Source organism: Roseateles sp. P1_C1_2, from assembly GCF_056406535.1.
The window spans coordinates 111,233-167,280 of sequence record NZ_JBFUAB010000012.1 but is presented as its reverse complement, the minus strand read 5'-3'; the positions used below and the strand labels follow the sequence as shown (position 1 = coordinate 167,280).

Here is a 56,048-nt window from a genome sequence, read left to right as displayed (position 1 = left end):
TTGCAAACGTTCCCGCTGCTCTTCGGCCGGTTCGGCGTGCCCGACGAGGCTGCTGAGTTCGTCGCCGGTCCGCCCCATGTTCAGGCGAGGGCTCTGCGGGTGGCTTCAGCGACGGCGCGGGCGCGCGCGGCGAAGTCGGCACCGCTGCTGGCGTAGAGGATGGCGCGCGAGGAGTTCACGGCCAGCGGCGCGCTGCGGCCGGCGGCCTGCACGACGGCGGCCGCATCGCCGCCCTGGGCGCCAATGCCGGGCACCAACAGGGGCAGCGTGGGCGCGAGCTCGCGCACGCGGGCGATCTCGCCGGGGTAGGTGGCACCGACGACGAGACCGAGCTGGCCGTTGCGGTTCCACTGCGTCTCGGCCAGATGGGCCAGGTGCTCGAACAGGCGCGGCTGGCCGGGCACGTCGGCCAGGCGCTGCATCTGCCAGTCGTCGCCGCCCTTGTTGGAGGTGCGGCACAGCAGGATGGCGCCCTTGCCCTCATAGGCGAGGTAGGGCTCGACGGAGTCGAAACCCATGAAGGGCGACAGCGTGACGGCGTCGGCCTGGTAGCGCACGAAGGCCTCGCGGGCGTACTGCTCGGCCGTGGAGCCGATGTCGCCGCGCTTGGCGTCGAGGATGACCGGCACGCCGGGCGCGACCTCGTGGATGTGTGAGATGAGGCGCTCGAGCTGAGCCTCCGCGCCGTGGGCGGCGAAGTAGGCGATCTGCGGCTTGAAGGCGCAGACGAGGTCCTTGGTGGCGTCGACGATGGCCGCGCAGAAATCGTAGAACTTCGACGCATCACCCGCCCAGGCACCCGGCAACCTGGACGGCTCCGGGTCGAGGCCGACACAGAGGCGCGATTGGGGAGTCAGGGCTTGGAGCTGGGCAACGAAGGTCATCAGTAAGCGGAGATGGGAATGGTGCGGGCGAGCACGAATTCTGCAAAAGCTTCGGCCGGCAGCGGCCGGCTGAACAGATAGCCCTGCACGGCCTGGCAGCCCTGGCGGCGCAGGAAGGCGAGCTGGCCCTCGGTCTCGACGCCTTCGGCCAGCGTCTGCAGGCCCAGGGCGCCGGCCATGCGGATGACGGCGTCGACGATGGCACGGTCTTCGGCGTCATCGGTCAGGTCGCGCACGAAGGACTGGTCGATCTTGAGCTTGCTGACGCGGAATTTCTTCAGATAGGACAGCGACGAATACCCGGTGCCGAAGTCGTCGATGGACAGATGCACGCCGCGGGCATGCAGCTCGTTCATGACGGTGATGGCGACGGCCGGGTTGTCCATGGCGGCGCCCTCGGTCAGCTCCAGCTCCAGGCGCTCGGCCGGCATGCCGACTTCATCGAGCACGCGACCGACGAGTTCGGGCAGGTCGTCATGGCGGAACTGCACGGCCGACAGATTGACGGCCATGGTCAGCTCGGGGAGGCCCGCGGCATCCCAGCGGCGCAACTGGCCCAGCGCCTCGCGCAGCACCCATTCGCCGATGGGCAGGATGAGGCCGGAGGTCTCGGCGACGGGAATGAATTCGGCCGGCGACACCCAGCCCAGCTCGGGATGGTTCCAGCGCAGCAGCGCCTCGGCGCCGACGATGTGGCTCTCGCCGCCAGCATCCAGCGCGAACTGCGGCTGGTAATGCAGGCTGAGCTGGTTGCGCTCCTGGGCGCGCCGCAATGCGTTCTCCAGCTGCAGCGTGCGGGCCGACTGGGCCTGCATCTCGCTCGTGAAGAAGCGGTAGGCGTTGCGGCCGTCCTTCTTGGCACGGTACATGGCCGCGTCGGCGCATTTGCACAGGGTGTCGAAATCGTCGCCGTCGGTCGGGAACATCGCGATGCCCATGGACGGCGTGACGGTCAGCTCCTGCTGGTCGACATGGAAGGGCGCACTGGCCAGCGCCATCAGCTTGGTGGCCAGGTGGGCCGCACCGGCGATGTCGGTCAGCGGCAGCACGAGGACGAATTCGTCGCCGCCCATGCGGGCCACGGTGTCCTGCTCGCGCACGGCGCCGCGCAGCCGGCCGGCCAGCTGGTTCAGCAGGCTGTCGCCGACGCGGTGGCCGAGGGAGTCGTTGACGTTCTTGAAGTGGTCCAGGTCGAGGAAGAGCACGGCCAGCGGCTCGTCGCCGCGGCGCGCGATGTCGATGGCCTGGCTGGCACGGTCGGCCAGCAGGTGGCGGTTGGGCAGGCCGGTCAAGCCGTCGAACAGCGCCAGGCGCTCGGCGCGGGCCTCGGCGGCCTGCTGCTCGGCCACCTTGAGCTCCAGCGCCGTGACGGTCTGGCTGAGCTGCTGGGTGCGCTGCTCGACCAGGGCCTCGAGCTGGGCCTTGGCCTGCACCAGCTCCAGCTCGGCCTGCTTGCGGGCGCTGATGTCCTGGGTGATCCAGATGGAGCCGCGCGACAGGTCGCTGCGGTCGATGGCCTTGCTGCGCACTTCGCAGTAGATGGAGCTGCCATCCTTGCGGGCCAGCAGCATCTCGGCATGGAAGGAGTCGCCGCGCGACAGCGGTTCATAGCAGAGGTCGCCGGCGGCCTTCCAGTCCTCGTCGCTCAGGTACCAGGCGCGCGACAGCTGGCCGTCGAGCTCGCCCGGCTCGTAGCCGAACAGCTGCTCGAAGGCGCGGTTGCAACGCGTCACGCGGCGGCCGCGCAGGAAGACGATGCCGACCATGGCGTGGTCGAAGATGAGCTGCTGCTCGGCGTGCAGGTCCTGCAGCGCGGCATCGGCCTGCTTGCGCTCGCTGATGTCGTCGACGATCCAGATCGAACCGTCGGCCGGATCGTCGGCATTGATGAGGCGGCCGGTCAGATGGGCCCAGAACAGCTCGCCGTTCTGGCGCCGCATCAGCTGCTCGCCGCGGAAGGTCTCGCCGGCGGCCAGCACCGGGTAGGCCCGGGCGCCCAGGCCGCGCGCGTCCTGCTCGGTTTCGTAGAGCTCGTGGCTGCTCTTGCCGACGGCCGCTTCCGGGCTGTCGAAGCCGTAGATCTCGGCGTAGCGCTGGTTGCAGCGCACCAGGGTGCGCGCCTTCACGAAGACGACACCGACGCCCGCGTTGGCCAGGATGACGTCCAGCTCGCGCAGCACTTGGCTGAGCGCAGGGTTGTCGCTGGAGTCGGGCGCGAGGCTCATGAAACGGCTATGCGGCGGCGGTGGTCTGACAGGCAGAAGGGGAGCGGAGCATGACCGGTTATTGTCTGGTCTCATGCACATCCTGGATACCGAACGCCTGTCGCTGCGTGAATTCACACCGCAAGACGCACCCTTCCTGCTCCGCCTTGTCAACGAACCGGGCTGGATACGCAACATCAACGACCCCGGCGTGCGCAGCGTCGAGGACGCCCTGGCCTGGGCCGAGGGGCGGCTCTTCAAGGCCTACCGGGAGCTCGGCCACGGCTTCTGGGCGCTGGAGCGCCGCGCGGACGGCGTGCTGGTCGGCATGTGCGGCCTGTTCAGGCGCCCCGCCCTGCCCGAGCCCGACCTCGGCTACGCGCTGCTGGCCGAGCACGAGGGCCAGGGCTATGCCGTCGAGGCCGCGCGCGCCTGCGTAGCCCACGCCAAGGCCGTACTGGGCTGGCCGGTGCTGATGGCCATCACGGCCGTCGACAACGAACCCAGCGTGGCATTGCTGGGCAAGCTGGGTTTCGTCGAGGGAGCTCAGGAGCAGCTCGAGGGCTACAACGAGCCCTCGAGGGTCTTCAAGCTCGTGCTCTGATCAGTTGAGGACAGAGCTACTCGCTGCGCTCGGGCGGTCTGTCCCGCAAAGCGTCTCTAATCGGTTGGGGACAGAGCTACTCGCTTGCGCTCGCTCGGTCTGTCCCGCAAAGCCATTAGATTCGCTTGGCCAGGTCTTGCGCCAGGCCCGTGTAGCTGCCCGGCGTCATCTTCAGCAGTCGCGCCTTCTCGGCCTTGGGCAGGTCCAGGCCCTCGATGAACGCGCGGATGGACTCCTGGGTGATGGCCTTGCCGCGCGTCAGCTCCTTGAGCTGCTCATAGGGGTTGGGCAGGCCGAAGCGGCGCATGACGGTCTGGATGGGTTCGGCCAGCACTTCCCAGGCGGCGTCGAGGTCGTCGGCAAGTGCGGTTTCGTTGAGTTCCAGCTTGCCCAGGCCCTTGGCCAGCGATTCATAGGCCAGCAACGCGTAGCCCAGGCCCACGCCCATGTTGCGCAGCACCGTGGAGTCGGTCAGGTCGCGCTGCCAGCGGCTCACGGGCAGCTTCTGGCTCAGGTGGGTCAGCACCGCGCTGGCGAGACCGAAGTTGCCTTCCGCGTTCTCGAAGTCGATGGGGTTGACCTTGTGCGGCATCGTCGAGCTGCCGATCTCGCCGGCCTTGGTGCGCTGCTTGAAATAGCCCAGCGAGATATAGCCCCAGACGTCACGCGACCAGTCGATCAGGATGGTGTTGGCGCGCGTGAAGGCGTCGAACAGCTCGGCCATGTAGTCGTGCGGCTCGATCTGGATGGTGTACGGGTTGAACGTGAGCTTCAGCTGCTTCTCGATGACGCCCTTGGAGAACTTCTCCCAGTCATGCTTGGGCCAGGCCGACAGATGGGCGTTGAAGTTGCCGACGGCGCCGTTCATCTTGGCCAGCGGCTTGACGGCCGCGATGCGGGCCCGCGCCGTCACGAGGCGGGCCACGACGTTGGCGATCTCCTTGCCCACCGTCGTCGGGCTGGCCGTCTGGCCATGCGTGCGCGACAGCATCGGCACGGCCGCGAACTGGTGGGCCATCTTGCGCAGCGTGGCGACGATGCCGTCCAGGGCCGGCAGCATGACCTCGTCGCGCGCGGCCTTCAGCATCAGCGCATGACTGGTGTTGTTGATGTCCTCGCTGGTGCAGGCGAAGTGCACGAACTCACTCGCGGCGAGCAGTTCGGGCTGGCCCTCGAAGCTGCGCTTGATCCAGTACTCGACGGCCTTGACGTCGTGGTTGGTCGTGCGCTCGATGGCCTTGATCTCCTCGGCATCGGCCTCGCTGAACTTCTTCACGAGGCGGCGCAGGCGCGAACGCGAGGCACTGGACAGCGGCTTGAACTCCTTGAAGCCGGCGTCGGACAGCGCGATGAACCACTCCACCTCGACCTGCACGCGGCGGTGCATCAGGCCGTACTCGGACAGCAGCGGGCGCAGGGCCGCGACCTTGGCGGCATAGCGGCCGTCCAGCGGCGAGAGGGCGCTGATGGCGGAGTATTCGGAAGTGGACATGGCGGGCCGGGCGGATCGTGGAAAACCCGCAATTCTAGGGAGGGTCTGCAAGGCCCCTGCGTGTCGCGGCGAGGTCTTTGCCGGATGCTGGGCCAGGCGCGGGCCGCCGCCCAGGCTTTTCTGCCTGGGGAAGGGTCGCAACGCCGACCAGCGCCGGCAAAGCCACGCCCCGAAGGGTTTGCGACATAACCGGCCCGCGCGGGTGTTGCCCCGCTCGCTGGGGCAGCAGCCCCAGTTTCGCAGCACGCCTACTCGCGGGCCGGTTCTGCCGCAAACGCGGCACCCAGCGGCCTTGCAGACCCTCCCGTTCAGCGCTCGCTGAAGAACCGCACCCGCTCTTCGTCAGCCGGATGGGTCGAGATCGCGATGGCCAAAGGGCTGTTTTCCACCGTCGCCTTGTGCTTCTCGGCCAGGCGCTTGAAGAAGGCTGCCATGCGCGCGGTGTCGGCGCCGCCGGCGCGCGCCAGCGCCCGGCCGTATTGGTCGGCCTCGCGCTCGTTGTCGCGCGAATAGGCATTGCCCGCCAGCACGGCCGGCGCGGAGGCCAGCAGGGCCGAGAAGTCGCCGACGATGACCGAGGCCACGATGCTGACCGCGCCGGCGCGCAGCATCAGCCGCAGGCCATGGCGGTGGCGCACATGGCCGATCTCGTGGGCCAGCACCGTCATCACCGCATCGGGCTCGTCGGCCAGCAGTTCCAGCAGTTCGTCGGTGATGACGATGTCGCCGCCGGGCAGTGCAAAGGCGTTCGGGCCCAGGGTCTTGCCGCCATCGCGGAAGTGGATCTCGAAGCGCTCGGGCAGGGTCGGCCCACCGCCGCTGCGCGCCCTCGCGACGGCGCTGTCCCAGCGCCCGCGCCAGGCCTGCTGCTGCGCGGCCGATAGCCGGCTGGGCCTGAGCCACTCGCCCTCCAGGCTGTTCAGCACATGCTCGCCGAGGCGGCGTTCGGCCGCCAGCGGCATGGCGTTGACCGCCGTGTCCACCGCCCAGGGCAGCCCCCAACGGTAGGCCGCGGCCAAGCCGGCCACCAGCAGCACCAGGGATAGCGCGGCCAGCCGCCAGCTCTGCTGCCAGCGCACGACGACGCTGTCGCCGCGGCCCGAAGCCTGCGCCCAGGCATCGAAGGCTGGCGCGTCGGCGAAGTTCAGCAGGCCGCCACCGGGCAACAGGATCTGCCGCTGGCCATGGCGCTGGCGCTCGGGCCAGGTGACGCCGGCCAGCGGTGCGCTCTGGTCGCCGAAGTGCAGCAGGCCGCCATCCAGCCAGGCCTCGACGGGCCTGGCACGGGCGCTGCGCCCATCGAACCAGTCGGCAGTGAGGCGGGGAGTGCTGTCCATCACAGGCCCATGTCGATGCCGAAGAAGTCGCCTGCGATGTCGCCGGTCGCATCCGCATGCCCATGCTGGCTGGCGGCCACCCAGTCGGCGGGGTCGTCATCGCAGCCGATGCTGACCGCTTCCAGGCGCAGCCGCGCCGTGGCGACGGCCGCGAAGGGGCGGTACAGGCTCAGCGTCAGCGCCGTCAGCAGCCAGTTCTTCAGCGTCAGCGTGAACAGCGAGCGGAACTTCAGCCGGCTCTTGAAGCCCAGCGCCTCGCTGCGTGTGCCATTCCACGCCAGGTTCTGCATGCGGGCCGCCCCGTAGGGAAAGACGGCGGCGAAGGTCAGCAGATAGCTGAGCGTGAGCCCGATGGTCACCAGCACGGCACCGGTGGCGCCGCGTCCGGTGCCTCCCATGGCCCGCGCCAGCACGAACATCACCGCCACGATCGTGCCGGCCACGGCCATCGCCAGCAGCGCGATGCCGACGGTCTTCAGCGACAGCAGATAGACCTTGGCCACCGACAGCTTCACGCGGCCATGCTGGCCGGCAATGCGATACCCGTTGTGCTGGTAGCGCTTGAACAGCGTCAGCGACCAGGGCGTGAACAGCATCATGCACAGCGCGCCGATGGAGTACAGCGCCATGCCCGGCGTGAAGCCGCCGCCGGCCTTGATGGCCTCGGGGTCCAGCGCCGACGCGCCGCCGACCAGGGCGATGGCCGGCAGATAGCTGGGTGCACAGCTCAGGTAGGCGTCACGCAATGAGCCGTCGAAGCGCATGCGCAGGCCGCGCCAGCTGGTGTTGCCCAGGCGGAACTGCAGCGAGGCCCGCCACAGCGCGGGCCAGACGGCGCACAGGATCAGGAAGGCGATGAAGGCCGCCGTGGTGGAGAAACGGCCCGCGCCGCTGTAGACCCCCATCAGCAGCACCAGCAGCAGGAAGCCGCGGAACATCTTCCACGGGTCACCATGGAAGCTCAGCGCCTGGCCGTCGACCAGCGTGTTGGCGTAGAAGTAGCGGATGCGCCTGGCCTTGGCAAAAGGCAGATAGAGCCCGAACGTGACCAGGGTGAGCAGCAGATTGACGGCCCAGATGCGGAAATATTCGCTGCCCGAACCCGTGAAGCGGATTTCGAGGACACGCGGCACGGGCGGCAACGGCGAAGGAGCCGCGTCGGCGGCGGCATTGATGTCGAGCATGAGCACTCCCTGGATGATGGCCACCGTCTACTGCAGTGGGCCGGGCGACACTCTGGCGGCCCGGGGCCGGGCTGGCAACCCCTGGCTGCGGTGGCTGTCGGCCCCAGCCGACAGGCCTTTTTCACGGGCGGCCGCCCCCGGGGCGCTGGCTAGAATCGTTTCGACTTGTGATCCCCTTGCCTGCCCTATGACGATGAAGTTGATCGGTTCTCTCGCCAGCCCTTACGTGCGCAAGGTGCGCATCGTGATGGCCGAGAAGAAGCTCGATTACCAATTGGTGCTCGAAGACGTCTGGGGCAGCGACGCCATCCTGAAGATGAACCCGCTGGGCAAGGTGCCCTGCTTGGTCATGGAAGGCCAGGACTCCATCACCGGCGCCGTCTTCGACTCGCGCGTCATCGTCGAGTACGTGGACACGCTGTCGCCGGTGGGCAAGCTCATCCCCGAGCGCGGCCGCGAGCGTTGCGAGGTGCGCACCTGGGAAGCCTTGGCCGACGGCATCGTCGACGCGGCCATCCTCGTGCGCCTGGAGCGCACCTGGGCCCATCGCCCCGCCGAACAGCGCAGCCAGGCCTGGATCGACCGCCACCTGACCAAGGTCACCGCCGCGCTGGCCGCGATGAGCCAGGGCCTGGGCGAGAAGCCCTGGTGCTCGGGCAACCACTTCTCGCTGGCCGACATCGCCGTCGGCTGCGCGCTGGGCTGGCTGGAGTTCCGCTTCCCCGAGATCAACTGGCGCGAGGCGCACCCGAACCTGGCCCGTCACATGGACAAGCTGTCGCAGCGCCAGAGCTTTGCGGACTCGGTCCCCTCGGCCCAAGCGCCGGTGCCCGTGCCCGCCTGAGGGGCCCGTTCAACTAGGCGATCAGCAGTTCGCGCGAGCGGACGTGCAGCAGCCGCACCAGGCGCCAGATGCGGCGCTCGATCTCGGCGACCTCCAGCTTCCACAGCGTGGCGATCTCCGCCAGCAGCAGGCCCTGGGCCAGCAGCGTCAGCAGATGGCGGCTGGCCTGGTCGATCTGTCGGCCGGCGGGGCTGGCATCCAGTGGCGCGGCATCCTGACGCGCCATGGTCAGCGGGCTGCGCTCGATGCCGAAGGCAGCCAGGGCCTGGCGGGCCAGCTGCGGGTTGAACATGGCGCGCCGGTCATGCAGCCTGGTCAGCGCTTCGACCAGGCCCGCACCGCTGCCGTCATCGACGTGATAGGCATTGGCGCCGGCACTCAGCGCCGCGAACAGCTGCAGGTCGTCGGCGGTGGGCGTCAGCAGCAGCAGCTGGGGCCGCACCGGCAGGCGGCCGAGTTCATGGGCGACACGCATGGCGTGGCTGTCGACCAGGCGCAGGTCGGTGGCGACGATGTCGGGCGCCAGCGCGCCCAGCTCCTCCAGCGCATCGGCCAGCACGGTGCTGCTGCCGGCCAACTCCACGCCTTGGGCCTGCAACAGCAATGAGCGGGTGCGTTGGAGCGTGGGCGCACTGAGACGGAGAAGATAGACGGTGGGCATGGTGCGCGGATGTAACCGGGCCAATTGTGCGCGTTTTGGCCGTCACCCCCCTAATTTGTAGTCGCCCTCCCCCGTGACTGCGCGCCCCTCGTCCAAGGAGTACCTTGGCCGGCCTTGCAGACCGCGCAGCCGGCAAGCGACTGCTCTTCGGCAGGCACGACAAGTCCACAGGACTTGCCGTGTCCGGCCTCAGCCCCCGAGGGGACGGCGATGCTTGCCGGATTGACCGGCAAGCACATCGCCAACGCGGGCCGGCTAGGGAGCGGCCCGTCGCTCGGCCCGAAATTCAAGCAGCAGCTGCGGTGCGTTCAATGGCGCCCTGGGGCGCAAAGCTGTGCGCGCTGGCCAGTGGCCAGTAGATCCTGAAGGTGTTGTGGGGCATGTCGCCGCGCAGCAGCGAGCCGGGCTCGACGAAGGGCAGCAGATTGGCCAGCAGCCGCACCTCGTGCTTGTCCAGGCGGTGCACGATGTGCTGGGCCGTGATCTCCTGCGGGTGGCACAGGCCGGCGGCCTCGACGAGTTCCTTCAGCGCCTTCAGCGTGCCCTGGTGGAAGTTGGCGACGCGCTGGGCCTTGTCGGGCACGACGATGGCGCGCTGGCGCACCGGGTCCTGCGTCGTCACCCCCGTCGGGCAGTGGCCGGTATGGCAGGCCTGGGCCTGGATGCAGCCCAGGGCGAACATGAAGCCGCGCCCGGCATTGCACCAGTCCGCGCCCAGGGCCATCAGGCGCACGATGTCGAAGGCCGTCGTCACCTTGCCGGCGCAGCCGATCTTGATCTTGTCGCGCAGGTTCAGGCCGACCAGCGAGTTGTGCACCAGCAGCAGCCCCTCCTGCAGCGGCGCGCCGACATAGTTGGTGAACTCCAGCGGCGCCGCGCCCGTGCCGCCCTCGGCGCCATCCACGACGATGAAGTCCGGCGTGATGCCGGTCTCCAGCATGGCCTTGCACAGGGCGAACCATTCCCAGGGGTGGCCGATGCAGAGCTTGAAGCCGGTGGGCTTGCCGCCCGACAAAGCGCGCAGTTTGTCGATGAACTGCATCATCTCCACGGGTGTCGAGAAGGCGCTGTGCCGGGCCGGCGAGATGCAGGCCACGCCCTCGGGCACGCCGCGCGCGGCGGCGATCTCCGCCGTCACCTTGGGGCCAGGCAACACGCCGCCGTGGCCGGGCTTGGCACCCTGGCTGAGCTTGAGCTCGATCATCTTGACCTGGGGGTCGCGGGCACTGGCCTCGAATCTCTCGGCGCTGAACGAGCCATCGTCATTTCGGCAGCCGAAATAACCCGAGCCGATTTCCCAGATCAGGTCGCCGCCATGCACGCGGTGGTGGGCACTGATGGAGCCCTCGCCCGTGTCATGCGCGAAGCCGCCGATCTTGGCGCCCTTGTTCAAGGACAGGATGGCATTGGCGCTCAAGGCCCCGAAGCTCATCGCCGAGATGTTGAAGACGCTGGCCGAATAGGGCTGGGCGCGGCTGGCGCCGATGGTGATGCGGAAGTCGTGGCTGGTGAGATGGGTCGGGGCCAGGGAATGGTTGATCCATTCGTAGCCGCGGGCACTCACGTCGAGCTGGGTGCCGAAGGGGCGCTGGTCGGCCTCGCCCTTGGCGCGCTGGTAGACGATGGAGCGCTGGGCGCGCGAAAACGGCGCGGCGTCGTTGTCGCCCTCCAGGAAATACTGGCGGATCTCGGGGCGGATGAACTCCAGCAGAAAGCGCAGATGCCCGATGACGGGATAGTTGCGCAGGATGGAGTGACGGGTCTGGCGCACATCGCGCAGGCCCAGCAGCGCCAGCGCCAGGAAGACGAGCACCAGCACGCCATCGACCAGACCGGCCGTCCAGACGATGGCGAAGAACAGCGCGAGCAGGCCACACAGCATCCAGGTCAGATAGCGCAGCGGGAAATGATCGTTGATGCGTCGGGTCCAGCTGGGCCAGGCAAGCATGGGCGTCCTTACAAACCGTGACCGGCGGAGCTTAAGGCCGGCGGGGCCCACAATCGCCGGGCACATTCCCCAGAGGTGACTGTTGATGAAGTCCTTTTTCTCCACGCTCGGCTGGCTGTTCTCCAAGGCCTGGTGGTTGCTCGACGGCACGCGCCGCGCGTTGATGAACCTGCTGGTGCTGCTGCTCATCATCATTTTCGTGATCGCGGTCATGAGCCGTGGCCCCAAGCCGCTGGCCGACAAGACCACGCTGGTGCTCAAGCTCGACGGCAACCTCGTCGAGCAGTTCTCCGGCAGCCCGCGCGAGCAGCTGACCGCCCAGGCCCGCGGCCAGAGCGTGCCGCACCAGACGCGGCTGCGCGACGTGCTCGCCGTGCTGGAGCAGGCCGCCAAGGACGACAAGATCGGCGCCCTGCTGCTGGACGTCGAGGACCTGCATGGTGCGGGCCTGGCCGGCCTGCACGAGGTGGTTGCCGCGGTGCAGCGCTTCAAGCAGAGCGGCAAGCCCGTGCTCGCCTATGCCGACAGCTACAGCCAGCGCGGCTATTTCGTCGCCGCCCAGGCCGGCGAGGTCTATCTGCATCCCATGGGCATGGTCAGCATCGAAGGCTTCGGCCGCTACCGCACCTATTACAAGGACGCCCTGGATCGCATTGGCGTGACGCCCCATGTCATCAAGGCCGGCACCTTCAAGAACTTTGCCGAGACCTACACCGCCAACGGCCCCAGCCCGGCGACGCTGGAGTCCGAGGGCCTGGTCTATGGCGAGCTGTGGAGCGGCTTCACCGGCAGCATCGAGACGGCTCGCAAGCTCGAGGCCGGCAGCATCGCCAGGGACATCGCCGACCTGCCCAGGCTGATGGCGGCCGTCCAGGGCGACGTCGCCAAGCTGGCCCTGCAGGCCAAGCTCGTCGACGGCCTGAAGACGCGCGACCAGATGCGTGAACTCCTCATCGCCAAGGGCGCCAAGGATGACGAGAGCAAGAGCTTCCGCCAGGTGTCCATGGGCCAGTACATGGCCTATGTGAAGGACGCCGGCACGCCGAACAAGCTGCAGCCGGGCATCGGCATCGTCGTGGCCGAGGGCGAGATCGTCGACGGCGATGCCGGCCCGGGCCGCATCGGCGGCGACTCCACGGCCCGCCTGATCCGCAAGGCCCGCGAGGACGACGCCATCAAGGCCCTGGTGCTGCGCGTGAACTCGCCCGGCGGCAGCGCCTTCGCCTCCGAGATCGTGCGCCGCGAACTGGAGCTGACGCGCCAGGCCGGCAAGCCCATCGTCGTCTCCATGGGCGACGTGGCGGCCTCGGGCGGCTACTGGATCTCGATGGCCAGCGATGCCGTCATCGCCGACGCCGGCACCATCACCGGCAGCATCGGCGTGTTCGGCATGCTGCCCACCGCCGAGGGCCTGATGGACAAGTTGTCGCTGCACACCGGCGGCGTCACGACGACCTGGCTGGCCGGCGGCTATGACCCGCGCCGCCCGCTGGATCCGCGCCTGAAGGCCGCCATCCAGGCCAGCATCGACCACACCTACAGCCGCTTCACCACCCTCGCGGCCCAGGCGCGCAAGAGCACGCCGGAAAAGATTGACGCGGTCGCGCAGGGTCGTATCTGGACCGGCTCGCAGGCCAAGGAGCGCGGCCTGGTCGACCGCCTGGGCAGCTTCGACGACGCCGTGCAGACAGCCGTCCAGCTCGCCAAGCTCGAAGTGAAGGCCGGCGAGAAGCCGCGCCTGGCCTATGTGGAGCGTGACCTCAGCCGCAGCGAGCGCCTGCTCGCCTCGCTGACCGACACGCTGGCGCCGTCCATCGCGACCTCCCTCGGCCTGGACGCCCTGCCCGCGCCGGTGCGCGAAGAGCTCGCCCTGCTGAAGGAGCTGTCGCAGTTCGCCGCCCGCAGCCAGTGGGACAAGGCCGCCGCGGTGCACTGCCTGTGCGGCGTGCCCTGATGCCTTGAACTAGGCGGAGGGCCCGGGCTGCTGCTGCATCTGCGCCAGCAGCTCGGCCATCTTCTGCTGCACCGCCTGGATGGCCTTCAGCGGCCGGATCATGACCTTGAAGTCGGTGATCTGGCCGGCTTCGTTCCAGCGGATCAGGTCGACGCCGTTGACCGCCACGCCAGCCAGCTCCAGCTCGAACTCCAGCACGGCGTCGCCGTCGCCACGGATCTCGCGCACATAGCGGAAGCTCTCGTTGCCCAGGATCATCAGCGCCGCGCTGAGGTATTGGGTTGCCAGCTGCCGGCCGCGCTGGGGCGTGTGCACGACGGGCGAGTGGAAGACGACGTCGTCGGCCAGCAGAGCGGCCAGGGCGCGGGGGTTGCGGGCTTTCGCCAGCGCGTGCCAGGCGTCGATGGGATGGGTCATGGGAATCCTTAAGGCCAGTGGCGTTGAAAGACCGCCGCGACTTCCGGGTGTTGCTCCACACGCAGCAACTGCGCATGGAAGCTCGGCCGCTCAGCCTGCAGCATGGGTCGCGAACCGGACCACTTGGACACCACCGTCGCCAGCAGCTCCAGCGCGCCGGGCGAGCCGGCCTCGAAGCCGATCTCGAACTGGTCGGCAAACAGCCGCCAATGCTCGTGCAGGCGCGCTCGCGTGCCGGCGCGGATCTGCGCCTTCATCGCGTCGTCGCAGGGCTCGCACCAGCGCTCCGGGTAGTCGATGACGCTGATGGCGGCGTAGCAATTCGAGGCTACGTAGACGAGACCCCGGATGGCACGCGCCCGCGCGCCGGCATCGGTGGGCAGCAGCAGGCCCGGCGCCGCCGTCAGGCCCAGGTGGATGAGGATGGCTGCGCTCTCCGTCAGCACCGTGCCGTCGGCGAGCAGCAGCGTCGGGATCTGGCCCAGCGGGTTGACGCGCAGCAGCTCGTCCCGCCCCGGGCCGGGGTTCCAGGAGGCCGCGTCCACGCCCGTGTAGGCCAGGCCGGCCCGCGCCAGCGCCGCCTCGATGGCGGCCGAGCCCGAACCCTTGGTGCCGTACAAGGTCAACATTGCCATGACTCCTTCATCGAGCGTGCCCTCAAGCGTGCAAAATCGTCTCACATCATGAGCCCCGGCCCTTCGCTTCCCCCTTCTCGCCACCCCGTGATCAAGCCCAGCTTCGGCCGCGTCAGCGTCGGCGTGCATGGGCGCGTCATGGTGTCGGTGGCCGAAGGCCCCTTCGACGCGCCGCTGATGGCGGCCGTCAAGCGCGCCATCGCCCTGGCCGGCAAACGCCTGCCGGCGGATCGCCGCTTCGGCGACCTGCTCGAGATCCGCGGCAGCCTGCAGATGGACGCCGATGCGCTGCAGGAACTGCGCGCCAGCATCGACGCCTTCGGCTCGCGCGGCATCGTCGCCCTGTCCACCGTCTTCCTGGTGCGCCCCGGCATCCCCGGCATCGAGCGCCTGCCCGCGCTGATGGACATCTGGCGCGCCAGCCGCCCGGTGCGCCGCGCCGCCAACTTCGAGTCCGCCTGGGCCCTGGTCAACGCCGACCTGGCTGCGGCGGGCCTGCCCACCCAAGAACCGCCACCCCGTTGATGAGCGACGCCGCCGGCCTGCAGTGGCCCCTCGACGCCAAAGGCAAGCGCGCCACCGGTGCGCCGGGCCAGCGCATCGTCGCGGCGGCGCTGCGCGGGCTCGACGCCGCCGCCGCCGAGGTGACCCTCGCGGAGCGCGACTGGCGCCACGCCTACCCGGCCCATTGGCGCGCCCTGGTACAGGCCCAGGCGGCGCAACCCGTCAGCGCCGTCGCGTCGGCACGCGCCGGCCTCGCCGCGGCCTGGAGCGAGCTGCCCTTTGTGCGCGCTGGCCAGCCGCTCGCCCTGGCCGACGCGATGCGCACGCCGCAGCGGCAATTCCGGACCCTGCAATTGCGCGGCAGCGGCGATGCGGCACCCGCACGCTGGACCGTGCCCCACCAGGGCCGAGAGCTGAGCAGCGACGCCCTCGCCCGCCAGATCGACCGCTGGGAAAAGGCCGGCGTCTGCGAGGCGGCCCTGCCGCGGCGCTGCGCGACTGCCTGGCCCACCCGGAATGGTTCGACCTGTCCGACCAGCACCTCGTGCTGCTCGGCGCCGGCAGCGAGGCCGGGCCGCTGGCCTGGCTGGCCAGGTGGCGCGCCAATCTCGTCGGCATCGACCTCGCCCGCGCCGCGACCTGGAAGCGCATCGCCGCCACCATCACCGCTGGCAACGCCACGCTGACTGCGCCCGTCGCGCCGGGCCAGCCACTGGACGCCGCCCACGCCGGTGCCGACCTGCTCGCCGACACGCCCGAAATCGCCGCCTGGCTGGCCTCTCTCGGCACATCAACGTCGAACGGGCTGTCCATCGCCAACCTCGCCTATCTGGATGGCGAGCGCCATGTGCGCGTGTCGCTCGCCATGGACGCCATCAGCGCGACGCTGTGCGCCGCCGACGCCCGCACCCAGCTCGCCTACATGGCCACGCCGACCGATGTCTTCGCCGTGCCCGAGGCCTTGGCGCGCGAGGTCATGCGCGGCTATGCCGAGCGTGGCCTCGTCAAGAAGCTGGCCCAGTTGGGCGCGCGGCTCGGCAGCGGTGGACGCGGCTTCGCACCACATATCGAGGGCCTCATCGACGCCGGCGACTTCGGCCACTGGGGGCTGGTCGAGGTTCTCGTCGTCGAGCAGGGGCCGAACTACGCGCTGGCCAAGCGACTGCAGCAGTGGCGGGCCCTGGTGGCGCGTGCCGACGGGCAGCGCATCGCCTTCAATGTCGCGCCCAGCACCACGACGTCCTCGGTCGTCTCCAACCCGCTGCTGGCGGCGGGCTTTCGCGGCGCCAAGGCCTTCGGCGTCGAAGTCTTCGCGCCGGCAACGACGAATGCGCTGATGGCCGCCATGTGGGTGCACCAGCTGCGCACGGCGCCGCGCGACTTCGCGCATCCGCTGAGGCTGCTCGTGCACACCGCCAACCACGGCGGCCTGTGGCGCCTGCCCTATCGGCCGCGCTCGGTGCTGCCGATTGCGGCGCTCTTGGGCTTCGTCAAGCGGCGGTAAGCTCGACCGCCGGGCCCAGGCGCAGAATCTGCGGGGCGCCCGACGTCCCATGAACTCCCCAGGCACCGCCCCCCTGCACGAGCAGCCCGACACCCACGGTTTCGGCCGCGTCACGGTGGGCTTCCTGGGTCGGGTCATGCACTACATCGCCCAGGGGCCGTTCGACGCCGCGCTGATGGCGGCGGGCAAGCGTGGCACCAACATCGCGGCAGAGCGCATCCCGGCGGACAGGCGCTATGTCAGCCTGATGGAATTTCGCCGGCCGCTCGGCATGGACGACGAGGGCTTGCGCGAATTCAAGGAGACGGTGGGCGGCTTCGTGGAGCGCCAGACGGTGCCACTGGCCACCATCCTGCTCGTCGCGCCAGGCGACGAAGACGCCGCCATGGTGCTCGACATGGCGGCCGTCTACCGCCAGAGCCGCCCCTTCCAGGTCTGCACGGACGCCACCGCCGCTTGGGACGAAGTCAACCGCGTGTTGCGTGAGGCCGGCCTGCCGGAGCAGCCGTTTCCTCAGAGCCTGGTGCGCGGCTGACCACCCGCCCTTTCAGCCCGCCGCCTTGACCTCTGCGGCCTCATGGATCTCCAGCCCCGGCGGCTCGGACGCCAGCGTCGCCAGCGCCTTGCCGAACTCCCGCGAGGCCGGCACGCGGAAGTGGAGCTGCAGGGCCGCCATGTCGCTCCACTTCTCGATGAAGACCAGGCGCAGCGGGTTCTCGGTGTCGCGGTGCACCGCATGCGCGAGGCAGCCCGGCTCGGCGCGCGAGCGCTGGACATGCTGCTGGCTGAGCCTCAGCACTTCGTCGAAATGCTCGGAGCGGGCGGTGACATGGCCAAGGACCAGGATCATGGGGGGCTTTCTCAGAAGGGCCAGGGGCGCTGGGCCGGCCGCAGTTGCTCCCAGAGCGCGCCCAGGGCCAGCACACCGGCGTCATCGAAGCGGCGGCCAATGATCTGCAGGCCGATGGGCAAGCTGGCCGATGTGTAGCCGGCGTTGATGGACAGGGCCGGCTGCTCGCTCATGTTGTAGGGCAGCGTGAAGGCGATGTGCTCGAAGGGCCGGGCCGGGTCGTGCAGCGGGCTGGCGAGATGGGCCGGATAGGCCGGCATGGGCGCCACGGGCGACAGCACGAAGTCGAAGGGTTCGCAGGCCGCATTGGCGGCTTCGCGCAGCGCCTGCATCTGGCTGTAGCCGCGAAACACCGTGCCACCGTCATAGCCCGCGGCCGGCACCACCCAATCGAGGATGTAGGGCAGCACCTTGGCGCGGCGCTCGGGTGCCAGCGCCGAGATGTCCAGCCAGGAACGCATGCGCCAGAAACGGTCGATGCCATCGGCCATCTCGCGTGTCTGGAAAGCGGCCAGCGGCTCGACGATGGCGCCGGCTTGCTCGAAGGTACGCGCCGCGGCGGTGATGGCGGCCGCGACCTCGGGTTGGACGGCGTCGCCCCAGCCGGCATCGAGCAGCAAGCCGATACGCAAGCCGCGCAGCTCAAGGTCGCGGCGCAAAGCGGGCGAAGACGGCAGCTGGGTCGGATCACGCGCATCGGGCTGGGCCAGCACGTCGAGCATCAGCGCTGTGTCCGCCACCGTACGTGTCAGCGGCCCGGCCACGCGGCCCGCATAGCCCGGCTTGATGGGCACGCGGCCATGGCTGGGCTTGAGGCCGACCAGGCCGCACCAGCCCGCCGGCAGGCGGATGGAGCCGCCGATGTCGGTACCCAGATGCAGCGGGCCATAGCCGGCCGACGCCGCAGCCGCCGCGCCAGCGCTGGAGCCGCCGGGTGTCATCGCCACGTCCCAGGGGTTGCGCGCCGGCTCGGCATACAGGCTGGACAGGCCCGAGCTCAGCATGCCGTAGTCGGGCATGGTGGTGCGTGCCCACGCAATGGCGCCGGCCTCGCGCAGCCGCGCCGCGGGCGGTGCCTCGAAGTCGGCCGTCGCATCGTCCGCCGTCGCGGCCGTGCCCAGGCGGTAGCTGGCACCCGGCACGGCGATGTTTTCCTTCAGCGTGACGGGCAGGCCGTCCAGCGCCAGCGGCGTGCCGGCACGCCAACGCGCTTCACTGGCACGGGCGGCAGCCAAGGCGCCTTCGGCATTGACGGCGCACAGCGCGTGCAGCTCGCCTTCTCGCCTTGCGGCCTGGTCGAGCACGGCCCGCATGGCGTCGACGGGCGACAGCTCGCCCGAGCGATAGGCCGCCAGCAGCGCGGCCGCGTCGAGGCCGGCGATCACTTCTTGAATTTCTCGGCGGCCTTCAGCATCGCGTCGATGTGGCCATCGGGGTTCATGCTGGCATGCACGGCGGCGACCTTGCCGTCGGGGGCGATCAGATAGGAGACGCGGTCGGCCATGGTGCCGGGCACCATCTTCAGCGTGACGTCATAGTCCTTGATGACCTTGCCCGCGGCGTCGGCGGCCACGGCGAACTTGCTGCGGCAGGCCTCGACGCTGAACTTCTTCAGCGTGTCGATGTTGTCGTTGGACATGCCGATGACGGTCGTGTTCAGCGCCTTGAACTTGTCGGTCGCCTCGGCGAACTGATGCGCCTCGACGGTGCAGCCGCTGGTGAAGGCCTTGGGATAGAAGTACAGCACCACCGGGCCCTTCTTGAGCGCCTCGGCCAGCTTGAACTTGAAGGGCTCGCCACCGACGGCGGCGTCGGCGCTGAAGTCGGGTGCCGGTGCGCCGACGCTGAGCGCGGCCTGGGCGGAGGGGATGAAGGCGGCGGCAAGCAGGGCCGTCAGCAGCAGTCGGGACATGGTGAACCTTAGGTGTAGCGTGGGCGCAGGATAGCCAAGCGGCCATGACCCATCACTTCGGTCGGTCAAGTCCCGCGCAACAAACCGTCAGCCAGCCAGCGTTGCAGGGCGCCGATCACAGCGGGAGCTGCGGCCTCGGCATCGCCCAGCTCGGCCGCGGCGCGTTCGCAAAGTAGTGCAAAGGGCGCGCCTTCGGCCACTGCATCGAGCAGCGCCGCCTCCAGTGGTTCCAGCGAGCGCCAGCGGGTTTCGCCAGCCTGGCGCCAGGCCAGCAGCGTGTGTTCATGCGGCACCGGCTCGGGCAGCTCGGGTTGATCGTCGCCAGACTCGGGCTCCCACTCGCGCAGAACCCGCCAGGCAGGTTCGATGGCATGCGTCAGCACCACCCGCTGCGCGCTGGGCTGCAGATGCAGCACCAGGCCGGCCCAGTCGTCGGGGCTCATGGCGGCCAGCGTTGACGGGTCCAGCGGCAGCGCTTCGGCGGCATCGAAGGCGCCGCGCAGGGCCCAGTCCATGCGGGCGAAGTCGGCGAGGCTGGCATGGGGCACCAGCTCCTCGTCCGCTTCGGACATGAAGCCTGCCAGCTCGTGGCCGAACCAGCGGATGGACGGGTGCTGGCTGGGTTGCGCGGCGAGATAGGCCTGGCCCAGGGCCTCGAAAGCCTCGTCGCCCAGAGCCCGGGCGAGCACGGTGTAGTTGTCGGTCAGCGCTGTCACCAGGCGGGTGCGGTAGGCATGGCGGTAGACCTCCAGGCCCAGGGCAGGGTCGCCGGCCAGCAGGCCGGTCGCATCGGCACCGTCGCGGATGGCGGCGGCGAGCTGCTGCTGTTGGTGAATCACGCTCATGCTTCAGCAGCCAGGCGGCGCGCCACGTTCAGCTCGGCCAGCAGGCTGTCCAGCGGCGGGATGTGGTCGTCGCGCTCGATCATGGTCGGCACGGCACCGAAGCGCTTCACGGCATGCTGGTAGAGCGCCCAGACCTCGTCGCGCACCGGGTGGTCGTGGGTGTCGATGACGATGTCGCCGCGGTCCTCATGGCCGGCGAGATGGATCTGGCGCACGGGCTCGACGGGAATCGCGTCGAGGTAGGCGATGGGGTCGAAGCCGTGGTTGCGGCCCGAGACATAGACATTGTTGACATCCAGCAGCAGCTGGGCGCCGGTGGCCTTGAGCAGCTGGGCGATGAAGTCCCATTCCGTCATCTCGTCGGCTTTGAATCGCACATAGCTGGACACGTTCTCCAGCACCAACGGCCGGCCCAGAATGTCCTGCACCTGGGCAATGCGGCCGCCGACATGATCGAGAGCGGCGCGCGTCAGCGGCACCGGCAGCAGGTCATGGAGCTGGCTGTGGGCGTCGGCGCTCCAGCAGAGGTGGTCAGACACCCAGCCGGGTTGGAGCCGATCGGCCAGGCTTTTGAGCTCGCGCAGATAGCCGAGGTCCAGCGGCGCCGGTCCGGCGACGGACAGCGACACGCCGTGCATGACGAGCGGGTAGTCGGCCCGGATGCGCTCCAGATGCGCCAGCGGCGGGCCGCCGGGCACCATGTAGTTCTCGGAAATGATCTCCAGCCAGTCGGGGCGCACGGCGGCATCGACGCCGGCCTCGAAGGCCGCGTAATGCTCGACGCGCAAGCCGAGGCCAAAGCCTTGAATCTTGGTCATGTCGGAAGAGAAAACGGCGCGGCGCCTCCGGCGTCGCGCCTTATCGCGCAGCACCGGCGGAACCGGCTTTGCCGGGCCGCCTGGTGCGCCCCCTCGGGGGGCCGGCGTCAGCCGGTACGGGGGGTCTTACTTCTCAACCTTGCCACCGGCCTTGGTGCATTCGTCGGCGGTCTTCTTGCTGACCCAGCCCTGGCCCTTGCAGCCGTTGTGGCCCTTGCAATCGCTCTTGGCGGTCTTGCACTCGGAGGTGCCCTTGCAGCCATTCACGCCGGAGCACTTGACCATGCCGTCGGCGGCCATGGCGGTCGTCGGCACGGCGGTGGCGAACAGGGCAGCAGCGGCGGCAGCGATGCCCAGGCCAGTCTTGAGGGATGCGTTCATATCGAGTCTCCAGGAGATAAAAGTGGATGAATGTGAGAGGTTTCACCACAGGCCGATTCCGGATGCATCCGACATCGACTTGCCAGCTTCTGTCGGGGGCCATGCCCAACTCCTTACAACCGACAGGCAGATTCTGATTACCTGACGTTATGACTGCAATGGCGCGTGGCATTCGTCATGGTCCGGCGCCAGCCGCTAGAGTCCGTCAGCTTCGCTTCCGATCCCCATGCTGAACACCGAAACCCCGAGCACCCGGCATCCCGACCTGGACACTTACGCCACGCCGGCACTGCTGGATGCATTCATCGCCGATCAGCTCGATGCCGTCGCAGCCGTCAAGGCCGCCGCGCCCCAGCTCGCCGCCGCCGTGGACGCCGCGCTGCCGCGCATCCGTGCCGGCGGCCGGCTGCTGTACGCCGGCGCCGGCACCTCCGGCCGCCTGGGCGTGCTGGACAGCGTGGAGCTCTACCCCACCTTCTCCTGGCCACGCGAGCGGGCCGTCGCCGTCATCGCCGGGGGCCAGGGCGCGATGTTCGTCGCCGTCGAAGGTGCCGAGGACGACCGCGCGCAAGGGGCCGCGGACCTGAACGCCTTGAACCCCGGCCCGAATGACGTCGCCCTGCTGCTGGCCGCGTCTGGCGGCACGCCCTATGTGCTGGGTGCCATCGAGGCCGCCCGCGCGGCCGGCGCGCTGACCATAGGCTTCGCCAACAACCCCGGTGCGCCGGTCGCGCAGCAGGCCGAGATCGGCATCACGCTGGACACCGGTGCCGAGGTCATCTCCGGTAGCACGCGCCTCAAGGCCGGCACCTCGCAGAAGATCGCGCTGAACACCTTCTCGTCGGCGCTGATGGTCAGGCTGAACAAGGTCTACGGCAATCTGATGGTGGACCTGAAGGCGACCAATGTGAAGCTCGTCAAGCGCGCTGTCGCATTGACCGTGCGTGCCTCGGGTGCCAGCGAGGCGGACGCGCAGGCGGCCCTCGCGCAGTGCGACCACCATGTGAAGACGGCACTGGTCATGCTCAAGCGCGGCGTGGGTGCCGACGCCGCGCGCGCGCTGCTGGACGCGCAGGACGGCAACGTGGGTCGGGCACTGTCCGCATGAACCGATCTCCCTGGGCCTGGATCCCCAGCCTCTACTTCGCGCAGGCCGTTCCCTTTGTCGTCGTGATGACCCTGTCGGTCATCATGTACAAGAACCTCGGCATCTCCAATACCGATATCGCGCTGTACACGAGCTGGCTCTACCTGCCCTGGGTGCTCAAGCCGCTGTGGTCGCCGGTGGCCGAGCTGTTCAGCATCAAGCGACGCTGGATCGTCGTGCTGCAGTTCCTGGTCGGCGCAGCATTCGCCTCCGTGGCGCTGGCGATCCCGACCGACCGCGTCGTGCAGATGTCGCTGGCGCTGCTGTTCCTGATGGCGTTCGCCTCGGCATCGCACGACATCGCGGCCGATGGCTTCTACATGCTGGCCCTGCCGCAGCACCAGCAGGCGGCATTCGTCGGCGTGCGCTCGGCCTTCTACCGCCTCGCCAACATCGCCGGCCAGGGTGGCCTGGTCTATCTTGCTGGCGAGTTGACCGAGCGCACCGGCAGCGCCGCAGCGGCCTGGAGCCAGGTGTTCTGGCTGATCGCCGCCGCGTTTGTCGCGCTGACACTCTGGCATGCCTGGGCGCTGCCGCGGCCCGCCGCGGACACGCCCGGCCCCGGCTGGGCCGCCTCCAGCAAACTCATCAGCGAGTTCTTCGCCATCTTCGGGAGGTTCTTCAAGAAGCCCGGCATCGCGGTCACGCTGGGCTTCCTGCTGCTGTACCGCTTCCCGGAGGCGCAGCTGCTCAAGCTCGCCTCGCCCTTCCTGCTGGACGCCGTCGACAAGGGCGGCCTCGGCCTCAGCACCGCCACCGTGGGCCTGGTCTACGGCGGCGTCGGTCTGTGCGCGCTGACGCTGGGCGGCCTGCTGGGCGGCTGGATCATCTCGAAAGTCGGGCTGAAGAAGGCCTTGTGGCCTCTCGTGGCGGCCATGCACGTGCCCAACGTCGCCTTCCTCATCCTGGCCATGACCCACCCGACCAGCCTGGTCGCCATCAGCGCCGCTTTGGCTGTCGAGCAGTTCGGCTATGGCCTGGGGTTCACGGCCTATCTGATGTACATGATCCTTGTCGCCAACGGACCGCAGGAGCCGGCGACGGGCCGCCCCGAGCCGGCTCAGCCCCCTCGGGGGGTGGCACAGCAGGCGCCTGCGCCTGCGAAGCCTGGGGGCCCGGTCACGGCGCACTACGCGATCTGCACGGGCTTCATGGCCCTGGGCATGATGATCCCCGGCATGTGGAGCGGCTGGCTGCAGGACCACATCGGCTATGTGCCCTTCTTCGGCTGGGTGCTGGTGGCCACCCTGCCCAGCGTCGTGATGGCCGCGCTGATCAAGATCCCGGAGAACTTCGGGAAGAAGGTCGAGTGAAGGACAGGCTGCTCTCTCTCGATGCCTTCCGCGGCTTCGCGATCGCGGCCATGCTGCTCGTCAACAACCCGGGCGACTGGGGCCATGTCTACGCGCCGCTGCTGCATGCGCACTGGAACGGCTGGACCTTCACCGACTGGGTCTTCCCCTTCTTCGTCTTCATCAGCGGCATGGCGATGACGCTCAGCCTGGCACGCCGCGCCCAGGCCGGCGCCGACAAGACCGCCCTGCTGCTGAACACCTCGCGCCGGGCCCTCGTCATCATCGGCATCGGCCTGCTGCTCAACCTCATCCCGAACTTCAACTTCGAGACGCTGCGCATCCCCGGCGTGCTGCAGCGCCTGGGCCTGTGCACGCTGGCCGCGGCGCCCATCGTCATCTGGCATGGCCGGCGCGGCGTCGCGCTGTGGGCGCTGCTGCTGATGGCGATCTACTCACTCGTCCAGCTGGGCCTGCCGGTGCCCGATGCGGAGGGCGTCGTCCATGTCGGCCTGCTGGAGCCCGGCAAGGACGCCGGCGCCTGGCTGGACCGCCTGCTGCTGGACGGCCACCTGTGGAAGCAGGCGAAAACCTGGGACCCCGAAGGCCTGCTGTCGACGCTGCCCGCCGTGGCGACACAGCTGCTCGGCGTGCTGGCCGGCTATGTGCTCGCCTCCAGCCAGCAGCCCGCCGAGAAGACCATGACCTGGGTCCTGGCCGGCCTGGCCTCGCTGTGGCTGGGCCAGGGGCTTGACGCCTGGCTGATGCCCATCAACAAGTCACTGTGGACACCGTCCTATGTCTTCGCGATGGCCGGCTGGGCGCTGCTCGTCTTCGCCGTCTTCTACTGGCTGCTGGACGCCATGCCGCAACCTCTGGCGCGCCAGCGCTGGGCCCGGGTGCTGCATCCGCTCGTCGTCTTCGGCATGAACGCCCTCTTCCTGTTCGCTCTGTCGGGCCTGGTGGCCAAGATGCTCTACACAGTCAAGTTCGCGGACGGCGGCAGCCTCGGCCGCGCGCTGTATGCGCCGCTGCGCGACTCGGGCCTGGCGCCCGTCAACGCCTCCCTGCTGCACGCCATCGCCTTCGTGCTCGTCATGTACGCCATCGCCTGGCTCATGTACCGCAAGCACTGGTTCATCAAGGTCTAAGCCATGAAACGTCGCGATCTGCTCAGTCTCGCCTCCATCCCGCTGCTCAGCGCCTGCGCGACGCCGCCGGCACCGGCGCCCATGGTGCCGCCCAGCGAAGCCGCCCTGGCGCCGACGCCAGCGGCACCCGCCGTCGCCGCGTCCACGACGCCACCGCCACCGCGCGAATGGCGGGCCGCGTGGATCGCCACCGTCGCCAACATCGACTGGCCCAGCAAGCCCGGCCTCAGCGCCGAAGCGCAGCAGGCCGAGATCAAAGCCCTGTGCGACACCGCCGTGCGCATCGGCCTCAATGCGCTGATCCTGCAGGTGCGCACCGCTGCCGACGCGCTGTACGAGTCCAAGCTCGAGCCCTGGAGCGAGTACCTCACCGGCACCCAGGGCCAGCACCCGGGTTACGACCCGCTGGCCGTCTGGCTAACCGAGGCCCGCGCGCGCGGCCTGGAGCTGCATGCCTGGATCAACCCCTACCGCGCCCGCCACAGCTCGGCCAAGTCCGCCATGGCCGAGAGCCACATCGGCCGCAGCCGCGACTGGGTCAAGCGCTATGGCGACCAGCTCTGGATGGACCCGGGCGACGCCGCGGCCGCCGAGCAGACCCTGGCCGTGGTGCGCGACATCCTGAGCCGCTACGCCGTCGACGGCATCCACATCGACGACTACTTCTATCCCTACCCCATCACGGATGCGGCCACCAAGCAGGAAGTCGACTTCCCCGACGAGACGAGCTGGCAGCGCTACACGGCCAAGGGCGGGTCTCTGAGCCGCCACGACTGGCGCCGCTACAACGTCAACACGCTGGTGCAGCGCATGTACGCGCTAGCCCACGAGGTGCGGCCCGGCACGCGCGTCGGCGTCAGCCCCTTCGGCATTCCCAAGCCCGGCGCGCGCCCAGCCGGCATCAGCGGCTTCAGCCAGTACGACAAGCTCTACGCCGACGTCGAGCTGTGGCTGCGCGAGGGCTGGATGGACTATCTCGCGCCCCAGCTCTACTGGCCGCGCGCGCAAACGGCCCAGTCCTTCGAACCGCTGCTGCAGGCCTGGCGCGCGTCCAACCCCCTGGGCCGGCCCATCCATCCGGGCCTGTTCACCAGCCGCATCAACGACACCGACAAGAGCTGGCAGCCCGACGAGGTGCTGGCACAGATCGACATCATCCGGCGCGTCTCGCCGGGCAGCGGCCACATCCACTTCAGCATGGCGGCGCTGGCGCAGAACCGCAAGGGCATTGCCGACGCGCTGCGAGCCGGGCCCTACGCCCAGCCCTGAGCCCGCGCTTCAGTAGGCGTAGGCAATCTTGCGCAACTGCACCTCGTAGCTGCGGTCGCTGGTGCTCAGCGACGACGAGGTGCTCTTCACGCGCAGATAGACCGCCAGCGTCTTGCCCGTCGCGTTGAAGTAGTTGACCTCGGTCTTGCCGTTGACGATGGCGGCGGCCTTGATCAGCTTGCCGCTGGCGTCCAGCAGCTCCATCGTCGCGTTGAAGGGGAAGATATCCAGCAGCGTCGGCGGGTCCAGCGTCAGCGTGGTCTGCAGCGTCGTCGAGGCGGCCAGGTTGATCGAGTAGATGTCGACGAACTGCGGGTAGGCCGGCTGCAGCGTGCCGCGCACCCGCGCCGGGAACACGTTCAGGTACTGGGCCTGGGCCAGCGTGTCGTTGGGCTCCTTCTCAAGACGCAGGCCCCGCGCCGCGATGATGGCCTGCTCGGCGTCGACGATGCCGGCGCCACAACCCGTGCAGCTGCCCGGGAAGGTGCGCGCGGTGGACCGCATCAAGGAGGCCATGTCCGAAGGCAGCACCGTCGAGTTGACGGCCGCCATCAGCGCGGCCACGCCGGCGACATGGGGCGCCGCCATCGACGTGCCGCGCAGCCAGCTGTAGCCGTCGGCCACCGGGCCGTTCATGCCGGAGTTGGACAGCGACAGCACGTTGCCGTAGGTCGCGTCGCCGCCCGGCGCCGCGATGTCCACCATGTCGCCGTAGTTGGAATAGCTGGAGCGCGCGCCGACCTTGTTCGTCGCGGCCACGGCCATCACATGCTTGCAGTTGGCCGGCGTCTGCTTGGCGACGTCCTGGTTGTCGTTGCCAGCTGCGACGACGATCAGCGCCCCCTTGTTGTAGGCGTAGTTGATGGCCGACTGCGTGATGCTGGCGCAGGCCGCCTCGCCGCCCAGCGACAGGTTCAGGATCAGCGCCGGGTTGGCGTTGGCCGGCACGCCGGCCACCGAGCCGCCCGCGGCCCAGACGATGCCGTCGGCGATGTCCGACGTGGCCCCGCCGCACTTGCCCAGCACGCGCACCGGCACGATCCTGGCCTTGGGCGCCACGCCGGTGACGCCCAGCGCGTTGTTGCCCACGGCGGCGATGGTGCCGGCGACATGGGTGCCGTGCCAGCTGCTGTTCTGGGCCGGCTTGTCGGTGCCGCACTGGTCGGCGGTGACGTTGTCGCCGGGGTCGCTCGCATTGCTGTCGCGGCCGCCGCCGTCGCCGGCGCGGGTGCTGTCGGTGATGAAGTCATAGCCCGGCAGCAGGTTGGCCGCGATGTCGGCATGCGGCAGCACGCCGGTGTCCAGCACCGCCACGCGCACGCCGGAGCCCATGCCGATGTCCCAGGCCTTGGGCGCGTTGATGCCACCGGTCGGGTCGCTCATGTCCCACTGGTTGGCCCAGTTCGTGTCATTGGGCGTGAAGGTGGGACGCATGACGTGGTCGATCTCGACGGACTCGATGCTCGGGTCCGACAGCTGGATGTCGCGCGCCAGCTGGGCCAGCGCGCTGGCCGGCACGCGCTGGGCGAGGCGAATGACGCGGTGGCCCAGTGCGCTCTCGCGATCAAAGGCCACGCGCTGGCCGCGCGCCTCGCTCATGGCGCGAAAGCCCTGCAGCGCGGCCTTGGCCGCCACCGGCGTGCGCGCGCCGTCGCGGAACTTGATGATGAGGCCGGCGGCCTGGGGCTCGGCTCGGCTCATCGCGACCTGGGCCTGAGCCTCGGCGGCGGCAGGGTTCAGGCCGAACAGCGCAGCAGCGACGAGGCTCAGTGCGAAAGTCTTGCGGGTCGAATGCATGAAAGTGGCTCCGTGTTGAAAGTGCCCTCATGCTCGACAGCGCCGGTTGCAGCTGCGCTTCAATGCTGGCGGCGTTTGGTTTCGTTTGTTTCTCAGCGCCGGCCCCTAACTCGCAATTTCGTGGCCCGATGTCATGCAGGCTTCATGCTGCCTGCCTAGCGTGCCGGGCATGCAACCCCAAGGACTGACCATGCCCCGCACCCTCGCCCGCCTCGCCGTGATGGCCCTGGCCGCCACCAGCCTGACCGCCCTGGCCCACGACGGCGATCGCCGCGACGGCATCGCCAGCGTGCAGCTCGGCCCGCGCCCCTTCTTCCTTGTCAACGACATGGCCGACAGCCCGCTGAAGAAGCGGCTGCAGCATTGCGCCGCCACGCGCGAAAACTACCGCCCCACGCTGTTCTCCATCGGCCATCGCGGCGCGGCGCTGCAGTTCCCGGAGCACACCAAGGAGAGCTATGAGGCCGCCGCGCGCATGGGCGCCGGCATCGTCGAGTGCGACGTGACCTTCACCAAGGACAAGGAACTCGTCTGCCGCCACGCGCAGAACGATCTGCACACGACGACCAACATCCTCGCCACGCCGTTGGCGAGCAGGTGCATCAAACCCTTCACGCCGGCCGCCTTCGACGCCGCCGGCAACCTGGCCGCACCCGCCGCCGCCGAGTGCCGCACCAGCGAGCTGACGCTGGCCGAGTTCAAGACCCTGCGCGGCAAGATGGACGCCTTCAACCCGCGCGGCCGCACGGTAGCCGAGTACATGGCCGGCACGCCCAACTGGCGCACCGACCTCTATGCCGGGCCCAGCAGCGGCACGCTGCTGACGCTGAAGGAAGCCATCGCGCTGTTCAAGAAGCTCGACGTCAAGATGACGCCGGAGCTGAAGGCGCCCAGCGTGGTCATGCCCTTCGATGGCTTCACCCAGGCCGCCTATGCGCAGAAGATGATCGACGAGCACAAGGCCGCCGGCGTGCCGGCGCGCGACGTCTGGGCGCAGAGCTTCGACCTCAACGACATCCTCTACTGGGTCAAGAACGAGCCGGCTTTCGGCCGCCAGGCCGTCTACCTGGACGACGCCAACGTGCCGGCCGACGTGCCCACCGCCGAGCAGCTCAAGGCCTACCGCGCCCAGGGCGTGCGCATCGTCGCGCCGCCGCTGTGGGTGCTGCTCGCGGCTGACACCAGCGGCAACCTGCTGCCTTCGCAATACGCACGCAATGCCAAGGCCGCCGGCCTGGACATCATCACGTGGTCGCTGGAGCGCAGCGGCATCCTGGCCGACGGCAGCAACGGCTCCTACTACCAGACCTTCGACAGCGCCATCACCCGCGAGGGCGACATGTTCCGCATGCTGGACGTGCTGGCCCAGGACATCGGCGTGATCGGCGTGTTCTCGGACTGGCCGGCCACCGTCAGCTTCTACGCCAACTGCACGGGCCAGCGCTGAGCCGTGGTGCGCGGCGCCGGGCTCACTTGCTGAGTTCGGCGTCCATCCAGGCCAGGCGTTCGCGCTGCCAGCGCAGCATCTCCCTGACCTCGCCGTCATAGCTGCCCATGGCGATGCGGGTGTACCAGCTCACCCAGTCGAAGATCGGCCACTTGACGAAGTTCTTCTGCTGGCCCTTGGTCATCCAGGCGGCGCGGGCCTCGGCGTAGTTGAGGATCTGCTCGAACTTGCCATCGGCCTTCAAGGCCAGCCAGCGCGCCTTGACCTTGGCGGCGAAGGCCGGGTCCTCGAACAGGCGGGCGAACCACGGGTACTGGCGCAGATGCCAGCCCGCCGTCTTGTCCACGTTGTTGTAGCCAGCGTTGCCGAAGGCGAGGTCGAAGTCCCAGATGGGGCCGAAGTGGAGCTTGCCGTCACGCTTCTTGGCCATGAAGAAGCTCGCGATGGCGCCGTCGACGTTCTTGGCGAACTCGTTGATGAGGTAGTAGTCGATGACCGAATCGACGTCCAGGTATTTGGCATAGCCCGTGGCCGGGTCCTTGAAGTCGGCGCCGAACAGCGCGGCTTCCGCATCGGCAAAGTACTTCTCGAGATAGGCCCGCTGCGCCGCCCACTCGGGCCTGTACATGTCCTCGGGCTCCTTCACGCAGAAGGGCGCGCTGCGCGTCGAATCCACGCAGTACTGCGTGTCGCGCTGGGTGTTGACGCCGTTGACGCAGAAGGTCGAGAACGCCGCCGCATCCGGGTCCCGGCAGTAGTCCTTGTGCATGCGGAAGTCCACCTCGATGAGGTAGCCGCCGGAGATCTTGTCGGGCGCGGTGTCGCCGGCCTTGAGCTCGGGGATGTCGACGCGGTCCTTGGCCACGCGGATCTGCTCCGCCAACTGGTAGAGGCCACGGTACTCGCCGTTCAGCGTCACCTCCACGACCTGGTCGCGCACCGTGTAGGCCATGCCGAGGCTGCGGCTCAGCGAGAAGGCCATGTCGTTGCGCATCAGCGTCTTGTCCGCGTAGTTGGCCAGCAGCACCCAGTGCTTGCTGGACGGCATGCCCGCCAGCGCCGTCGCATTGCCCAGCTTGATGCGATAGGGCTTCTTGGGCCAGTCCCAGGTCGAGTTGCCGCGGCCGCGGATCTCCAGCGCGCCCTCGGCCGCCGCCAGGCCGGCGCCGGCGAGCTTGAAGCTGCCCTTCACATAGTCCTCGCGATTGAGGATGGGGGCAGCGTTGGTGGTCGTGATCTCCAACTGCGCGAAGGACTCCGCCGTGCCGGTGGGGAACCACGCCGGGGGCGGCGCGGGCGCGGGGGCCGGGGCCGGAGCGGGTGCGGGCGCCGGGGTCGGCGCTGGGGCAGGTGCGGGCGCTGGAGCGGGGGCAGGAGGTGGTGGCGTGGAACCGCCTCCACCGCCGCCGCAGCCGGCGACCAGCCATCCGGCCGCAGCAGCGGCCAGCCATTTGTTGTTGTTGTTCTTCGTCATCCCTGCCATCTCCGTGCAGATCCGCCGCGAACGCGACGGCGCACGAGTTTAGGCAGGGCTCGCCGCGCCGTGGTTACGGCTGGGGTACGGGCGCAAGGCCGGGCGAAGGGCTACATTGCACGAGAAGCCCGCACCTCATCCCGGCATGCGCTCCGTCGTCCGCCTCTTGTGCCTCGTCCTCGCCCTGCCCGGCGCGTTCGCGTCGGCCTGCGAGCTGCGCATGACCTGGAAGCATGAACCGCCCTACCAGTACGAGGACGAGCAGCGCCGGCTCACAGGCCTGGAGGTCGAAGTCGCGCGTGCGGCCCTGGCGCGCATGGCCTGCCGGCTGGTCCCCGTGGAGCTGCCCTTCGCCCGCGCGATGGCGGAGCTCGAAGCCGGCCGCATCGACATCGTTCCCGGCGTGCTGGCCCGCCCCGAGCGCGAGCGCTATGCCCGCTTTTCGCTGCCGGGCGTGCGCACGCGCAACCTCGTGTTCCTGCGCAGCGACCTCGGCCCCGGCCAGCGCATCGCCACGCTGGACGAGCTGCGCGCGTCGGACCTGCGCGTGGGGGTGGAGCGCGGCACGGCCTACCGGGCCGAGTTGAAGGCCCGGCTCGCGCGGCCGGGCATGGAGCGCCGGCTGGAGGAGGCCACCAGCCTCGAAGGCCTGCTGCGCATGCTGCAGATGCAGCGCATCGATGCCTTCGTGGCCGACGAGTATTCGGCCAGTTTCCTGGCCCGCCAGCTCGGCCTCGGCTCGGCGATGCAGGCCAGCGCCATCGTCATCGATGAAGACGCGCCGGTGTTCGCCTTCTCGCGGATCAGCGTAAAGCCGGCTCTGGTGGAGCGCTTCAACGAAGCCCTCGACGCCCTGCAGCGCGACGGCACCCTCAAGCGGCTGGAGACCCAGTTCCTGCACCCACCGCCGACCTCGCGCCGCCCTTGAGCGTGGCGGATCAACTCAGCAGCAGCTTGGCCGCCGCGGTCATCGCGGCTTCGTCCTTCAGCACGTCGCCAGGCCGGCTGCCGTCGCCCAGCACGGCACCGCCCCAGCGCATCTTCATGTAGTCGGCGCTGAAGCGCAGGCTGTCCACCAGCGGCGCCGCCAGGTGGGGCGCCTCGCCGCTGCTGGTGGCGCACAGCACATACATCGCCTTGCCGGCCATCTGCGACTTGAAGTCCAGGCCGGGCACGCGCATGAAGGCGCTCCAGTGGTCGAGATAGAGCTTGAGCGGCGCCGGCAGGCTGTACCAGTACAGCGGCGCGGCGACGAGCATGTCCGTGGCCCAGAGGGTGTCCTTCAGGGCACGGCCGAGATCGCCCTCGGGCTCGGGGTATTGGCCGCTGCCCTCGTGGCGCACGTCCACAAAGGGCGGCATGGCCAGTTCAGCAAGACGCAGCCAGCGCACTTCCACGTCGCCGGGAAGGCCTTGCGTGGCCGCGCGGGCCATCAACTCGGCATTGCCATCGGCTCGCGTGCTGGCGAGCAGGACGAGCACACGGCGGGCGGCGGATTCGGTCATGGCAGGCGAAGGGTCTGGGGCAGAGGCCGCATCTTGTCCCGGGACGGCAACCCCTTGCCGGACTAGCCCTTTGGCGCTGGACCCCTCCATCTGCGGGGCGCCCCCAAGTCTTTGGGGTGGGCATGGCCTGCCGTCAGGCAGCCAATGGCCAAACCGCTTTTTCGGGAGACCCCCATGCGCCGAGCTCTCATTGCCTTCGCCTTGTCAGCCCTGGGCTCTGCCCACGCGGCGAGCGTGTCCGTCTACGCCTCGCTGGCAGCCTGGCAGGGCGCCGTCAGCGGCGCCATCCAGACCCAGGATTTCTCCGGCTACGCGACGGGCACCGACCTCACCGGCGTGCAGGTGCTGCCCGGCGTCACGCTGTCCAGCAACATCGGCCCCGTGGAGGTTTTCAGCGCCGCTGACCACCGCGCCAGCGCCTTCGGCCCGCAGCGCGCCCAGGGTGACGGCTACTACCAAGGCCAGTACGCCCTGCCCTTCCTCGCCGCGGCGCTGGACATCACGAGCTTCGAGGCCATCCCGGGCAATGCGTCCACGGCCATCGACGACGGCGTGCTGTCCTTCCTGTTCAGCGACGGCAGCACCCAGAGCATGAACATCTCCGGCAACCCCACCGGCGCGGCGATCTTCATCGGCATCGTGTCGGACGTGTCCATCACCTCCTTGCGCTGGACGGAGGCGCATGAGGGCAACGGCGGCAACGAAGAGACCGGGCTCGACAACCTGCGCGTGGCCATGCGCGCCGTCAACCAGCTGCCACTGCCGGGCACGCTGCCGCTGGCGATGCTGGCCCTGGGCATGCTGCCGCTGCTGCGAAACCGCAGGCGCTGAATCAGACGGGGCCGATAGGCGCCAGCCGCGCCACCTCCTCGTCGGCCCACAACCGGAAGTGGGCGACGAAATGCTGGCCCGAGCCGTCTTCCAGCCCGAAGCTGCCGCTGTTGCCGGGCGCCACGTCCAGCGTCATCTGCAGGCCGGCGAGGTAGTCGCACTGGGCCTCGCTGGCGTACACCGGCACCTCGGCCACTTCGCCCAAGCGGCGATCCCCGGCGCTCAGCTTCAGCTCGTGCACGGCAAAGCACATCGGCGCGCTGCCGGCGCAGCAGCCATGCGATTGGTAGAACAGCAGCTCGCCGTGCCGTCGCTTTAGCTCGCCGATCAAAGCCAGCGCGGCCTCGGTGGCCTGCACGCGTGGAATCAAGGCCGTCATGGTGAGAAGGGGCGACCGAGGCCGCCCCCTGGCTTGCGCCGTTCCGCTCAGAAGAAGCCCAGTGCGTTGGGGCTGTAGCTGACCAGCAGATTCTTGGTTTGCTGGTAGTGGTCGAGCATGGCCTTGTGGGTCTCGCGGCCGATGCCCGATTCCTTGTAGCCACCGAAGGCAGCGTGCGCCGGGTAGGCGTGATAGCAATTGGTCCAGACGCGGCCGGCCTGGATGGCGCGGCCCATGCGGTAGGCGCGGCTGCCGTCGCGGCTCCACACGCCGGCGCCCAGGCCATAGGGCGTGTCGTTGGCGATCTGCAGCGCCTCGGCCTCGGTCTTGAAGGTGGTCACGGCCAGCACCGGGCCGAAGATCTCCTCGCGGAAGATGCGCATATTGTTGTTGCCCTGGAAGAGGGTCGGCTGGATGTAGTAGCCGCCCGCCAGGTCGCCACCCAGCTGGGCTCGGTCGCCGCCGATCAGCACCTTGGCGCCTTCTTCCTTGCCCAGCGCCAGATAGGTCTGGATCTTGTCCATCTGCATGGCCGAGGCCTGCGCGCCCATCATGGTGTCGGTGTCCAGCGGGTTGCCTTGCTTGATGGCGGCCACGCGCTTCAAGGCACGCTCCATGAACTTGTCGTAGATCGACTCCTGGATCAGCGCGCGGCTGGGGCAGGTGCAGACCTCGCCCTGGTTGAAGGCGAACAGCACCAGGCCCTCGATGGCCTTGTCCAGGAAGGCGTCGTCTTCGGCCATCACATCCTCGAAGAAGATGTTGGGGCTCTTGCCACCCAGCTCCAGCGTGGCCGGGATCAGGTTGCTGGCCGCCGCCTGGGCGATGACCTTGCCGGTGGCCGTGGAGCCGGTGAAGGCGATCTTGGCGATGCGCTTGCTGGTGGCCAGCGGCATGCCGGCCTCGCGACCGAAACCGTTGACGATGTTCAGCACGCCCGCCGGCAGCAGGTCGGCGATCAGCTCGGCCATCAGCAGGATGCTGATGGGCGTGCTCTCCGCGGGCTTGAGCACGACGCAGTTGCCCGCGCCGATCGCCGGCGCCAGCTTCCAGGCGGCCATCAGGATGGGGAAGTTCCACGGAATGATCTGGCCCACCACGCCCAGCGGCTCCTGGAAGTGATACGCGATGGTGTTGCCGTCGATCTCGCTGAGCGCGCCTTCCTGCGCACGCACGCAGCCGGCGAAATAGCGGAAGTGATCCACTGTCAGCGGGATGTCGGCGTTCAGCGTCTCGCGGATGGGCTTGCCGTTGTCCACGCTCTCGGCATAGGCCAGCAGCTCCAGGTTCTGCTCGATGCGGTCGGCGATCTTCAGCAGGATGTTGGCCCGCTCGGCCGGCGGCGTGGCGCCCCACTTGGCCGCGGCGGCATGCGCGGCGTCCAGCGCCAGCTCAACGTCCGCAGCACCCGAGCGCGCAGCCTGGGTATAGACCTTGCCGTTGATCGGCGAGATCACGTCGAAATACTGGCCCTCGACAGGCGGTACGAACTTGCCACCGATGAAGTTGTCGTAGCGGGGCTTGTAGGCGATCTTGGCGCCGGCGGCGCCGGGGGCGGCGTAAACAGTCATGGCTTGTCTCCTGCGATGGGTTGAGGCAAGTCCATCAACGCAGAACCCGTGCCAGCACGCACCGAGCCCGCCATGGCCTGCTGCAGGGGCCGCAGCCAAGGGAAATCACCCGCCGGTTGTTGCAGGCTGGAGCAGTTCGGCACAGGAAGGCACACCTCGCCGGGCGCCCTTTCCGCCGCGGCGGCCGGCAGTGCTCCAACGGCCCGCTGTCACAGCACGGCGCAGCCTGTTCACGGCGCTGAACACCGCCCCCGGTGCAACCCTGCGTCCGGCCGGTCGCTGGACCCCGCGACTGCTCCATCTCGCGGCGATTTCGATTGGCATGGAGCTTGCGCCTTGGCAGGCCATCCGCTCGCCGCATCGGCATGGCGGTGCAAATCCATCAACAAAGGAGACAACGCCATGCAACTCAAACCTCTCGCCGCACTGCTGTCCGTGAGCTTGGGCCTGGTGGCCGCCGGCAGCGCCAGCGCCGCCGTGACCGACCAGATGATCGAGGCCTCGTCCAAGTCGGGCCAGGAAGTGCTGTCCTGGGGCCTGGGCACGCAGGGCCAGCGCCACTCGACGCTCAAGCAGGTCAACGTCGGCAACGTGGCCAAGCTGGCGCCGGTCTGGGCCTTCTCCTTCGGCGGCGAGAAGCAGCGCGGCCAGGAATCGCAACCGCTGATCCACAACGGCAAGATGTTCGTGACGGCCTCCTACTCGCGCATCTTTGCGCTGGACGCCGCCACCGGCGCCAAGCTGTGGAAGTACGAGCACCGCCTGCCCGACGGCATCATGCCCTGCTGCGACGTCGTCAACCGCGGCGCGGCCCTGTTCGACAACCTCGTCATCTTCGCCACGCTGGACGCCCAGATCGTGGCCCTGGACCAGACCACCGGCGACGTGGTCTGGAAGGAGAAGATCGACGACTACGCCGCCGGCTACTCCGCCACGGCCGCGCCCATCATTGCCCAGGGCCTGCTGCTGACGGGCGTGTCGGGCGGCGAGTTCGGCGTGGTGGGCCGTGTCGAGGCGCGTGACCCCAGGACCGGCAAGATGGTCTGGAGCCGCCCCACCGTCGAAGGGCATATGGGCTACACCTGGGACAAGGCCGGCGTGAAGCACGAGAACGGCATCTCCGGCACGCAGGGCAAGAGCTGGCCCGGCGACCTGTGGAAGACCGGCGGCGCGGCCACCTGGCTGGGCGGCACCTACGACCCCAAGACCGGCCTGGCCTATTTCGGCACCGGCAACCCCGCGCCGTGGAACAGCCATCTGCGCCAGGGCGACAACCTGTTCTCCTGCTCCACCGTCGCCATCGACGTGAAGACCGGCCAGATCAAGTGGCACTACCAGGGCACACCCAACGACGGCTGGGACTTCGACGGCGTCAACGAATTCATCACCTTCGACCAGGACGGCAAGCGCATGGGCGCCAAGGCCGACCGCAACGGCTTCTTCTACGTGCTGGACGCCGCCAACGGCCAGCTCGCCAACGCCTTCCCCTTCGTCAGGAAGATCAGCTGGGCCACCGGCATCGACCTGAAGACCGGCCGGCCCAACTTCGTGCCCGAGAACCGCCCCGGCGACCCGACCGCGGGTGCCGACGGCAAGAAGGGCAACTCGGTGTTCTCGTCGCCCTCCTTCCTGGGCGGCAAGAACCAGATGCCGATGGCCTACAGCCCCGACACCAAGCTCTTCTACGTGCCCGCCAACGAATGGGGCATGGAGATCTGGAACGAGCCCATCGCCTACAAGAAGGGCGCCGCCTACCTGGGCGCCGGCTTCACGATCAAGACGCTCAACGACGACTACATCGGCGCCCTGCGCGCGGTCGACCCCAAGACCGGCAAGATCGTCTGGGAGGTCAAGAACAACGCGCCGCTGTGGGGCGGTGTGCTGACCACCGCCGGCAACCTGGTGTTCTGGGGCACGCCCGAGGGCTACCTGAAGGCCGCTGACGCCAAGACCGGCAAGGTCGTCTGGCAGTTCCAGACCGGCTCGGGCGTCGTCGCGCCGCCGGTGTCCTGGCAGCAGAACGGCGAGCAGTACATCAGCGTCGTCTCCGGCTGGGGTGGCGCGGTGCCGCTGTGGGGCGGTGACGTGGCCAAGAAGGTCAGCTTCCTGGAGCAGGGCGGCATGGTCTGGGTCTTCAAGCTGCCCAAGTAAACCGCTCGTTTCGTCGTGACGGCGCCGGCCTGTGCAGGCCGGTGCCACGTTCATTCCCCGAGGTTCCCATGCATCCCACCCGCCGCATCTTCATGCTTCAGGCCACCACGGCCTGCCTCGCCTGCCCGGCCGTGGCCCAGACGACCACACCCGTCGACGAGGCCAGCGAAACCGCCGTGGCCCTGGGTTACAGGCACGACACGACCAAGGTCGACGCCGCCAAACATCCCAAGCACCAAACCAGCCAGCACTGCGCCAACTGCCAGTTCTGGCAGGCCAAGCCGACCGACGCGTGGAGCCCATGCGCGATGTTCGGCCGCAAGGCGCAAGTGGCCAAGAACGGCTGGTGTGCCGCCTGGGTCAAAGCTCCGGGGGGCTGAGCCCTAATTCCACGACTCCAGCGCCAGCGTGCGCGAGCCGCCCACCAGCATCGGCGAGGTGGACGGCTCGCTGCGCTCCAGCTTCACCAGGCCCACGCCGCGGCAGTACCACTCCACGGTCGTCAACGGCTGGTCCTTGAAGCCGCTGATGGCGTCGACGAAGACCCGCACCGTGGCGCTGCCGCGCACGCGCAGGCAGGGCGAGAACTTGCCGGCCGGCGTCTGCACCTCGTCGGCCACGGCCTCGATCTCGTAGAGCATGGGGATGCTGGGATGGCTGTGCTTGATCTCGCGCGGGTACTCGGCGGTGCGCATCAGCAAATAGGCCGTCGTCGGCGCCTGCCATTGCGTGCCCACGGCGAACGGCGCCTTCAGCACATAACGGCCCGGCGCATCGGCGACCGGGTCGGCCTGCATGTCGCTCTTGCTGGCCACGCGATAGATGCCGCTGTCGTCCGCTCGCAGCCAGTAGTTGACGCCGCTGTCGCTGCGGCGCTGCCAGGCGGGCTTGTCGTCGAGCACCAGGGTCTCGGAGCCGAGCGTGCGTAGCGTCAGGCTCTCGCGCTCGGACGTGTCGGCGCCGCTGCGCGTGGTGACGGTGTAGGTCCAGCGATGGCCGCTTTCGAGCGGAAACCATGACTGCCCCTCGGGCGCGCGGCTGCAACCGGTCAGGGCCATCAGCGTGAACAGAAGACTGCGTCGCATGCTCATTTTTCCGGTAGTTGCGGCAGCGGCATGTCGCGCAGCTTCACCTGCTGCTCGTCGCTGCCCGGGCGCAGCCAGGCCAGGCCCTTGCGGCCCACCTTGGGCTCGGCCGTGCCCAGCTGGGCGATGCCGTTGCGCACCTTCTTCAGGCCCTCGTTCAGCAGGCCATGCAGGTCCTTGCTGTAGGGCAGCAGATAGGCCCGTGGCTGGGCGGCGGGCTTGCCGTCCTCCACCGCGTTGACCCACACATAGAGGGCCCCGTCCCGCTTCGGCCCGGGTTCCTCGATGACGGCGGCCAGCAGCACGAAGCGCTCGGGCAGCGGGTCGCCGCTGGGCCAGCCCCACAGCGTGTGGACGGCCGCCTCGCCGTAGAAGTAGAAGCTGGTGACGCCCACCACCAGCAGGCCGCGCAGCCAGGCGGGCCAGCGCGAGTGCAGCAGGGCAAGCAGACACAGCAGCAGCAGGGCGGCGAAGCTGAGGATGATGGGCAGGGTCATGACGGTCTTTGCATCAGGCTCTTGGGCAGGGTGTTGACGTTGACGACGCTGCCGTCGGGCAGCAGCGTGAAGCGCACGGCGGTGGCTTCGTCGCCCTGACGGGCCAGCTTGACGGTGCCGTAGAAAACGACGTCGGCGCGGGGGTTGACCTTGATGACGGTGACGGTCACCGGCACCGGCTGGCCGTCGTGCGACTGGTAGTACTGGGCGTTGACCACGTGCTCGCCCGGCACCAGGCCGCGCAGCGTCACCACCTCCTGACGGAAGGGACTCTGGATGCGCAGGCCGTTGATGATGGTGGAGGCGTTGCCTTCGCCGCGGTCATCGCGGTCCAGGTACATCAGCCCTGCCTCGCGCTGGCGGAACCACACCAGGTTGCCGCCGGGGTCCTGCACCCAGGTGTCGATGTCGTTGGGGCTGTTGTCGGGCCAGGCGACGTTGATGAGGTACTCGGCCTTGGACGGCACGTCGCCGGCCTTGGTGGCGCGCGGGTTCATGGCCAGCAGGGCGACGATGAAGCAGAAGACGAAGCCGATCAGCAGGTTGAACAGCATGTCGTAGAAGGGGTCGACCTCGGCCTCGCGAGAGCCTCGTCTCAGGCGGCGCATGACGCACCGTCCTTCTTCAGCGCTGCACGCTGAATGTCGGCGACCAGGGCGTCAGCAAAGCGATCCAGCCTGGTGAGTTGAAGACCCAAGAGGATGTTCCCGACCAGCCCAACCATGGTCGTCAGCAGCGCCACGCCCAGGCCCGCCGTCAGGCTGCGCAACAGCTCCTGCGACTGCGAGGGATCAAAGCTCTGCACCTTGCCGATGGACAGGGCCAGCATCGAGAAGCCGATGACCTTGCCCAGCAGCCCCAGCTTGAGCTGGATGCCGTTGACCCACCAGGCCGTGCCATGCGGGCCGTGGCTGTGCTCCAGCAGCAGGTCGGTCGCCAGGTCGCCGGGCGCACCGAGGTATTCAGCCGCCCAGCAGGCCTCGTCGGCGCGAGCCAGCCGCGGGTCGGCGAGCAGGACACGCTGGCGCTGCAGCTCGCGCGAACGTTGGCCACACCACAGCGTCGAACACAGGAAGACGGCCATGATGACCAGCGTCAGCCCGGTCGGGTCGGCGCCCAGCAGCAGGGCCCAGACGCCGCGCACGCCGAGCAGCCAGGTGCAGAAGGCCAGGCCACCGCACAGCGTCAGCCACTCCAGCCACAGCGGCTCGGCCGGGCGCGATGGGCGGGTGAGGGGAACGGCGCTCACAGCTCGATCACCATGCCGTCATGCGCCACCTCGATGCCCCGCTCGGCCAGCTCGCGGTGCTGGGCGCCGCGCCGGTCGAGGATGGGGTTGCTGTGGTGGACGTGGGTCAGCACCTTGCGCGGTGCCCCGCTGGCCTGCAGCACCTCGATCATGCCGGCGCGCTCGCCATGGCGGCTCTGCGGCAGATGGCCCTTGGCGCTGGCGCTGACGCTGCCCACACCCGCCTCCTGCATGCCGTGTTCGGTCCAGAAGCTGCCGTCGACGACGGCGCAGTCGGCCTGGCGCATCCAGGCCAGCTCGGCCTCGCCGACGTTGGCCAGGGCTGGTGACAGGAACAGCCGCCGGCCGGTGCGCAGGTCCTGCACCTGCAGCGCGATGCATTCGCCCGCGGCTTCGCTGCGCAGGCGGGCATGGCGCGGCGCCTGCGCCGGCACGGCCACGGCGGAGAAGCTCAACGCCGGGAAGCCCGGGATCTCGAAGCTCGCGCTGCGCGTGTCGCCGGCGATGGGCAGCATGCGCCAGCGCACCCGGCAGTAGCTCTCCAGCACATGCAGCAGCGGCAGCTCGGCGGTCAGGTCCTCGAACACCAGCGGCGTGGCGTAGATCTCCAGCTCGCGGCTCTCGCGCAAGGAGAGCAGGCCCGCGACGTGATGCAGCCGCGAGTCCAGCAGCACGACGGCGCGGATGGGCATGTCACCCGCATGCGCCGGCTGCAGCGCCGGCGTGGCGCGGATCTGCTGCGGCAGGTCGGGCGAGGCGTTGATGAGCAGCCAGCCCTCGCCGGGCCGGCCGTCCTGGGAGATGGCGATGGAGCTCTGCGTGCGCGCGCTGGCGTCGAGCTCGCCGCGGCGAAAGGCGCTGCACAGCCGGCAATGGCAGTTCCACAACGGGAAGCCGCCGCCCGCGCCGGAACCGAGCACAAGGAGCTTCATGAGAAGCGTCCAAAGGAAAGACGGGGCATGGGTGCAAGGAGTCGAGTCAATGCACCCATGGGTGCAAGACCCGTGCCTTGCGAAAACACCGCTCCAGGCGGCGTCAATCAGGGGTTTTGCTCCAGTTCGGCACAGCGCAGAACACCTGCTCCCTCGGGAAAGTCCCGGGCCTGGTTTGAGGCCCGGGAACAACGCCAAACGCCTACGCCGGCCGCTCGGCGCTGTTCCAGCGCAGCTTGCGATAGATGGTGTTGCGGCTGATGCCCAGCTGCTTGGAGGCCAGCGAGATATTGCCGCCCACCGCATCCAGCGTCGCGCGGATCATGTCGATCTCGGCCTGCTCCAGCGTGCGCGCGGTGGCCACCGGCTCTGCAGCCGCCGCTACGGGCGGGCGGGCCGGGGATGCCTCGAAGGCCGGCCAGCCCGGCGTCGCCGCACAGTCCTGCACCGGCCGCGGCATGGAGAGAGCCGGTGCCGTCAACACGCCGCCGACAGTGCGCTGCATGTCTTCGAGGAAGTCGTCCGACAGATGGGCCTGCGTGACCAGATGCTCGCCGGCCGACATCACCGCCGCCGTGCGCAGCACATTGGCCAGCTGGCGGATGTTGCCCGGCCACTGGTAGCGGCGGAACATGCCCAGCACCTGGGGGCTCAGCTCCGGCGTGTCCTGCGGGCGCTCGGCCTGCAGGATGCGGCGCACGATGGCCTCGATGTCGGTGCGCTCGCGCAGCGCCGGCAGGCGCAGGGCCAGGCCGTTGAGGCGGTAGTAGAGGTCCTCGCGGAAGGACTGCGCGGCGATCATGTCGCGCAGGTTGCGGTGGGTGGCGCCGATGACGGCGATGTCCACCGCGATGGACTTGGTGCTGCCCAGCGGCGTCACGCTGCGCTCCTGCAGCGCGCGCAGCAATCGCGCCTGCAAGGGCAGCGGCATGTCGCCGATCTCATCGAGGAACAGCGTGCCGCCATTGGCCTGCACCAACCGCCCCGGCGCGCCCTTGCGCCGCGCGCCGGTGAAGGCGCCCTCCTCATAGCCGAACAGCTCGGCCTCGATCAGGCTCTCGGGAATCGACGCGCAGTTGACGGCCACGAAGGGCTGGCGTGAACGGGCCGAGTCGTGGTGCACGGCGCGGGCCAGCAGCTCCTTGCCGGTGCCGGTTTCGCCCAGCACCAGCAGCGGGATGCCCTTGTCCAGCACGCGCTTGACCTTCTGGATGACGGTCTCCAGCTGCGGGTCGCCGGTGCGCAGGTATTGCAGGCCCGAGAAGCGCTGCGCGCCGTTGGCCGTGGCCACGTCGGCCATCACCGCCGGGGCGGCGACGTCGCTCACGTCGGACACCTCGGTCGCCTCCACCGTGTCGCCGCGCAGCCCCGACACCACCGGCCGCGACGGCCAGTCAAAGCGCGCCCGCACATAGAAGCTCTGCCCCGTCGGCAGGCTCAGCTGCATGGGCGGCGACATGGGCATGCGGAAGTGGTCGTAAACGGCCGCCGGCGTCGTGCCGAGCAGGCTGCTCAGGCTGCGCGAGCGCAGCTCCGCGCCGCTGACGCCGAGCTGGTCCAACGCCGCGCGGTTGCCGCCCAGCAGCTTGCCCTCGGGTGACACGACGAGGATGCCTTCGAGCAGGGTGCCGATGAACTCGGGCCGGCTGTGGAAGTGCAGGCGCAGGCGGTTGTTGTAGTCGTCCGAGAGCCAGTGGTTCTCGATCATGCGGGCCGACATGCGCACCAGACCCATGGTGTGCTGGTGGTAGCCGCGGTGGTCGCCGGTCACGTCCAGCACGCCCAGCATGTTGCCGCGCGGGTCGAAGATGGGCGAGGCCGAGCAGGTCAGGAAGTTGTTGGCATGGATGAAGTGCTCGCCGCCATGCACGAGGGTGGGCACCTCCTCGAACAGCGCCGTGCCGATGGCGTTGGTGCCCTTGGCATGCTCGGCCCAGTTCTCGCCCGGGGCCAGCGCCACGCGCTGGGCGCGGATCAGGAAACCGTCGTCGCCCACCGAGTGCAGGATGGTGCCCTGCGCGTCGGTCAGCACGATCATGCTTTCGGTGTTGACGATCTGCTCGTAGAGCAGCTGCATCACCGGCGCGGCATGCGTGTACAGGCGGTGGTTGCGTTCCCGCGCAAGGTTGAGGTCGCTGCGGATCATCGGGTCGAGATCGCATTTCTCATGGCGCTTCAGGCCCAGCGCTTCGCTGCGCTGATGGCTGCGCTCGATGAAGGCCTGGCGTGGCGGCGCCTGTGGCACCGCGCCAACCGGCTCTTCGGTCTGGATGGACATAGAGGCTTTCATGGGACCTGCCTCCGCAGGCTTGTCTCCGGGGTGAGCGGTCGTGGCCGCACTTGTCTTTGAATCATCGTGTCCCAAACCGATCCGGCTGTCCATGACACCGATCAAGCGCGGATCACGCCACTGTTCCAAGTTGGAGCAATCCCGTCCTGGCATGTCGATTGCAGAAAGAAGGCCAAGCCCAGCGGGCGGACAGATCACGACCACAACGGAGACAGCCTCATGAAACCCCATCCCCTTGTCATTGGCGGCATCCTCTGCCTGGCCGCCGTCGCCGCGACCATGCAGGCCTGGGCCCACGGCGACGTCACGCCGCAAGCCGTGGACACCTCCACCCTGCCGCCGCTGGGAGAGGCCTGGCGCCCCGAGAACCCCTACCGCGGCAACGAGGCCGCCATCAAGGTCGGCACCTCGGCCTTCAACCAGAACTGCGCCCGCTGCCACGGCCTGGAAGCCATCTCGGGCGGCATCGCCCCCGACCTGCGCCGCCTGGACAACGACTGCACCACGCTGAAGGACGCCGCCAAGAAGGCCGCCTGCGTGAAGGAGAACGACGACTACTTCCTGAACACCGTTCGCCACGGCCGCAGCCGCAACGGCGCCGTCTACATGCCGCCCTTCGAAGGCGTGTTCAACCAGGAAGCCATGTGGGCCGTGAAGACCTATCTGGAAACGCGCCGGGAGAAGCCGCTGTGAGGCGCCGTGAACTGCTGGCCTGGGGCGCCGCAGCGGCCGCCTGGAGCAACGGCGCCGGTGCCGCCACGCTCGCCCAGGTGCGCGAACGCGGCCGCCTCGTCGTCGGTCTGTACGAGGACATGCCGCCCTTCCACGTCAAGGGCCAGGGCATCGACATGGAGCTGGGCAAGGCCCTGGCCGAGGCGCTGGGCGTCAAGTTCTCGCCGCTGCCCTTCAATGCCGACGAGAACATGAACGACGACCTGCGCAACATGGTCTGGAAGGGCCACTACCTCGGCTACGGCCCGGCCGACGTGCTGCTGCATGTACCGGTGGACCGCCCGCTGATCGACGCCACGCCGCAGGCCACCATCTTCGGCCCCTACTACCGTGAACGCGTCATGCTGGCGCGCCGCGTCGACGAGCTGCCCACGCTGGATGCGCTGTCCCAGCTCGGCAAGCGCCGCGTCGCCGTGCCGGGCCAGACGCTGGCGGGCTGGCTGATGATCGGCGCGGACAGCGGCGCCTACCGCGAGCAGTTGCTGACGCAGTTCAAGGACGGCTGTGAAGCGGCCCGCGCGCTGCAGCGCGGCGAGGTGGCCGCGGCGGCCGGCCTGGCCTCGGAACTGGAGGCGGTGCTGGCCGGGGATACTGCCTACCGCATCGAGCCCCTGCCTTCGCCCCGGGCGCCGCGCGACGGCTGGGCTGCCGGCATGGCCGTGAAGCGCGACGCCACCGACCTCGCCCAGGCCCTGCAGCAAGCGCTCAACGGCCTGGTGCAACAAGGCCGCGTGGCCGAGATCTTTGCCCAACACAAGGTGGCCTGGCGTTCGCCCTGAGCCGAACGACAGCCGCAGGAGACAAGCATGACTACAAATCGATTCGCGCACCTGACGCGAAGGACCGCCCTCGCACTCGCTGCCGCCAGCGCCACGGCTTATGCAGCACCCGTGCCGACCGTGCTCGAACCCGTCCTCGTCACCGCCACGCGCACCGAAGCCGCGCCTTTCGACGTGCCCGCCTCCATCGATCGCATCGACGGCGACGCGCTACGCGCCGGCCGCGCCCAGGTCAATATCTCCGAGGGCCTGGGCGCCGTGCCGGGCCTGCTGGCGCGCGACCGCCAGAACTACGCCCAGGACGTGCAGATCTCGGTGCGCGGCTTCGGCGCACGGGCCAGCTTCGGCATCCGCGGCGTGCGCGTCTATGTGGACGACATCCCCGCCACCCTGCCCGACGGCCAGGGCCAGATCACCAATGTCGAGATCGGCACGGTGGGCCGCGTGGAGGTGCTGCGCGGGCCGTTCTCGGCGCTGTACGGCAATTCCTCGGGCGGCGTCATCAGCATCTACTCCGAGAACCCCGCCGGCCCGCCGCGCCTGGACGCCGGCGTCAGCTTCGGCAGCGACGGCCTGCGTCGCGTGGCCGCCTCCAGCAGCGGCAAGGCCGGCGCCATCGGCTACACGCTGGGCGCCAGCCGCTTCGAGACCGACGGCTACCGCCAGCACAGCCAGACCGAAAGGCGCCTGGGCAATGCGCGACTGAACTTCAAGCTCGGCGCCGACACCCAGCTGACCCTCATCGCCAACAGCGTCGAGCTGCCCGAGGCCCAGGACCCGCTGGGCCTGACCCGCGCGCAATGGCAGGCCAACCCGCGCGGTGTCGACCCCGGCGCGCTGAGCTTCGACACGCGCAAGACCATGAAGCAGGCCCAGGGCGGCCTGGTGCTGGAGCACGGAATCGACGCCAGCAACTCGCTGCGCGTGATGGTCTACCAGGGCCACCGCACAACGACGCAGTTCCAGTCCATCCCGGTCGCCACGCAGGCCAGCCCCCTGCACCCCGGCGGCGTCATCGACCTGGCCCGCGACTACCAGGGCGCCGATGTGCGCTGGCGCTGGAAGAGCGCCACGGCCAGCGTCATCGCCGGCATCGCCGCCGATGAGCTGAGTGAGCACCGCGTCGGTTACCAGAACTTCATCGGCACGACCCTTGGCGTGCAAGGCGCCCTGCGCCGCGACGAGACCAACCACGTCAGCAATGCCGACCCCTATCTGCAGGCCGAATGGCGGCCCACGCCGGCCTGGCTGCTCAGCGCCGGCGTGAGGCGCAGCAAGGTCGACTTCCGCTCGACCGACGCCTACATCACCAAGACCAACCCCGACGACAGCGGCGCCGCCAGCTACGCGGCCAACCTGCCGGTGCTGGGCGCCAGCTACGCCGTCGACGACAGGCTGCGCGTCTACGCCACCGCCGGCCGCGGCTTCGAGACGCCCACGCTCAACGAGCTGGCCTACCGCCCCAGCGGTGGCACGGGCCTGAACTTCGGCCTGCAGGCCTCGCTGAGCCGCAGCATCGAAGCCGGCATCAAGGCCAAGCCCTGGGACGGCAGCGAACTCACGCTGGCGCTGTTCCAGACCGGCACCGAGCACGAGATCGTCACGCAGACCAATCTCGGCGGCCGCGCCACCTACCAGAACGCCGGCGCCACCCGCCGCCGCGGCCTGGAGGCGTCAGCTGCCTTCCAGCTCGCGCCCACGCTGCAGGCGCAAGTCGCCGCGACCTGGCTGGACGCGCGCTACCGCGACGGCTTCCTGACCTGCACGGCCACGCCCTGCGCCGCGGCCAACCAACAGGTCAACGCCGACAACCGCATCCCCGGCATCGCGCGCACGGCGGTCTATGGCGCGCTGACCTGGCAGCCCATCAGTGGCTGGCGCACCGGCCTGGAGGCGCGCGCACTGAGCAAGGTCTATGTCAACGACCTCAACAACGACGCCGCCCCCGGTTACGCGACGCTGGCCGCCCACGTCGGCTACCAGTTCAGCCTCGGCCCCTGGGACCTCGGCGCCTTGCTGCGCGTGGACAACCTGGGCGACCGCCGCTACGCCGGCTCCGTCATCGTCAACGACGGCAACGGCCGCTTCTTCGAGCCCGCACCGGGTCGCACCTTCCTCGCCAGTGCCAACGCGAGCTATCGCTTCTAGGAGAGCCGCCATGCACCGCCTCCTGCCCACGCTGACCCTGCTCGTCACGGCCATTGCCTCGGCGCATGCCGGCCCGCTGGCTTACGTCTCCAACGAGGGCTCGGGCACGCTCAGCGTCATCGACACCGCCACCGACGCCGTGCTCTACGAACTGCCCGCCGGCGCCAAGCCACGCGGCGCCGTCATCAGCCCCGATGGCCGCCGTGCCTATGTCAGCGACCAGCCCGGCAACCGCCTTGTCGTGCTCGACCTCGCCGCGCGCCGCCAGGCCGGCGAGATCCCGCTCGGCGAGTCACCCGAAGGCCTGGGCCAGTCCCCCGACGGCCGCTGGGTCGTGGCCGCCGTCGAAGAGGCCAACGAGATCGTCTTCGTCGACACGCGCACCATGGCCCGCAGCTTCGCCGTCAAGGTGAAGGGCAAGAACCCCGAGCACGCCGTCTTCAGCCCCGATGGGCGCTGGGTATTGGTCAGCGCGGAGGAAGGCAGCGCCGTGGACGTCATCGACGTGGACAAGCGCAGCCAGGTCGCGCAGATCCCCGTCGGCACGCGGCCGCGCGGCATCGGCTTCTCGCCGGACGGCAAGCGCGCCTTTGTCGCCGCCGAGATGTCCAGCGAGATCTATGTCATCAACACCCTGACCTTCACCGTGTTGAACAAGCTCAAGGCCGGCGCCAAGAGCAACGGCATCAGCGTGCACCCCGACGGCCGGCGCGTCTTCATCTCCAACGGCGGCGAGGCCAGTGTCTCGGTGCTGGACCTGGCGAGCATGACGCTGGTTGCCACCATCCCGGTCGGCCAGCGGCCCTGGAACATGGCGCTGACGCCCGACGGCAGCAAGCTCTACGTGGCCTGCGGGCGCTCCGGCGCCGTGTCGGTGATCGACACCGAGACCCAGCAGCGCGTGGCCGACGTGGCCGTGGGCAAGCTGCCCTGGGGCGTCGTGATCCGCTAGCAGCGGCACCCACAAGGAACACCATGACTCACCGCCACAGCAGATGCTGGGCGGCGCTGGCACTCGCCTATGCGTCCGCCTCCCACGCCCAGATCCATCAGCTCGAAAGGGTCGAGGTCGTCGCGCTGTCGCCGGTGCCGGGCGTGGATGTGCCGCGCGACTGGATCCCGTCGGCCGTGCAGACCGCCCGCGCCGCCGACCTCGAGCGCAGCCAGGCCCTGGACCTGAGCAGCTTCATGAACCGGCGCCTGGGCAGCGTCTACCTCAACGAGGTGCAGGGCAACCCGCTGCAGCCGGACCTGAATTTCCGCGGCTACACGGCCTCGCCGCTGCTGGGCTCGCAGCAGGGCCTGTCGCTGTATCTGGACGGTGTGCGCCTCAACCAGCCCTTCGGCGATGTCGTCAGCTGGGACCTGCTGCCCAGGTCGGCCATCGCCGCCGTCGCGCTCAACCCGGGCTCCAACCCGCTGTTCGGCCTCAACACGCTGGGCGGCGCGCTGGCGGTACAGACCAAGGATGGGCTGAAGCACCCCGGCAGCTCGCTGCAACTGCTGGCCGGCTCGCACCGCCGCAGCGCCGTCGAGTTCGAGCATGGCGGTGCCGACGCCGAAGGCCGGCACTGGTTCATCACCGGCAACCAGTTCAACGAGCGCGGCTGGCGGGCCGACTCGCCGTCCCACGTGAGCCAGCTCTTCGCCAAGCTCGGCCGGCGCAGCGGCGACACCGACGTCGCCCTCACCGCCGCGCTGGCCCGCACCAGCCTGAACGGCAACGGCCTGCAGGAACAGCGCTTTCTCGACCGCGACCGCGCCAGCGTCTACACCCGGCCCGACAACACCAGGAACCGCTCGGTCCTGCTCAACCTCGCGCTGTCGCAGAGCCTGAACGCGCAGTGGACGCTGAGCGGCAACGCCTACGCGCGGCTGATCCGCACCCGCACCTACAACGGCGACCTCAACGACGACGCGCTGGACCAGTCCCTCTACCAGCCCAGCGCCGCCGAACGCGCGGCCCTCGCCGGCGCGGGCTACACCGGCTTCCCGACCGCCGGCGAGAGCGCGGCCAACACGCCCTTCCCGAAGTGGCGCTGCATCGCCCAGGCCCTGCTGAAGGACGAGCCGGCCGAGAAGTGCAATGGCGTCATCAACCAGACCCGCACCCATCAGCACAACCAGGGCTTCACCGCCCAGCTCGGCCACGACGGCCCGCTGTTCGGCCTCAAGAGCCAGTCCCTCATTGGCGCCGCGGCCGACTTCAGCCGCAGCCACTTCATGCAGGGCTCAGAGCTGGGCTATCTCAACGCCGACCGCGGCATCGCCGGTGTCGGCGCCTTCGGTGACGGCATCAGCGGCGGCGAAGTGGATGGCGCGCCCTACGACACGCGCGTCGACCTGGCCGGCCGCACGCGCACGCTCAGCGTCTTCGCCAGCACGGTGCTGGGCATCGCCGACGGCACGCACCTGACGCTGTCGGGCCGCTACAACCAAAGCACGGTGCGCAACCGCGATGCCATCACGCCCGGTGGCAGCGCGGGTTCGCTGGACGGCGACCACCGCTTCAGCCGCTTCAACCCCGCCATCGGCCTGACCTTCACGCCGGTGGCCGGCATCAACGCCTGGGTGGGCGTCAACCAGGGCAGCCGCGACCCGTCGTCCATCGAACTCGGCTGCGCCGACCCCGCCAACCCCTGCAAGCTGCCCAATGCCTTCGCCGGCGACCCGCCGCTCAAGCAGGTCGTCACGACGACTGCCGAGGCGGGCATCCGCAGCGCATCAGGCGGCCCGCTGGCCTGGAGCGTCGGCGTGTTCCGCTCCGACAACCGCGACGACCTGCTCTTCGTTGCCGACGACGCGGCCGGCTTTGGCTACTTCAAGAACTTCGGCAAGACGCGCCGCCAGGGCGTCGAGCTGGGCCTGTGCAGCCAGCCGGCCAAGGGCCTGACGGCGGGCGTGAATCTCACGTTGCTGGACGCCAGCTACCGCACGGCCGAGGTCGTCAACGGCGCGTCCAACAGCAGCAACGATGCGGCGCTGGCGGGCCTGCCCGGCGTGGACGGCAATATCCAGATCAGCCCCGGTGATCGCATCCCGCTGGTGCCACGCAAGATGCTCAAGCTCTATGCCGATCTCGACCTCGGCGAGGCCTGGAGCCTCGGTGCGGACGCCATGGCGATGGGCGGCTCGACGGCGCGCGGCAACGAGAACGGCCAGCACCGGCCCGACGGCAGCCACTACCTCGGCGCGGGTCGCAGTGCCGGCTACGCGGTGCTGTACATCACTGCGGCCTGGAAGCCGAGCAAGGGGCTGAAGCTGTTCGCCCAGGTCAACAACCTGCTCGACCGCGCCTACGCCACCGCCGCCCAGCTCGGCCCCACGGGCTTCAACGAGGCGGGCAACTTCCAGAGCCGGCCCTTTGCGGCCAACGCCAACGGTGACCGGCCGTTGCGCCACGCGACCTTCTACGCGCCGGGTGCGCCGCGGGCTGTGTCACTGGGTCTCAGGTACGAGTACTAGCCCTTGGGCGTTGCTACACGCGGGCACAACGCGCCCGCGGCGCACGCAACAGCGCACCTGCGTACACACCCGCAACTGCGTGCCAGCACGGCACGCCCGATTGCTCCTACTGCGCCGCGCGGCAACGCCCGCGCGCGCCACTCGCTCCAGCCCGGTACTGGCACAGCGCTTGCGCAAAGCGCTTCGGCCACATCACCACAACTGGAGACAACATGAACACGACTCGTACCCTTATCGCCACCGCGATCGCCGCAACAAGCACGGTTGCCCATGCCGCCGACTTCAAGGCCGGCGAATGGGACCTGAGCCTGGGCGGCATCGTCAACGCCTACTACACCCACACCAGCTGCTCGGGCTCGCAGGCCGTCGGCGGCGTGGCGCTGGCGACCAAGGGCCTGGGCTGCGGCGGCACTGACGGCCGCACCGTCATCGGCAACGGCCTGCTGCCCAATGCCCTCACCACCACGGCCAAGACGCGCCAGGACGGCTACGACATCCAGGCCACGCTGATGATCGGTGCGGCCGTCGCCTCGGGCGACGCGATCTCCAACAACAGCAACGTCGACGTGCGCCAGGGCTTCGTCACCTTCGGCAATGCCGCCATTGGCACGGTCAAGCTCGGCCGCGACTACGGCCTGTTCGGCCAGTCCGCCATCCTCGGCGACATGACCCTGCTCGGCGCCGGCGCGCCCGTCGCCGCCACCCAGCGCAACCGCGTCACGCTGGGCCACATCGGCTCCGGCTACACCTACCTCGGCACCTACGGCCAGATCGCCTACAGCCTGCCCGCCAGCGGCGGCTTCTCCGCCACGGTAGCGCTGATGAGCCCCGTCGACGCTGGCGCCTCCATCGGCCGCAACGAGCCGCAGCTCCAGGCGCTGGCGACAGCCAAGTTCGACGGCGGCAAGGCCTGGGTGGGCGTGAAGCGCCAGAAGTTCGAAGGCACGGGCGGCGCGGCCAGCTTCACGATGAATGCGGCCGAGGTCGGCGCCAGCGTCAGCGTCGGCGCGCTGGGCTTTGCGGCCAATCTGCAATCGGGCAAGGGCCTGGGCGTGCTGTCCGACGGCGACAGCGGCAACCGCAAGCAGACCAACCTGCTGCTGCAAGCCACCTGGCAGGCCACGGCCAAGACCAAGTTCGGGCTCAACTGGGGCGAGAGCAAGCTGAAGGATGGCGCAGCGGCCGACTTGCGCAGCAACACCAATGTGACGGCCGGCCTGTACTACGGGCTGACCAAGAGCGTGACGCTGGTGGGGGAGCTGAGCCGGACGACGTCGAAGCCGGTGGCGGGTGCCGACGCGCGGATGAACGGGGTGGCGTTGGGCGGCATCGTGTTCTTCTGACGCCTGATCGCGGCGCCTCGGCCTACGGCGCCGCGCATGGATCGTTCCTAACATCGTCGCTCTGAAGCTGGCAAGGGCCGGCTTCGTCAACACGGGACGGCCCGCCTGCCGGGCCGTTGGCGGAACAAGCGATGCGCAAGGGCACCATGGCTTCCTATCTGGCGGTCGCACTGGCCACGACGGTGCTGACCCTGTTGGGCGTGCTCGTCTACCAGAACCTGGCGGGCCACGAGAAGAAGATCGAGCAGCAGCTGCCCAAGCTGTACGAGACCGATGACGCGGAGTTCCGCCGTGCGCTGGGCGCGTTGCTCGGCCCGCAGATCGTCGAGGGCAACCAGGTCGAGACCCTGCTCAACGGCGACGAGATCTTCCCCGCCATGCTGGCCGCCATCCGCTCGGCCCGCACGACCATCACCTTCGAGACCTACATCTACTGGTCGGGCAGCATCGGCCGCGAGTTCGTCGAGGCGCTGACGGAACGCGCCCGCGCCGGCGTCAAGGTGCACGTGCTGCTGGACTGGGTGGGCAGCATGAAGATGGACGCGGCGCTCGTGCAGGAGATGAAGGACGGCGGCGTGGAATGCGTGCGCTTTCACGAGCCGCGCTTTGCCAACTGGGGCCAGCTGAACAACCGCACCCACCGCAAGCTGCTGGTGGTGGACGGGCGCGTGGGCTTCACCGGCGGCGTCGGCATCGCCGACCAATGGCGCGGCAAGGCACGCGACAAGAGCGAGTGGCGCGACACGCACTACCGCGTCGAGGGCCCGGTGGTGGCGCAGATGCAGTCCGTGTTCCTGGACAACTGGATGCGCGCCACCGGCAAGGTGCTGCACGGCGAAAACTACTTCCCGGCGCTGAAGCCCGCCGGCCCCTACGCCGCGCAGATGTTCAGCAGCTCGCCCAGCGGCGGCAGCGAAAGCATGCAGCTGATGTACCTGCTGGCCATCACCGCCGCCCGCAGGAGCATCGACCTGGCCAACTCCTACTTCGTGCCCGACGAGCTGACGGTCCGGACCCTCATCGACGCCGCCAAGCGCGGCGTCAAGATCCGCGTGGTGACCCCCAGCGAGCACATCGATTCAGAGGTGGTGCGCCTGGCCTCGCGCAGCGACTGGGGCCCCATGCTGGAGGCCGGCATCGAGTTCGCCGAGTACCAGCCCACCATGTTCCATGTGAAGGGCATCGTCGTGGACGGCATCTTCTCGTCGGTGGGCTCGACGAACTTCGACAACCGCTCCTTCCGCCTCAATGACGAGGCCAACCTCAATGTGTTGAGCGCGGACTTTGGCCGCGTCCAGCAGCAGGTGTTCGAGGCCGACTGGGCCAAGGCACGCCGCGTCACGCTGGAGGACTGGCGCCACCGCCCCTGGACCGAGAGGCTGCTGGAACACGCGGCCAAGGCGCTGCACACCCAGCTCTGAAGGCGGCGTCTTTCAGGCCTGCGCGTCGTCGCGCGCGGCATTGCCGCCTACACGGGGCGCGCGAGCGACCGCCTAGATTGGGGCATTGCCCATTTGAAAGCCCGCCATGCGCGCCCTCTTCGTCACCACCAGCGCCACCCAGCTCGCGCCCGACCATCCCACCGGCCTGTGGCTGGAGGAATTCGCCGTGCCCTATCTGGCAGCCACCGAGGCCGGCATCACCGTCACGGTCGCATCGCCCCAGGGCGGCTCCGTGCCCCTGGACCCCAAGACCGAACCGACCGACAAGCAGCGCGACACCTGGGCCAGGCCTCTGGAAGCGCTGCGGCACAGCGTCACGCTGGCGTCCATGCGGGACGAGACCTTCGACGCCATCTTCATCCCCGGCGGCCATGGCCCGATGGTGGACCTGGCCCAGGACGCCACCCTGCACGCCCTGGTGGCGCGGCACGATGCGAACGGCAAGGTGATCGCCGCCGTCTGCCACGGCCCGGCCGCGCTGGTGCATGCCAAGCGCGCCGATGGCCAGCCCTTCTTCCAGGGCCGCCGCGCCACCGGCTTCACCAATGCCGAGGAGTTCCTGGCGCGCCTGAAGGACGTCGTCCCCTTCCTGCTGGAAGACGAGATGAAGGCCGCCGGCGCCGATTTCCATTCCGCGCTGCTGCCCCTGCTCAGCCACGTCGAGCAGGACGGCAACCTGATCACCGGCCAGAACCCGAATTCGAGCGAAGCGGTGGCGAAGGCCTTGGTCGCGGCGCTCTCGGGGCGCTGACCCGCGCGTTGACGCCTTGCGCGGAGCACGGCCGCGGCGACTCCGCCCCTGGCATGCTTCGCCGCAGCCTGGAGGCGTCAGGCTTCTTCCAGCTCGCGCCCACGCTGCAGGCGCAAGTCGCCGCCACCTGGCTGGACGCGCGCTACCGCGACGGTTTCCTGACCTGCACCGCCACGCCCTGCGCCGCGGCCAACCAACAGGTCAATGCAGACAACCGCATCCCCGGCATCGCCCGCACGGCGGTCTATGGTGCGCTGACCTGGCAGCCCACCAGCGGCTGGCGCACGGGGCTGGAGGCGCGCGCGCTGAGCAAGGTCTACGTCAACGACCTCAACAGCGACGCGGCGCCCGGCTACGCCACGCTGGCCGCGCACGTCGGCTACCAGTTCAGCCTCGGGCCCTGGGACCTGGGCGCGCTGCTGCGCGTGGACAACCTGGCGGGTCGGCGTTATGCGGGCTCGGTCATCGTCAACGACGGGAATGGGCGGTTCTTTGAGCCGGCGCCGGGGCGGACGTGGCTGGCGAGCGCGAACGCGAGTTATCGCTTTTGCTCGGATGAGCAGGCCACGGCCAAGACCAAGTTCGGCCTGAACTGGGGCGAGAGCAAGCTGAAGAACGGCGCTGCGAACAACGACCTGCGCAGCAACACCAATGTGACGGCCGGCCTCTATTACGGCCTGACCAAGAGCGTGACGCTGGTGGGCGAGCTGAGCCGGACGACATCCAAGCCGGTGGTGGGGGACTCGGCGCGGATGAATGGGGTGGCGCTCGGCGGCATCGTGTTCTTCTGACGATCAAGCGCCGTCGATGCGTGGCCACGATGACACCTTTCCCAACTGGCGCCTGATTCGAGTGGCCCGTACGTAGTCCACGTAGCCACCTCAGTGTGAGCCCCGCGCCCTGCGCCTCAGCAACACTGGGGTGAGCTAAAGATTTTTAGATCTGAGCGGATCGACCTGAACCCGAACTTGCGCCCCCGACCTCGTGACTAACGGAATCGTACATCCTCAAATCTGAGGAGGCGGCTTACAGATAGCTGCAATAACGTCGTTTGGCTTGGTCTATAGAACCGCGGGGACAAGAGGAATTCATGGCATCTGCAGACGCCTCAGAGCCAGACATTAAAGAGCACATTACCCATGCTCGGCTTGTTCATTTCAGCTTGCTGGCGGCCTGCTTAGCGACGCTTGTCGCAATTCTTCCTTCCGGCTCTGATTCTCTTGCCAAGGCGATGGATGAGATCGAAGTCATAAAAAGACTTGTTTACAAGATACCTGGGGAATGGAACCGAGAATACTACGTCGCAAGCAACCAACCAAACTGCCCCCAGCAGCATCACGATTTCAATATCATCAGTTTTGATCAGAAATTTAATGGGCTAAAGATTCCCGCTTTTGGTGACTGCGAAATCCATGCCATATCCATTCAGAAGCCAATTCTCGAAGGTGACACTAAGGACCGAGTTTGGGATCTTATGGAGCTAGGGGCGGGACCCTCTTATTTTAAAAACAAAGCCGCAATTCTGTCGGACCTTACCATCAACGAATTCAAGCAATTTTGGGACGCCCTCCATTCTGCAGGGAAGCCCATAAAGCTTGAAGGATTCAGCAGAGGCATTGCCTTCCCAAAGAGCGAAATCAACACCGTCAACGCAAATGGCAGGGTTGCATTTGCCAGAATTGGGGGAGCATTTGAAAACAATAGCCTCGTGTTCCGATTTGTCGGAGGAAAAGATGACGGCGCCGACTTTATCGGGCCTGTTTTCACAAAGTTTAGCAAATCCACGTCGCTCGAACACTTTAGCCCAAGCGCAACTGATTTCAGAAAAACCACGACGTGCAAATCGGGCTATAAAAACTCGGAAGACGTTTTCAATGATTTTTCAATAGAATTATTGCTGGGCTCCCAGAAATTCTTAGAGTGCAGTGCAACAATATACGGCAATGAAACCACCAGTTCAAATTCACACGAACAGCATTCGATATTGCTGGGAATTCAGGGCACGCCTGCTTTGCAAAAAACATTGATGCAATACTTTATTTCACATGCTCAATTCACAGGAAAGGTCAGCTCATTCTCCAGCATGTTTCCGGGACTGACAAATCAACCCGAAGAATTGCTTGATATCAAAGTCAACAAAGCCAAGGCCTTGTTGCGATCAATGTACGTACAGAATGGTGGTACTTTTGAAGCGCTAGGCGTCAAAGTGCCAGCGAATGTCGCCAGAGAAGGCAGCGCATTTGTTATTGTCGCAATTCAACTTTACCTATTAATGCATTTACTCCCCATCCGAAATCTAGCTCAAGACGGGAAGATTCGTCTCCATCAAACAGCATGGATCGC

52 protein-coding genes (2 of these 52 running past the window's edge) are annotated in these 56,048 nt (G+C 68.6%); 25 read left to right on the top strand and 27 right to left on the bottom strand.

The genetic code is table 11. The features are described from left to right. The 3 genes in view from AC1D2H_RS13840 to AC1D2H_RS13830 are tightly spaced (at most 2 nt apart) and all read right to left on the bottom strand, a layout consistent with a single transcriptional unit that may run on beyond the window. Positions 1-78: the 5' end (the start) of a PAS domain S-box protein gene (locus AC1D2H_RS13840; RefSeq protein WP_478011362.1), read on the bottom strand. The gene continues 3,228 nt to the left of window position 1, outside the view; 78 of the gene's 3,306 nt are visible here — the first part of the coding sequence; it begins with the start codon at positions 76-78; its stop codon lies off the left edge, out of view. Between the two features lie 2 nt (positions 79-80). Continuing rightward, a complete protein-coding gene (pyrF, locus tag AC1D2H_RS13835) occupies positions 81-884 on the bottom strand; it encodes an orotidine-5'-phosphate decarboxylase (RefSeq protein WP_478011361.1) in 804 nt (267 codons plus the stop codon). Then, a complete protein-coding gene (locus AC1D2H_RS13830; protein ID WP_477931607.1) occupies positions 884-3,109 on the bottom strand; it encodes a putative bifunctional diguanylate cyclase/phosphodiesterase in 2,226 nt (741 codons plus the stop codon). Before AC1D2H_RS13830 ends, pyrF begins: the two co-directional genes overlap by 1 nt. A 73-nt stretch (positions 3,110-3,182) precedes the next feature. On the opposite strand from AC1D2H_RS13830, the gene AC1D2H_RS13825 reads away from it, so the two are divergent. Next, entirely contained in the window at positions 3,183-3,692 is a 510-nt protein-coding gene (locus AC1D2H_RS13825; protein WP_477931608.1) for a GNAT family N-acetyltransferase, read from the top strand. A gap of 115 nt (positions 3,693-3,807) precedes the next feature. Here the strand turns inward: AC1D2H_RS13825 and purB are convergent, their stop codons facing one another. The 3 genes from purB to AC1D2H_RS13810 all read right to left on the bottom strand — a co-directional run bounded on the left by purB (position 3,808) and on the right by AC1D2H_RS13810 (position 7,705). Continuing rightward, positions 3,808-5,184: an adenylosuccinate lyase gene (purB, locus tag AC1D2H_RS13820; protein ID WP_478011360.1), complete on the bottom strand. Its 1,377-nt coding sequence runs from the start codon at positions 5,182-5,184 to the stop codon at positions 3,808-3,810. Between the two features lie 308 nt (positions 5,185-5,492). Beyond that, positions 5,493-6,521, bottom strand: coding sequence for a M48 family metallopeptidase (locus AC1D2H_RS13815; RefSeq protein WP_478011359.1), 1,029 nt, complete (start codon positions 6,519-6,521; stop codon positions 5,493-5,495). Continuing rightward, complete coding sequence (locus tag AC1D2H_RS13810) at positions 6,521-7,705, bottom strand: YjgN family protein (protein WP_478011358.1); 1,185 nt, start codon at positions 7,703-7,705, stop codon at positions 6,521-6,523. Before AC1D2H_RS13810 ends, AC1D2H_RS13815 begins: the two co-directional genes overlap by 1 nt. A gap of 193 nt (positions 7,706-7,898) precedes the next feature. Here AC1D2H_RS13810 and AC1D2H_RS13805 point away from each other — a divergent pair, with 193 nt between their 5' ends. Beyond that, the gene (locus AC1D2H_RS13805; RefSeq protein ID WP_478011383.1) at positions 7,899-8,549 is read left to right on the top strand and encodes a glutathione S-transferase family protein; all 651 of its coding nucleotides are present in this window, start codon (positions 7,899-7,901) and stop codon (positions 8,547-8,549) included. A 13-nt stretch (positions 8,550-8,562) separates the two neighbouring features. On the opposite strand, the gene AC1D2H_RS13800 is transcribed toward AC1D2H_RS13805, so the two are convergent. Together AC1D2H_RS13800 and AC1D2H_RS13795 are read right to left on the bottom strand one after the other, a co-directional pair. Further along, on the bottom strand, positions 8,563-9,210 hold the full coding sequence (locus AC1D2H_RS13800) for a response regulator (RefSeq protein ID WP_477931612.1): 648 nt from the start codon (positions 9,208-9,210) through the stop codon (positions 8,563-8,565). A 286-nt stretch (positions 9,211-9,496) separates the two neighbouring features. Then, complete coding sequence (locus AC1D2H_RS13795) at positions 9,497-11,158, bottom strand: FMN-binding glutamate synthase family protein (RefSeq protein ID WP_478011357.1); 1,662 nt, start codon at positions 11,156-11,158, stop codon at positions 9,497-9,499. A gap of 85 nt (positions 11,159-11,243) precedes the next feature. On the opposite strand from AC1D2H_RS13795, the gene sppA reads away from it, so the two are divergent. Further along, positions 11,244-13,112, top strand: coding sequence for a signal peptide peptidase SppA (gene sppA, locus AC1D2H_RS13790; RefSeq protein WP_478011356.1), 1,869 nt, complete (start codon positions 11,244-11,246; stop codon positions 13,110-13,112). A gap of 9 nt (positions 13,113-13,121) precedes the next feature. Here sppA and AC1D2H_RS13785 read toward each other — a convergent pair whose 3' ends face one another. Together AC1D2H_RS13785 and AC1D2H_RS13780 are read right to left on the bottom strand one after the other, a co-directional pair. Continuing rightward, complete coding sequence (locus tag AC1D2H_RS13785; protein ID WP_478011355.1) at positions 13,122-13,529, bottom strand: nuclear transport factor 2 family protein; 408 nt, start codon at positions 13,527-13,529, stop codon at positions 13,122-13,124. Positions 13,530-13,537: 8 nt separating this feature from the next. After that, positions 13,538-14,158, bottom strand: coding sequence for a glutathione S-transferase family protein (locus AC1D2H_RS13780; RefSeq protein ID WP_478011354.1), 621 nt, complete (start codon positions 14,156-14,158; stop codon positions 13,538-13,540). A gap of 93 nt (positions 14,159-14,251) precedes the next feature. On the opposite strand from AC1D2H_RS13780, the gene AC1D2H_RS13775 reads away from it, so the two are divergent. The 3 genes from AC1D2H_RS13775 (at position 14,252) to AC1D2H_RS13765 (ending at position 16,707) form a co-directional block, all read left to right on the top strand. Then, on the top strand, positions 14,252-14,689 hold the full coding sequence (locus AC1D2H_RS13775) for a hypothetical protein (RefSeq protein ID WP_477931617.1): 438 nt from the start codon (positions 14,252-14,254) through the stop codon (positions 14,687-14,689). A 523-nt stretch (positions 14,690-15,212) separates the two neighbouring features. Continuing rightward, a complete protein-coding gene (locus AC1D2H_RS13770; protein WP_478011353.1) occupies positions 15,213-16,172 on the top strand; it encodes a hypothetical protein in 960 nt (319 codons plus the stop codon). 49 nt (positions 16,173-16,221) lie between these two features. Continuing rightward, entirely contained in the window at positions 16,222-16,707 is a 486-nt protein-coding gene (locus tag AC1D2H_RS13765; protein WP_478011352.1) for a hypothetical protein, read from the top strand. A 12-nt stretch (positions 16,708-16,719) separates the two neighbouring features. Here AC1D2H_RS13765 and AC1D2H_RS13760 read toward each other — a convergent pair whose 3' ends face one another. The 6 genes from AC1D2H_RS13760 to bufA2 form a co-directional block, all read right to left on the bottom strand. Further along, positions 16,720-17,022, bottom strand: a complete 303-nt coding sequence (locus AC1D2H_RS13760) for a putative quinol monooxygenase (protein WP_478011351.1) — start codon at positions 17,020-17,022, stop codon at positions 16,720-16,722. Positions 17,023-17,033: 11 nt separating this feature from the next. Then, positions 17,034-18,404, bottom strand: a complete 1,371-nt coding sequence (locus AC1D2H_RS13755; RefSeq protein WP_478011382.1) for an amidase — start codon at positions 18,402-18,404, stop codon at positions 17,034-17,036. Then, positions 18,404-18,934, bottom strand: a complete 531-nt coding sequence (locus AC1D2H_RS13750; RefSeq protein ID WP_477931621.1) for a peroxiredoxin — start codon at positions 18,932-18,934, stop codon at positions 18,404-18,406. Before AC1D2H_RS13750 ends, AC1D2H_RS13755 begins: the two co-directional genes overlap by 1 nt. 65 nt (positions 18,935-18,999) lie before the next feature. Beyond that, positions 19,000-19,779, bottom strand: a complete 780-nt coding sequence (locus tag AC1D2H_RS13745; protein WP_478011350.1) for an HvfC/BufC family peptide modification chaperone — start codon at positions 19,777-19,779, stop codon at positions 19,000-19,002. Beyond that, positions 19,776-20,597 carry an MNIO family bufferin maturase gene (gene bufB / locus AC1D2H_RS13740; protein ID WP_478011349.1) on the bottom strand — a complete coding sequence of 274 codons (822 nt, stop codon included), beginning with the start codon at positions 20,595-20,597 and terminating at the stop codon, positions 19,776-19,778. The genes AC1D2H_RS13745 and bufB overlap by 4 nt, the downstream gene beginning before the upstream one ends. Positions 20,598-20,723: 126 nt before the next feature. After that, positions 20,724-20,978 carry a BufA2 family periplasmic bufferin-type metallophore gene (gene bufA2, locus AC1D2H_RS13735; RefSeq protein WP_477931624.1) on the bottom strand — a complete coding sequence of 85 codons (255 nt, stop codon included), beginning with the start codon at positions 20,976-20,978 and terminating at the stop codon, positions 20,724-20,726. Between the two features lie 226 nt (positions 20,979-21,204). Here bufA2 and AC1D2H_RS13730 point away from each other — a divergent pair, with 226 nt between their 5' ends. Genes AC1D2H_RS13730 through AC1D2H_RS13715 form a run of 4 tightly spaced genes read left to right on the top strand, consistent with a single transcriptional unit; the run spans position 21,205 to position 25,837 of the window. Next, positions 21,205-22,086 (top strand): N-acetylmuramic acid 6-phosphate etherase, encoded by an 882-nt coding sequence (locus AC1D2H_RS13730; RefSeq protein ID WP_478011348.1) that lies wholly within the window; start codon positions 21,205-21,207, stop codon positions 22,084-22,086. Beyond that, positions 22,083-23,438 (top strand): MFS transporter, encoded by a 1,356-nt coding sequence (locus AC1D2H_RS13725; RefSeq protein ID WP_478011347.1) that lies wholly within the window; start codon positions 22,083-22,085, stop codon positions 23,436-23,438. Before AC1D2H_RS13730 ends, AC1D2H_RS13725 begins: the two co-directional genes overlap by 4 nt. Continuing rightward, positions 23,435-24,568, top strand: a complete 1,134-nt coding sequence (locus AC1D2H_RS13720; RefSeq protein WP_478011346.1) for an acyltransferase family protein — start codon at positions 23,435-23,437, stop codon at positions 24,566-24,568. Before AC1D2H_RS13725 ends, AC1D2H_RS13720 begins: the two co-directional genes overlap by 4 nt. 3 nt (positions 24,569-24,571) lie before the next feature. Beyond that, positions 24,572-25,837 (top strand): glycoside hydrolase family 10-like protein, encoded by a 1,266-nt coding sequence (locus AC1D2H_RS13715; protein ID WP_478011345.1) that lies wholly within the window; start codon positions 24,572-24,574, stop codon positions 25,835-25,837. Positions 25,838-25,846: 9 nt separating this feature from the next. Here AC1D2H_RS13715 and AC1D2H_RS13710 read toward each other — a convergent pair whose 3' ends face one another. Continuing rightward, positions 25,847-27,634, bottom strand: a complete 1,788-nt coding sequence (locus AC1D2H_RS13710) for a S8 family peptidase (protein WP_478011344.1) — start codon at positions 27,632-27,634, stop codon at positions 25,847-25,849. Positions 27,635-27,824: 190 nt separating this feature from the next. Here AC1D2H_RS13710 and AC1D2H_RS13705 point away from each other — a divergent pair, with 190 nt between their 5' ends. Next, positions 27,825-29,081 carry a glycerophosphodiester phosphodiesterase family protein gene (locus AC1D2H_RS13705; RefSeq protein ID WP_478011343.1) on the top strand — a complete coding sequence of 419 codons (1,257 nt, stop codon included), beginning with the start codon at positions 27,825-27,827 and terminating at the stop codon, positions 29,079-29,081. Between the two features lie 22 nt (positions 29,082-29,103). Here the strand turns inward: AC1D2H_RS13705 and AC1D2H_RS13700 are convergent, their stop codons facing one another. Next, positions 29,104-30,555, bottom strand: a complete 1,452-nt coding sequence (locus tag AC1D2H_RS13700) for a CotH kinase family protein (RefSeq protein ID WP_477931631.1) — start codon at positions 30,553-30,555, stop codon at positions 29,104-29,106. Between the two features lie 145 nt (positions 30,556-30,700). Here AC1D2H_RS13700 and AC1D2H_RS13695 point away from each other — a divergent pair, with 145 nt between their 5' ends. Next, entirely contained in the window at positions 30,701-31,483 is a 783-nt protein-coding gene (locus AC1D2H_RS13695) for a substrate-binding periplasmic protein (RefSeq protein WP_477931632.1), read from the top strand. 10 nt (positions 31,484-31,493) lie between these two features. Here the strand turns inward: AC1D2H_RS13695 and AC1D2H_RS13690 are convergent, their stop codons facing one another. After that, positions 31,494-32,060 carry a flavodoxin family protein gene (locus tag AC1D2H_RS13690; protein WP_477931633.1) on the bottom strand — a complete coding sequence of 189 codons (567 nt, stop codon included), beginning with the start codon at positions 32,058-32,060 and terminating at the stop codon, positions 31,494-31,496. Between the two features lie 174 nt (positions 32,061-32,234). Here AC1D2H_RS13690 and AC1D2H_RS13685 point away from each other — a divergent pair, with 174 nt between their 5' ends. Next, positions 32,235-32,891, top strand: a complete 657-nt coding sequence (locus AC1D2H_RS13685; RefSeq protein ID WP_477931634.1) for a hypothetical protein — start codon at positions 32,235-32,237, stop codon at positions 32,889-32,891. A 1-nt stretch (position 32,892) separates the two neighbouring features. Here AC1D2H_RS13685 and AC1D2H_RS13680 read toward each other — a convergent pair whose 3' ends face one another. Then, a complete protein-coding gene (locus AC1D2H_RS13680; protein ID WP_477931635.1) occupies positions 32,893-33,270 on the bottom strand; it encodes a DUF779 domain-containing protein in 378 nt (125 codons plus the stop codon). Positions 33,271-33,317: 47 nt separating this feature from the next. Beyond that, positions 33,318-34,841: an acetaldehyde dehydrogenase ExaC gene (gene exaC / locus AC1D2H_RS13675; protein ID WP_477931636.1), complete on the bottom strand. Its 1,524-nt coding sequence runs from the start codon at positions 34,839-34,841 to the stop codon at positions 33,318-33,320. Between the two features lie 402 nt (positions 34,842-35,243). On the opposite strand from exaC, the gene AC1D2H_RS13670 reads away from it, so the two are divergent. Together AC1D2H_RS13670 and AC1D2H_RS13665 are read left to right on the top strand one after the other, a co-directional pair. Beyond that, positions 35,244-36,992 (top strand): PQQ-dependent methanol/ethanol family dehydrogenase, encoded by a 1,749-nt coding sequence (locus tag AC1D2H_RS13670; protein WP_478011342.1) that lies wholly within the window; start codon positions 35,244-35,246, stop codon positions 36,990-36,992. 68 nt (positions 36,993-37,060) lie between these two features. Further along, positions 37,061-37,372 carry a high-potential iron-sulfur protein gene (locus AC1D2H_RS13665; protein ID WP_478011341.1) on the top strand — a complete coding sequence of 104 codons (312 nt, stop codon included), beginning with the start codon at positions 37,061-37,063 and terminating at the stop codon, positions 37,370-37,372. A 3-nt stretch (positions 37,373-37,375) separates the two neighbouring features. Here the strand turns inward: AC1D2H_RS13665 and AC1D2H_RS13660 are convergent, their stop codons facing one another. From AC1D2H_RS13660 to AC1D2H_RS13635, 6 genes are all read right to left on the bottom strand, one after another. Then, entirely contained in the window at positions 37,376-38,077 is a 702-nt protein-coding gene (locus tag AC1D2H_RS13660) for a hypothetical protein (RefSeq protein WP_478011340.1), read from the bottom strand. A 2-nt stretch (positions 38,078-38,079) separates the two neighbouring features. Continuing rightward, entirely contained in the window at positions 38,080-38,574 is a 495-nt protein-coding gene (locus AC1D2H_RS13655) for a hypothetical protein (protein WP_478011339.1), read from the bottom strand. Further along, entirely contained in the window at positions 38,571-39,182 is a 612-nt protein-coding gene (locus AC1D2H_RS13650; RefSeq protein ID WP_478011338.1) for a hypothetical protein, read from the bottom strand. The genes AC1D2H_RS13655 and AC1D2H_RS13650 overlap by 4 nt, the downstream gene beginning before the upstream one ends. After that, positions 39,170-39,823 (bottom strand): hypothetical protein, encoded by a 654-nt coding sequence (locus tag AC1D2H_RS13645; RefSeq protein WP_478011337.1) that lies wholly within the window; start codon positions 39,821-39,823, stop codon positions 39,170-39,172. Before AC1D2H_RS13645 ends, AC1D2H_RS13650 begins: the two co-directional genes overlap by 13 nt. Beyond that, complete coding sequence (gene pqqB / locus AC1D2H_RS13640; protein WP_478011336.1) at positions 39,820-40,755, bottom strand: pyrroloquinoline quinone biosynthesis protein PqqB; 936 nt, start codon at positions 40,753-40,755, stop codon at positions 39,820-39,822. Before pqqB ends, AC1D2H_RS13645 begins: the two co-directional genes overlap by 4 nt. A 202-nt stretch (positions 40,756-40,957) precedes the next feature. After that, complete coding sequence (locus tag AC1D2H_RS13635) at positions 40,958-43,045, bottom strand: sigma-54-dependent Fis family transcriptional regulator (protein WP_478011335.1); 2,088 nt, start codon at positions 43,043-43,045, stop codon at positions 40,958-40,960. A 279-nt stretch (positions 43,046-43,324) separates the two neighbouring features. Between AC1D2H_RS13635 and pedF the strand changes: the two genes are divergently transcribed. The 10 genes from pedF to AC1D2H_RS13585 form a co-directional block, all read left to right on the top strand. After that, positions 43,325-43,738 carry a cytochrome c-550 PedF gene (pedF, locus tag AC1D2H_RS13630; protein ID WP_477931706.1) on the top strand — a complete coding sequence of 138 codons (414 nt, stop codon included), beginning with the start codon at positions 43,325-43,327 and terminating at the stop codon, positions 43,736-43,738. After that, positions 43,735-44,556 (top strand): substrate-binding periplasmic protein, encoded by an 822-nt coding sequence (locus tag AC1D2H_RS13625; RefSeq protein ID WP_478011334.1) that lies wholly within the window; start codon positions 43,735-43,737, stop codon positions 44,554-44,556. Before pedF ends, AC1D2H_RS13625 begins: the two co-directional genes overlap by 4 nt. A gap of 27 nt (positions 44,557-44,583) precedes the next feature. Beyond that, positions 44,584-46,704, top strand: a complete 2,121-nt coding sequence (locus AC1D2H_RS13620) for a TonB-dependent receptor family protein (protein ID WP_478011333.1) — start codon at positions 44,584-44,586, stop codon at positions 46,702-46,704. A gap of 10 nt (positions 46,705-46,714) precedes the next feature. Beyond that, complete coding sequence (locus tag AC1D2H_RS13615) at positions 46,715-47,656, top strand: beta-propeller fold lactonase family protein (RefSeq protein WP_478011332.1); 942 nt, start codon at positions 46,715-46,717, stop codon at positions 47,654-47,656. A gap of 23 nt (positions 47,657-47,679) precedes the next feature. Further along, a complete protein-coding gene (locus AC1D2H_RS13610; RefSeq protein WP_478011331.1) occupies positions 47,680-50,169 on the top strand; it encodes a TonB-dependent receptor in 2,490 nt (829 codons plus the stop codon). A gap of 212 nt (positions 50,170-50,381) precedes the next feature. Further along, positions 50,382-51,512 carry a porin gene (locus tag AC1D2H_RS13605; protein ID WP_478011330.1) on the top strand — a complete coding sequence of 377 codons (1,131 nt, stop codon included), beginning with the start codon at positions 50,382-50,384 and terminating at the stop codon, positions 51,510-51,512. A 131-nt stretch (positions 51,513-51,643) separates the two neighbouring features. Further along, a complete protein-coding gene (locus AC1D2H_RS13600) occupies positions 51,644-52,933 on the top strand; it encodes a phospholipase D-like domain-containing protein (protein ID WP_478011329.1) in 1,290 nt (429 codons plus the stop codon). Between the two features lie 106 nt (positions 52,934-53,039). Continuing rightward, a complete protein-coding gene (locus AC1D2H_RS13595; RefSeq protein WP_478011328.1) occupies positions 53,040-53,705 on the top strand; it encodes a type 1 glutamine amidotransferase domain-containing protein in 666 nt (221 codons plus the stop codon). A gap of 53 nt (positions 53,706-53,758) precedes the next feature. Beyond that, a complete protein-coding gene (locus AC1D2H_RS13590) occupies positions 53,759-54,496 on the top strand; it encodes a TonB-dependent receptor domain-containing protein (protein WP_478011327.1) in 738 nt (245 codons plus the stop codon). Between the two features lie 299 nt (positions 54,497-54,795). Then, positions 54,796-56,048 carry the 5' portion of a hypothetical protein gene (locus AC1D2H_RS13585; RefSeq protein ID WP_478011326.1) on the top strand. It continues 229 nt past the right edge of the window, so 1,253 of the gene's 1,482 nt are visible here — the first part of the coding sequence; the start codon lies at positions 54,796-54,798; the stop codon falls past the right edge of the window.

Coding starts and splice junctions, on each gene's coding strand:
- AC1D2H_RS13785 (WP_478011355.1), bottom strand. CDS start 13,529: ATGACCCATCCCATCGACGCCTGGCACGCGCTGGCGAAAGCCCGCAAC.
- AC1D2H_RS13620 (WP_478011333.1), top strand. CDS start 44,584: ATGACTACAAATCGATTCGCGCACCTGACGCGAAGGACCGCCCTCGCA.
- AC1D2H_RS13800 (WP_477931612.1), bottom strand. CDS start 9,210: ATGCCCACCGTCTATCTTCTCCGTCTCAGTGCGCCCACGCTCCAACGC.
- AC1D2H_RS13760 (WP_478011351.1), bottom strand. CDS start 17,022: ATGATCCTGGTCCTTGGCCATGTCACCGCCCGCTCCGAGCATTTCGAC.
- AC1D2H_RS13650 (WP_478011338.1), bottom strand. CDS start 39,182: ATGCGCCGCCTGAGACGAGGCTCTCGCGAGGCCGAGGTCGACCCCTTC.
- bufB (WP_478011349.1), bottom strand. CDS start 20,597: ATGACCAAGATTCAAGGCTTTGGCCTCGGCTTGCGCGTCGAGCATTAC.
- AC1D2H_RS13815 (WP_478011359.1), bottom strand. CDS start 6,521: ATGGACAGCACTCCCCGCCTCACTGCCGACTGGTTCGATGGGCGCAGC.
- AC1D2H_RS13730 (WP_478011348.1), top strand. CDS start 21,205: ATGCTGAACACCGAAACCCCGAGCACCCGGCATCCCGACCTGGACACT.
- AC1D2H_RS13590 (WP_478011327.1), top strand. CDS start 53,759: ATGCTTCGCCGCAGCCTGGAGGCGTCAGGCTTCTTCCAGCTCGCGCCC.
- AC1D2H_RS13810 (WP_478011358.1), bottom strand. CDS start 7,705: ATGCTCGACATCAATGCCGCCGCCGACGCGGCTCCTTCGCCGTTGCCG.
- AC1D2H_RS13765 (WP_478011352.1), top strand. CDS start 16,222: ATGAACTCCCCAGGCACCGCCCCCCTGCACGAGCAGCCCGACACCCAC.
- sppA (WP_478011356.1), top strand. CDS start 11,244: ATGAAGTCCTTTTTCTCCACGCTCGGCTGGCTGTTCTCCAAGGCCTGG.
- pqqB (WP_478011336.1), bottom strand. CDS start 40,755: ATGAAGCTCCTTGTGCTCGGTTCCGGCGCGGGCGGCGGCTTCCCGTTG.
- AC1D2H_RS13670 (WP_478011342.1), top strand. CDS start 35,244: ATGCAACTCAAACCTCTCGCCGCACTGCTGTCCGTGAGCTTGGGCCTG.
- AC1D2H_RS13655 (WP_478011339.1), bottom strand. CDS start 38,574: ATGACCCTGCCCATCATCCTCAGCTTCGCCGCCCTGCTGCTGCTGTGT.
- AC1D2H_RS13830 (WP_477931607.1), bottom strand. CDS start 3,109: ATGAGCCTCGCGCCCGACTCCAGCGACAACCCTGCGCTCAGCCAAGTG.
- AC1D2H_RS13780 (WP_478011354.1), bottom strand. CDS start 14,158: ATGTTGACCTTGTACGGCACCAAGGGTTCGGGCTCGGCCGCCATCGAG.
- AC1D2H_RS13725 (WP_478011347.1), top strand. CDS start 22,083: ATGAACCGATCTCCCTGGGCCTGGATCCCCAGCCTCTACTTCGCGCAG.
- AC1D2H_RS13710 (WP_478011344.1), bottom strand. CDS start 27,634: ATGCATTCGACCCGCAAGACTTTCGCACTGAGCCTCGTCGCTGCTGCG.
- AC1D2H_RS13705 (WP_478011343.1), top strand. CDS start 27,825: ATGCCCCGCACCCTCGCCCGCCTCGCCGTGATGGCCCTGGCCGCCACC.
- AC1D2H_RS13715 (WP_478011345.1), top strand. CDS start 24,572: ATGAAACGTCGCGATCTGCTCAGTCTCGCCTCCATCCCGCTGCTCAGC.
- AC1D2H_RS13750 (WP_477931621.1), bottom strand. CDS start 18,934: ATGTCCCGACTGCTGCTGACGGCCCTGCTTGCCGCCGCCTTCATCCCC.
- pyrF (WP_478011361.1), bottom strand. CDS start 884: ATGACCTTCGTTGCCCAGCTCCAAGCCCTGACTCCCCAATCGCGCCTC.
- AC1D2H_RS13635 (WP_478011335.1), bottom strand. CDS start 43,045: ATGAAAGCCTCTATGTCCATCCAGACCGAAGAGCCGGTTGGCGCGGTG.
- bufA2 (WP_477931624.1), bottom strand. CDS start 20,978: ATGAACGCATCCCTCAAGACTGGCCTGGGCATCGCTGCCGCCGCTGCT.
- exaC (WP_477931636.1), bottom strand. CDS start 34,841: ATGACTGTTTACGCCGCCCCCGGCGCCGCCGGCGCCAAGATCGCCTAC.
- AC1D2H_RS13665 (WP_478011341.1), top strand. CDS start 37,061: ATGCATCCCACCCGCCGCATCTTCATGCTTCAGGCCACCACGGCCTGC.
- AC1D2H_RS13610 (WP_478011331.1), top strand. CDS start 47,680: ATGACTCACCGCCACAGCAGATGCTGGGCGGCGCTGGCACTCGCCTAT.
- AC1D2H_RS13685 (WP_477931634.1), top strand. CDS start 32,235: ATGCGCCGAGCTCTCATTGCCTTCGCCTTGTCAGCCCTGGGCTCTGCC.
- pedF (WP_477931706.1), top strand. CDS start 43,325: ATGCAGGCCTGGGCCCACGGCGACGTCACGCCGCAAGCCGTGGACACC.
- AC1D2H_RS13615 (WP_478011332.1), top strand. CDS start 46,715: ATGCACCGCCTCCTGCCCACGCTGACCCTGCTCGTCACGGCCATTGCC.
- purB (WP_478011360.1), bottom strand. CDS start 5,184: ATGTCCACTTCCGAATACTCCGCCATCAGCGCCCTCTCGCCGCTGGAC.
- AC1D2H_RS13660 (WP_478011340.1), bottom strand. CDS start 38,077: ATGCGACGCAGTCTTCTGTTCACGCTGATGGCCCTGACCGGTTGCAGC.
- AC1D2H_RS13595 (WP_478011328.1), top strand. CDS start 53,040: ATGCGCGCCCTCTTCGTCACCACCAGCGCCACCCAGCTCGCGCCCGAC.
- AC1D2H_RS13805 (WP_478011383.1), top strand. CDS start 7,899: ATGAAGTTGATCGGTTCTCTCGCCAGCCCTTACGTGCGCAAGGTGCGC.
- AC1D2H_RS13825 (WP_477931608.1), top strand. CDS start 3,183: ATGCACATCCTGGATACCGAACGCCTGTCGCTGCGTGAATTCACACCG.
- AC1D2H_RS13680 (WP_477931635.1), bottom strand. CDS start 33,270: ATGACGGCCTTGATTCCACGCGTGCAGGCCACCGAGGCCGCGCTGGCT.
- AC1D2H_RS13695 (WP_477931632.1), top strand. CDS start 30,701: ATGCGCTCCGTCGTCCGCCTCTTGTGCCTCGTCCTCGCCCTGCCCGGC.
- AC1D2H_RS13605 (WP_478011330.1), top strand. CDS start 50,382: ATGAACACGACTCGTACCCTTATCGCCACCGCGATCGCCGCAACAAGC.
- AC1D2H_RS13745 (WP_478011350.1), bottom strand. CDS start 19,779: ATGAGCGTGATTCACCAACAGCAGCAGCTCGCCGCCGCCATCCGCGAC.
- AC1D2H_RS13600 (WP_478011329.1), top strand. CDS start 51,644: ATGCGCAAGGGCACCATGGCTTCCTATCTGGCGGTCGCACTGGCCACG.
- AC1D2H_RS13700 (WP_477931631.1), bottom strand. CDS start 30,555: ATGACGAAGAACAACAACAACAAATGGCTGGCCGCTGCTGCGGCCGGA.
- AC1D2H_RS13690 (WP_477931633.1), bottom strand. CDS start 32,060: ATGACCGAATCCGCCGCCCGCCGTGTGCTCGTCCTGCTCGCCAGCACG.
- AC1D2H_RS13795 (WP_478011357.1), bottom strand. CDS start 11,158: ATGCTTGCCTGGCCCAGCTGGACCCGACGCATCAACGATCATTTCCCG.